Genomic DNA, 46,795 nt, shown 5'->3' with positions numbered 1-46,795 from the left:
GCCGAGATCGGTGATGGGTTGGGCACGTGAATTGGCGGTTCGGGTGAGCTTTTTGATTACCGCGAGTGCTCGCCTGCCGTTACTGTGTGCGTTCGACGGTTGCCCGGCGAAGAAGGAGACACATGGCTGTATCACCGAAGGGTTCTGACGGTTCGGCGAAGAACACGACCAAGCAGATTCGTGAGTGGGCGGTCGGGGAGGGTTTGGAGGTGTCCTCCCGTGGCCGGATTTCGTCCGAGATCGAGCAAGCCTTCCATGCCGCTCACGCAAAGGAGGCTCAGGTCGAACCGGCTTCCGCGAAGAAGACCGCCGCAGAGAAGCCAGCAGCGACGAAGTCGGCCGTAAAGAAGACCGTCGTAAAGAAGCAGATCACGGCGAAGGCTCCGGCGACGGGGGCAGCGGCGAGCACGGTTCCGGCGAAGAAGTCGTCCAGGGAGATTCGTGAGTGGGCGATAGAGGAGGGCTTGGAGGTGTCCCTCCGTGGCCGGATTTCGGCCGACATCGAACAAGCCTTCCACGACGCTCACGCGAAGAAGACTCAGGCTAAACSGGCRCCGGTAAAGAAGACGCCCGCAGAGAAGACAGCTGCGAAGAACACGGCGGCGGCTCCGGTCAAGCAGGCGGCGAGAAACATTCCGGCGGAGAAGAAGGACGCGAAGAAGGCGGCTGCGCAGAAGACGCCGGTAAGGAAGGGTTCCGCGACGAAGGCTGCCGCGAAGAAGACGGCTGTGGAAACGGCTCCGACGAAGAGTGCGCCGGTGAGTAAGGCTCCGGCGAAGAAGTCGTCCAGGGAGATTCGTGAGTGGGCGATCGAGGAGGGCCACGTAGTGTCCTCCCGCGGGCGGATTCCCGCTGAGATCGAGCGGGCCTTCCACCACGCTCAGGCAGCGAAGGTTCGGACAAAAACTGCGCCGGCACGGAAGGGTTCCGCGACGAAGGCGGCTGGCAAGACGTCCGCGTCGGCGGGTCCGGTAAAGAGGTCGGCGGCGAGCAAGGCCCCTGCGACGAAGGCGTCCGCGAAGTCGCCTGCGGAGAAGGCTTCGGTGAAGAGTGCGTCGGTGAGTACGGCGTCGGCGAAGAGGACGTCCAGGGAGATTCGCCAGTGGGCGATCGGGGAGGGCTTGGAGGTGTCCTTACGCGGGCGGATTCCGGCTGAACTCGAGCGGGCCTTCCATGACGCTCAGGTACCGATGCCGGTCGCGTGAGTTGGGACAGTGCCCGGATAGCCATACTGGCGCGAAAGGCTATGAGAATGTGGGAGTCCCGATCGTCCGGGGCCCTGCGCTGGGGTGGGTGTCCGGCGCCAGCCGTGGCGGCTCGGGTCTGAGGTATCCCGGCCGCACCTGAGGTGACCAGTCCGGTGTGGGAGTGGAGTGGGTGCAGCAGTTCCGGTCCAAGGCAAGCCTGAGCGCGGGTGTGCGTCGCGCTTCGGGTGCGGCGGGAGACTTGGATGCCGCGGTGGGTGTGAGCGGGCGCCGGCACATAGGGGCAATCACGCACACTGACGGATCGCCGTATCGTCGCGGACAACTGACGAGGTGATCGCCCGATCCCGCTCTGAGGAACCGCCGGTGGCCGCGGTTGCCGCCATTTGAGTATCTGTCGGTGACACGATGGGCGGGTGGGGAGACAGAGCGGGATCTTCGGGGTTGTGGGTGTGGTCGCCGGGCTGGTGGCGGTGGTGGTGTTCGCCGCGTTTACTTCGCGGCCGTACACGGTGGCCACCTCGTTCCAACCGGCGTGGACCGATCCATCGATTGTGGCGGCGATCGTGCTCGGCGGCGCCGCGGTGGCCGGGGCCGGTTGCGGGATGGTCCTGTGGCTGTCCGGGTGGCGGGTGGTGCGGGACGCGGCGAGCGAGGACGAACGCCGCGGTCGGCGCACCCTCCTGCTCGGCCGGACCGTCGCCGCAGCACTCGGCGGTATCACTATGGGGCTGTCGCCGATGCTGGTGTTGCTGTATCTCGCGTTCACGGCCACGGTGGGCATCGCCGTGGAGTGGGCCTCGGTGTTGGTGCTCTGTGCCGGCAGCGGAGTGCTGGCGTACGGGTGCGCACTGCTGGGTGTGTGGTGGGTGTTGGCCGCGGCGGCCGATGATCGGCGCGCGGGAACCGTGCGGATCCTGGCGGTGTTGCTGCCGGTCGGTGCTCTGGCGGCGACTGCCGCGGGTGTGGGCGCCGCTGGGCTGTTCGGGTATTCCACCGTCCCTGCGACGTTCGTGTGCGTTATCGCGGTGGTGGCCGCGGTCCTGACGGCAACAGTGGCGCTGGCTCGGGTGCTGGCCCGGGCCCCGTGGGTGGGCGTCAGCGCTCGGTGACCTCACCCCGGCTCACCCCGAGTCATCGCGTCTTCGGCGGGCGCTGTGTTGTGGACAGTCCTTCCTGCCGAACAGCTTCATGTCGTCGCGATCGCCCCGTTCGAGGGCGCGCTCACCATCAGCACCCGCACCGGTCGGTGTTGTTGGTGTGGTGTCAGGGTTGTGTGAGCTCTGGTGGGATGTGTGTCCAGAGGGTGCGGTATCGGTGGGGTGTGCGGGCTTTGCGGGTGGCGCGGATCCAGTCGTGTGTGTTTTGCGGTGGTCGGCGGAATCGCATCGATCGTGGTGGGGTGGTCGTGGGTGTTCTGGTGTGCCAGCACAGGGTTGCGAGGAGCAGAGTCGTGGCTCCGGTGGTGATGGGTATGGTGGGGTTCGCTGCCAACAACGCGGCCGCGGTGACTATCCCGCCGAGCAGCAGTGTCGCGATGGCTGCCAGGACGCAGTGGAGTTTGACTCGTGCTGCGCTGCCGGTGCGGAGTTCATCGACGTACGCGTCCCGCCAGTATCGGGTGTTGTGGGTTGTTGCGGTGTGCCATTGGACGAGCTGGTCGTACCGTGCGCGGTAGTCCTCGTGTGCGCCGGTGGCCTGCTTCTTCGCTGCGTGCAGTCGGGTGGGCGTGGGTGTGATCTTTTTCTGTGCGGCAGTGGTTTTGTACAAATGCCCGGCGAGTTGTGTGCCGAAGGCCGACGGTGTGGTGAACGATCCGGTGGCGGCGTAGTCGGCGTTGGTGGGCTCGTCCGCGGCGTGTCCGAGGGCGACCATCACCGGAACGCGGCAGTGGCGGATGGCGTGTGCGAGGTCGGCGTCGTGGAAGGACCACAGGTCCGTCCAGTGGCCACCGCCGCGGGTGATGACGACGAGGTCGGTGCGGCTTGGTTCGATGGCGGCGAGTTTCTTCACGAGGTGTTCGGCGATCTGGTGGCGGTTCATCGACGCCACGACCGGGTCGAGGGTGGGGACACCGACTCGCACCTTGTCGAGCATCGCCTTGATGTCGGTGACGGCTTTGGAGCCGCTGGAGGAGATGACGGTGATGTGGCGGAGCTTGTCCGGCCACTTCAGGCTGGTGGGGTTGCCTTGAGCGAACAGGGACTTGGGGAAGCCGAGGGTCGCGAGCTTGTCTCGATGTGCGTTCTCGGCACAGGTCACGGGCCCCAGGTCTGTGCGTTCGGGGTACACCTGGTTGGTACGCAGTTGCAGAGCGCGGGTGTAGGAGCTGACGGTCAAGTTTCCTGCGATGGTGACTCCGGCACCGTTGGTGATGTGGTCGCCGAAGCCGCGTCCGACACGGTGTTTGAGGAATCCGCCTACTGCTGCGGCGACATCGTTGCTGAAGTACACGGGTATGTGATCGACGGCGCGGCCGTGTGGGGAGGCGAGGTCCATCTGCCAGCCGCCACCGGAGAGTCGTCGGAGCTCGCGACATTCTCCGGGGATGACGATCTGCATGTCCACGCTCTGATCGAGGTGGGTCTGGACGTACTTGCTGGTTTCTGCAATGGTCAGACGACGTCCGCGGCGTTCCGCCCATTGCGCTACTGCTGTATCCACCCCGATGAACCCTTCCTCCCCGTATGTGCCTTAATCGCCGGCCCCGACGGTGTGTGGTCGGGGCAGCGCAGGACAGCCTGGCACATGGTCCCGACACCGCACGAACACGCGGATCTGCGCCGCGGGCGGACGGGTCGAGCGGGCCGGTCCCTCGGCGGCAGGTGGTATCCCCCGTCAGGGGGTCATCAGGTGACCTCGCCGGGCACCAGCCTGTCACGGGCGCGGTAGCGACCCCTCCCGATCCGCGCTATCATATATTTGTGTGTGATAATMGGTGAAAGTGAGGGGTAGGGTGTGATGAACGAGSCCRCCGATGCCAGCACCGAAGCCCGCTACCTGCGCGGCGATCTCGGTTTCGAGGATGCGCTGCGGGAGGTSACCGGYACCGACGTCGGACGCCAGTTCTTCGCCCAGATACTGCACAGCCTSTCCGRCCGGAACCCGGCAGCACCGCCGCTGTCCGACCACGACRCAGCCCTGCTCGAYCRGKCCGGGTTCGTYGACGACCCGGCCGCGGCGACGACCGCACGGGTGGACCGCGACATTCGCATGCAGGAACTGGTCCACAGCTCCCTGTCGATCGCGGAGGCCGCGGACCGTCTCGGGGTGACCGCGGCCCGGATCCGGCAACGCCTCGGTGAGGGCACCCTGTGGGCGTTCGCGTCGGGCCGCAACCGGTTGCTGCCGCCCGCCCAGTTCACCGACACCGGTGCGGTGCCGCACCTCGACCAAGTGGCGCCGTTGCTGGCGAAGGACCTGCACCCGCTGACCGTGCAAGCATTGCTGACCCTCCCGCAACCGTCCCTGACCGTGGACGGCCGGCCGGTGTCGATCGTGGCGTGGCTGACCGGCAGCGCCGGAACCGCCGACGACATCGAACAGGTCCGAGACGTGATCACCGCCGCCGAATGGGAATCGGCATAGATGGGGTCGATGCTGCCCGCACCCCCGACCATCGCCGACCTTCGTGATGCGGGCGTGCACGGCGAGGAAGTGATCGACTGGCAACCGGCAGAGGTGGTGTGGCGGGTGCATCGCACCACCGGCACCCACGTGCTGCCCTGGAATGGGATGCGCACGTTCGGGCCGATCCTGCGGTTCGACCACCACCCACCCCCGCGCGCCGAACATCCCGGCTACGGCATCTGGTACGGCGCCTCCAGTCCCCGCGACGGGTTGGCCGAGGCGTTCCAGAGCGCCCGGGTGATCGACCGCCACCGCGGGGACCCGTATCTGACCGGGCTGCGATTCACCCGCGCTCTGAGACTGCTCGATGTCTCCGGCATCGGCGAGGGGACGTGGGCGACCCGGGTCGGCGGCAACCACGCCCTCGACTCCGCCGCACACGGCCGAACCCAGCACTGGGCCCGCACCATTCACCGCGCCCACGACGACCTGGACGGGATCGTCTACCGCGGCCGATTCGCCGGCAGTGTCTGCATCGCGATCACCGAACGCGCCACCGACGCCTTCCCCGCGCTGCCGGCGTTGTCGCTGCCGTTGTCGCATCCCGGGTTGTCCGGGCAGATCGACAGCGCGGCCTATCAGCTCGGCTACACCATCACCTGACGTTGCGACACGCGTGGCGAACCGGTTGGGCCCGCGGCACGTGTCCCGTGACCGCACGGAATCGACTGCAGCACGCTTCGGTGTCGTAGAAGGGAAGTGGGCTGCTACGTTCGTGGACTGCGCGACGATGGCACGTGTGCTCGGTGTCCGTACCTCGTCATTCGGATGGTGTATTGACAACCGAAAATATTGCATCCGAGTGCATTACGGATGACGTGGGTTCCCGCCCCGCGAACCTGCGGTGCTGGCAGGTTTGGTTTGATCCAGGAATGATGACAGCTGTTCGCCTCTCGGTCGCGACCGCGCTTGCCGGCCTCGTGATCATGCCTCTGGCAGCGGGAATCGCAAGTGCGGAACCTGCCTCGCTGCTGCCGCCGCCGTTCACCGCGGATGTCGACGGCTCGACGATCAACATCTCACTGACCCACCCGAACGATTACGGACGGGGCGGTGCGGTGGTCCTGCCGACCGGTGCGGAGCTGGCGTGGGAGAACTACGTGTGGCCGAAATTGGAGGGTTTCGACTACGCGATCTTCCCTGCGCCGCACGAAACCAAGACCTACTCGATCCCCGATGTCGCTGTCGGTAGCTACAACGTCATCGCCGAGTGCTGGGATTCTGCTTCGTCTCAGTATGCGCGGAATGAACCGAAGGTCGTCGTTGTCGCGCCGGCGCCGGTGACTGCGCCATCGACCGGCAGTCTCGACGGCCTCAACCTTGGCAGCTAGAGGTCGTCTCATTCGATACGGCAGTGCCGCTGTCGTTGCATCGGGAATCCCCGCCCAGCCTCACCCACCGACACAACCGGAGAAAATCATGCGTAGGAACATACTGGCAGCAGTACTTGCTGCCGCCACCCTTGCGATGGGGACGGGTTGTGCATCGGAGGAATCCGCGCCGCCTCCGCAGCCCAGTGCCACCCCCACACTGACGGCAACCACAACCGTCGGGTCCACCAGCACCCCAACCGAATTGCCCCCAAGCTCCGAACCGATCGTGGACCAGGTCGCTCCCGCGCAGCCGATCGAGGTGGAAAAGACCTTTCTGTTCTGCGACGGGCACCCGCTGGTCGGGGTGTACAGCGGCTCCGACGGCCTGCAGTACTCGGTCCCGAACGACCCGCAGTGCGAGTACCTCACCGATCAGGAAACATTCGCTCCGCCGACCGAAGTGGTGAAGACCTTTCTGTTCTGCGACGGGCACCCGCTCGTTGGTGTGTACAGCGGCTCCGATGGCCGGCAGTACTCCGTTCCCAATGACCCGCAGTGCGGGCAACTCGCACCAGCCGAGACCGCGCCCCCGTACCCGACGGAGGACGAGTCGTTCATCGAAACATGCATGGGCAAGTCCGGTCAGACCCGCGAAGCATGCATCGCCGATATCCAGGACGGCATCGACAAGGGATACATACGCGTCCCGTGACCTGAATACTTCTCCGAACTGGGCGCTACCCGGAGCCTCCGGTCAGCGAAGTTCTGCTCATCGCCCGCGATCGGGGCAGGATGAGACGGTGAGCGACCGCACCGAAGCAGACCTCGAGCGTGAACTTTCCATGCTCGCCTACGTACGTGACCGTCTCCGCGCTTCGGAGGGCAACGATGTCGTATCCCCACCACCGCCGTCGACCAGGTGCTCGATGAGCTCAACAGTCTTGAGCAATCACCGTGGGATACGACATGATTCCGCTCGTTCACGGCCTCGGTGGTGGCCATGCAGGCGAACAATAGGGTTGGTCGCGCCGCCGTGACGACGTCACCATCGGGTCTGGTACGTCTGGGTACGGAAGCAGCACACGTTTCCTGCAGGATTTACGTCGTCGCGATCGTCACGCCCGTACCAGGCGGAAATGCCGGACGCGGCCTGCACGGGGCGACTCGCGGCGTCCCCGGTCGGAGCAGGACCGGGCGACTCTGGGACAGGCCCGGTCCCTCGTCATATGAAGAGCGTTTCCGTCGCCGCGCCTGAAAGCGTTGGCGTCGGCGGACGTTCCCGATGAGACCACTGGAGAACGACACGCAGATCCAAACGGCTGTCGCCCTCATCGTGCTTGCTCTGGGCTGACCCTGACTGGCTGCATCGAACCGACGCCGGCGCAGGAATTGCGGCCGATCGCTACGACAGCCTTAACCACAACGATGTTCGGGCCGAGTTCGAGGCCCTAGCGGACGCCCGATGAAGGCCTTCCCTTGGTTCGTATTGAAGGTGGGGTCAGCAGTCGCCGTCGGCGGCGGCGTAGATGGCGCGCTCGATTTCGGTGCGGTCGGCTTTCGGGATTTCGTCCCACGTGGGTCGCTGGGGTCAGCGGCTGGGACGTCGATGTCACCGGACGCTTCGAGGTCTTGAAGAAGCTCGTCGCCGCCGGTGCGTGCGAGTTCGAGCAGGCCGTCGGCGGCCTGTTTCGAGTCGAAGGGTTCGCCGACCATGTCGGCGAGTTCGCGGACCGCGTCGAAGTACTCCAGCGTGTCGTGGCACGTCTGAAGGTAGAGCGCGGTTCCGTGCAGGTCCTTCCCGCTCGTGGTCTCGGCCGCCGCGGTGGTGGTGGTGGGTGGGACGGTGATCCGTTTGATGGTGGAGTCGGCGTCCTGCGTCGAGGTGGTCGCTGACGCCGAAGCGGCGTTGCTTGCGGGGGTGGCTGAGTCGTCGCTGCAGGCGGTCAGGATCAGCGTGACCGCGCTCATGCATGTAGCGATCGAGAGGATGCGGCGGATTCGCATGTTGTGTGTCGACTGTCTGAAGTCTTGGCCAGGGGAATCTTTGAGAAGACTGGGAGCTGTGGATCGGTGGGGAGCGGCTCCCTGGGAGTAGATATCAGACGTGCCGGAGGTGGAAGATAACTGGGGGGTCGCTGGCGGTAGTCGCCGGCACATGGGATGGCTTGTCGTGCCCGCGCAGGGTGCCCAGCGGTGGCGCAGTAGTGTTCTGCCGGTGTCCTTGACATCTCAGATCGAGTGGGCCGGATCGCCGTTCATGCGGTTCGCGCAGAACTCTATTCCCAACGCTGGTGCGGTGACTGCGGTTCACGACGGTGTTCGCAAGCCGGCTCTCCGGACGAAATCCAGTCATACCGGGAAGAGGCCGGACTGGGGGCTGATCGGAACCGCCATCGATTTTCGCCTGAGACTAGCGTTCACCACGGACGATCTCGTCCCGGTGTCGGCGCGGAGGGGTCAGGCAGCGCTGACCAGAAACCATCCGGAAGCCGCCGCCTACTGTCGCCCGGCTGGGCATTGATGACTTCATCGGGGTGTAGGGGCTGTAGAAGGTTCAACAACCGCCCGGTGTGTCCGCAGAGTCGATGACTCCCCAGCCTTCGTCGTCATTCCACGTGGTGACGACGCCCGCTCGCTGGGGTGCCGATCCGGGGCGGGATCGTGTCGTCGAGGTCGGTAATCTCGTGGGCACTGCCGTCGGGATCGATATGCCAAGCCCTGGAGCTGAACGGCCCCGGCCGCGTGTAGGGCTCGGTGCCGACTGGCCATGCGCGCACCGTGTGAAAGTCGTAACCGTCTGTCGGCTCGTGGAGTTGATGCCACTCGAACTCGACTTCCTGACCATTAGCCAAACCGGGGAACCCAGGAACCGCTACGGATATCCATGGAGTCCAGCTACCGCCGGGGGTGTCTGCGGAGTCGATCACGCCCTGCATTGAGGTTCCCCCGAACGGTGGACAAGGGGGTTACCTGCTTCAGGCGACTGCCGCCGGGCGGGAGCCCTCCTGACGGGCCGCTCGACTTGCCGGACTCGCGCAGGCGCCGTTTCAGATCGGCGCCGAAGAATCGCCGCTGAGCAACTCGAAGACGAGACGGCCATCATGCTGCCGGCACGCAGCAACGATCCCGACCAGATACGGACGGCCTGCGACTGGGCCGAGGAATGGGTTCACGCACTCGACGGCACCGGCCGCGAACTCGCACACCTGCATGCCACCCGGTTACAGGTGGCATGCCTGTGGGCGGCAGGACGCACCGACGAGACGCACACGGCCCTACGGTCGGTAGCTGCCCTGTGCGCCCGGCACAACCTGATCCGCTTCCTTCCCGACGACGGCCCCCGTCATAGAAGCCGTCACCGCCCTGACCGCGTCAGCGGACGAAGGACCCGACCTGCCACGGTCGTACGTCGCCGCAGTTCGTGCGGCGCTCGAGTGGACCGACGCCCCGTGGCGGGTTACACGACGCCTGCTAGTCGGTGAGGCGGTCGGGCCAGCAGGTCGCGACGAGTGCATCGCGAGTCTCATTCATCTGCTCGAGGACCTCGTGCAGCCGGGAGAGGCCGAAGCGATAGCGGGGCCCACTCACTGTGACTGTTGCCACGAAGGTGCCGTTGGAGTCGAAGATCGGCTGTGCGACAGCGGCGAGCTCCTCCTCCAGCTCGCTGTCGACAAGTCCGTAGCCCTGCGTTCGCACGCGCTCGAGCTCGTACAGGAGGGAGTTACGGTCGGTGATGGTGCGGGAGGCCAAGGCCGGCAGCTCATCAGGCAGGAGGGCCGCCACTCTCTCGGTGGGCAGCTGAGCCAAGAAGACTTTGCCGGCTGCCGTCGCGTGGAGTGGCCACTGGTGGGAGCGGGATGCCCCGGCGCGCTGGCTGCGGACGTTGACGAGGTGAGACCCCTCGGCGTCGGCAACGAAGTCCAAGCCGGAGCGTCCGTTGACGACCTGGAGCGTCACCAGCTCGTTGACGGTGTCAGCCAGTTTCTGAAGCAGTGGCTGCGCCCGGTCCGTCAGACCCTCGTAAGGATCCGCGAGGCGGCCGATACGAATGAGTTCCCAGCCGAGGACGTAGTTGTTGCCCACTCTGTCGACGAGTCCCGCCTGCTCGAGGCTGGAAAGGAGGCGGAAGGCGGTCGGTCGCGCGAGGCCACTGGCACGAGCCAGCTCGGATGACGTGGCGCCGGTGCGCGGTTGATCAGCGAGAACGCGCAGGAGACTGGCGGCTTTCAGCACCGATTTGTTGTTGCCCTCCGACTCAGGGCTGGCACCGGGCGTGTCGTCGTCCATTAGGGCATCCACCATCGTGTGTCGATCGAGTTCGTCAACCGTCCCTCCTCGTAGCGGTGACCGGTAATCCGGTCAGCCCCTGCCGAGGGGAAAACAGTGAACAAGCGTGTTCGCTCATTGATCAGACTACTGGAATCGCGACCGTCGGGAGGTAGGCGCGTCGCGCGTCGCGGACACCGCGCTCGGTCATCGACTGCCCTGAACTTGCGGTATGCCCGCCATTGTCGTGATTATTGTGGCTGTGGTGCCCCGTTCTGGGCCCGTTCAGATCCGTTCGGTGTGTCTGAACACATCCGTGCAATACCTGAACGCATGGGGCGTGAACGAGGTGGGAAGCGCCGGCGCGCACGCTTCGGACCTTCTGACGAAAGGGAAGCAGCACGCCGCGGGCGTGCTGCTTCCCTCAGGTCGATCGATTCACCCCGTTCGGGTCCTGCGCTGCTCAGCGTGTGTGGTTGTGCATGACGTGCTTGGTGCGGGTGTAGTCGTCGATGGCGTAGATCGACAGGTCCCGACCGTAGCCGGATCCTTTGAAGCCACCCCACGGCATCTCGTTGGCGACCACGAGGTGACTGTTGACCCAGACGGTGCCGAAGTCCAGACGCGCTGCCACGTCGTGGCTGCGACGCGCGTTCTCCGTCCACACCGACGCTGCGAGACCGTACTCGACATCGTTGGCGCGTCGCACTGCCTCGTCCTCGGTGCTGAACGACTCGACCGTGACGACCGGTCCGAAGATCTCGTTGCGGGCGCATTCGGCTCCTTCCGGCACGTCCGCCAACACGGTGGGCGCGACGAAGTAGCCGGGGCCGGGTAGTGCGTGTCCGCCGATCGCGGCACGGATGCCGGATGCGTTGGCGCGATCGAGGAAACCCTTGACCCGCTCGAAGTGGGCCGCGGAGACGAGCGGACCGACCTCGACGTCCTCGCCGGCCTTCGCCTCACCGACGACGAGCGTCCTGACCTCCTCGACGAGGCGTCGGACGAGGTCGTCGGCCACCGACTCGTGGACCAGCACCCGGCAGCCGGCGCCGCAGTCCTGACCGGAGTTCCAGAAGCCGGCGACCCGCAGCGAGGAGGCGACCTGGGCGAGGTCGGCATCGGCGAAGACGATGACGGGGGCCTTCCCACCCAGCTCGAGGTGGACGCGCTTGAGTGTGCTCACCGCAGCGGCAGCGACTGCCTTGCCGCTTGCCACCGAGCCGGTGAGGGTGAGGAGGGCGATGTCCGGGTGCGTGGCCAGTCGCTCACCGACGACCGGCCCGTATCCGGTCACGATGTTCAGAACGCCCGCCGGCAGGTCGTCGGCGACGAGTTCGGCCAGCTTCAACGCCGACAGGGGCGTCTGCTCGGACGGCTTGAGCACGAGCGTGTTGCCCGCGACCAGCACCGGCGCGATTTTCCACATCGCCATCAGCAGCGGGTAGTTCCAGGGAGTGATGGCACCGACGACGCCGAGCGGTTCACGCCGGATCACCGACAGGTGGCCCTCCACGTAGTCTTCGGCGGCTGCGGAGGTGCCGGCCCGGGCGGCACCTGCGACGAACCGGATCAGGTCGATCGACTGGGCTACGTCATCGCTCGACACCGTCAGCGGTTTTCCGCTGTCGACCGACTCCAGACGGGCGATCAGGTCGGCGTTCGCGTGCAGGCGGTCGGCAACGCGGTGCAGGATCTCGGACCGCTCCTTCAGGGTCCGCGCCGCCCACGCGGGTTGGGCGGCTTGGGCGGCGGCGACCGCCACGTCGACGTCGGCGGCCGTGCCTTCGGCGACTTGCGCGAATACCTCACCCGTCGCCGGGTCGACGACATCGATGTGCGCTTCGGACGACGAGGGGCGCACCGTGCCGTCGATGAAGTGCTGCGGCTGCGGCAGGTCACCGTCCGCGAGCAGAGCGGAGTCGCCTGGGACATCGGCGCGTCGGACGGTCCGGTGTGAGGCTGGGGCGGCTGGGCTGTAGGTGGACATGAGGAACCTCCTGAGCTGGGGCGGGCGGCAGAGTGGGGTCGGGTCGCCGGAGCCGTCAGGCGTGCGACTGTGCGAGGGCGTCGGACGTCAGCTGGGCCAGTCGTCGCGCGCTCGCCTCGGTGATGGGCTGCGAAGCGATGCGGCTCGGGCCGACGGCCAGGCCGGACGTGTCGAGGCACCACTTGACGGCCGCGATGAACGGTTCCGCATCGATGGCGCCGATGAACGGATACAGGTTCTTCCACAGCCGCTGTGCCCGAACGAGGTCACCGGCCTGAACCGCGTCGTACACGGCGACCAGCTGGGCCGGGACCACGTTGGCGGTCGCGGCCATGACACCGGCGCCCTCGACGAAGGAGGACAACGCCAGCGAGTCCCAGCCGACGAACGTCGTGACGAGGCCATCGAGCTCGTGGACGAGCTGAACGGCGTGCGCCATGTCCGGACTCGTGTTCTTGACGTAGTCGATGTTCGCGCACTGGCGGGCGAGCTCACCGACGGTGTCTACCTGCAAGTCGACGCCCGTCACGGACGGCATGTTGTAGAGCATGATGGGGATCTCGACGCTGTCGGCCACGGTGCGGTAGTAGTTCTTGACCGCGTCCAGGCTCAGTGGCTCGTAGTACGGTGCGATCACCATCGCGACGTCGGCCCCGACTTCGTGCGCGTGCCGGGTGAGTTCGAGCGCCTCGCGGGTCTGCAACGCTCCGGTCTGTGCGATGACGGGGACACGGCCCGCCGTGTGTTCGACCACTGTCTCGACGACCTGCCGGCGCTCGGCGGAGGTTAACGTCTGAAACTCTCCGCTCGACCCGCACACGCAGACGCCGTGGACGCCACCGTCGATGGATCGGTCGACGAGCGCGCGCAGCTGCTTGTGGTCGATCTCGCCGTCCGCGCCGAAGGGGGTGATCAGCGGGGTCAGGACACCGTGAAGTTTCTGGGCCATGGTGGGGTTCTCCTCGAGATTCGATCGATTTTCCGATGGTGGTCAGCTCCAGAGCCGGACGGCTATATCGATGCCGAGTGCAGCAGCTGGGAGGGCGTTGCGGGCAGCAGATGTCCCATGCGTTCGCGTTTGGTCTGGAGGTAGTGCACGTTGTGTGCGCCCCAGTGCACGGGAGAGTCGAGGCGGGAATGGACTTCGATGCCACTGGCTTCCAGCGCCGACACCTTGTCCGGGTTGTTGGTGATGAGTTCGACCGAGGTCACTCCGAAGTGCCTGAGAATATCTGCGGCGCAGTCATATTCACGCGCATCGACGGGAAGGCCGAGCTCGATGTTGGCATCGACGGTATCGGCACCGCCCTGTTGCAGTGCGTAGGCGGCGAGTTTGTTGCCGATGCCGATGCCGCGGCCCTCGTGCCCACGCAGGTACACGAGAACACCGTTGCGTGATTGCGCGACGAGCCGCAGACCGTCTCGCAACTGCGGTCCACAATCGCACCGCTGCGAGCCCAGTGCGTCACCGGTGAGGCATTCGCTGTGGACTCGCGCGGTGACCGGGACATCCGAACGAATCTCGGGTCCCGTTGTGAGGGCGACATGTTCGACGCCGGAGACACGGTCCTGGAAGAYGTGCGCGACGAATGTGCCGAACTCGGTTTCGACGACTGCGCTCGACAGCGGTGCCGGCGGCGCCTCGTGCCTGCGGCGATAGGCGGCGAGTTCGGCGACGGTCACGAAGGGTAGATTCCACCGCTCGGCGAATGCGGTGAGAACCGATCCGGACATCGGAACACCGTCGTCGTCGACGAGTTCGGTGATGACCGCGACCGGGTCCGGGCTGCCCGCCATCCGCACCAGGTCGACGCCGGCCTCGGTGTGGCCACGCCTGGTGAGTACACCTCCGTCGACGGCGATGAGCGGAAAGACGTGCCCTGGACGTCGAAGATCTGCCGGTGCGGTTCCCGCGTCGGCCAGAGCATGCACGGTCAGGCACCGGTCAGCAGCCGAAATGCCGGTTCCCGCGTCGGTTTCATCCACCGTCACGGTGAATGCGGTCCCCATGGAGTCCGTGTTCGACGCGACCATCAAAGGAAGAGACAACCGATCGGCGCGGGCCGCCGTCATGGGTGTGCACACGATGCCACTGCCGTGCCGGAGGATGAAGGCCATCTGCTTCTCGGTCACGTATTCCGCGCCCATGATCAGATCGCCTTCGTTCTCGCGGTCGTGGTCGTCCGCGACGAGAACCATCTCACCGCGAGCAATTGCCTCCACAGCACGTTCTACAGATCGGTTTCCCGTCATGACATCACTACCTTTTCGAGAGAAGTGTTCGGTGGAGCGACAACTTCGCTCCAACGACTCGTTCGAACTGCCGTCCCGGTCACACCCTGTGACCCGGGCTCGTCGCGCCTGTTCTCACCGTCCCGCGCCCGTCGTCGGGCGAGGTGACCGAGACCGTGCGGTGATCACGGTCCGGGGGGAGTGGCGGCTGCGGCGCGATCTGTGCGGGGCCGGACGAGCAGGACCCCGGCCAGGATGAGCGCCATGCCGGCGACCGTGAGCATGGTCAGGTGCTCGCCGAGGACGAGCACCGCCAGTACGCCTGCAACAACGGGTTCGACGGCCGTCGCCACCCCCGCCGTGGTGGGGTGGACACCTCGGTGCAATCCGGCGAAGTAGGCGATGAACCCGAGAAGGGTCGACACGAACGTCAGCAACGCCAGTGCCGTCCACGCGGTCGGCGTCATCGTGTCGAATCCGAAGCCGCTAGCGGCCGCCCACGGGATGCAGAGGATGCCGGCGAGGGTGAAGGACAACCCGACGAGCACCCGCGAGCTCAGACCCGGAACAGGACGGCTGTTGACCAGGGTCTGGGCCCCGAAAGCCAGGCCCGACAGCGTCGACAGGGCGACGCCGACGGCGAAGTCTCGCCCCTCTACGGGAGACCAACCCCCACCTGCTGGGGTACACACCAGCACCAGGCCGATGAGGGACGCCACCAAGGCGATCGCGACCGATGGACTGGGCCATCGCCGGTCACGGACGGTGGCCACCACGGTGAGAAGCACGGTCAACGCGCCGATGCTGACGACGGTCGCGACGGCGACACCGACGAAGTCCAGGGCTTGGAAGTAGCCGCCGGCGAACACGACCGAGCACGCAGCGGTGAGCAGGATGGTGCGCCAGGTCCGCCGGTTGTGGTGCAGGCGTCTGAACTCACCGGTGACGACGGTGACGGCGACCACCGCTAGCCCGCCGACCGCCATGCGCAAAGCCACGATGGCAGCCCAGGACATCTCGCTGTGGGACGCGGCAAGGGAGCCGGTGACACCGTTGCTTCCCCACAGCATGGCCCCGACGAGGACGAGGGTGAAGCCGCCGCGGCCATGGCCCGGGGGAGAGACCGTCTCTGTCGACGATCGGAGCTTCTCGCGGAGCATGAGGTTCCTAGCTGGTGATGGTGGGTCGGGTGGGTCACCGAAGAGGAGAGGTGATCTTTTTGCTTTTCAAACGTCCTGCAGCGATCGGAGGCCACCTAGCCGGCCTTTGTGGAAGATGAGCGGGTCGCGTCCGTCTGCCGCATCCATGTCGAGCACACGTGCGATGACGATGACGTGGTCACCGCCGTCGAGTTCGGTCTCGACCTCGCAGTCGATCCAGGCGTGCGCGCCGGCGAGCCGAGGAAGGCCGTCGGCGGACTCGAACCACTCGACCTCGTCGAACTTGTCGGGTCGCTTGCTGGACAGGACGCCGCAGACCGCTTCCTGCCCGTCGGCCAGCACGCTCGCGGTCAATCGGTTGCTGGGCCGCAGCTTCGGCCAGCTCGTCGACCCCAAACCGACACTGAACGTCACGAGCGCCGGCTCGAGGGACAGCGAGGCGAAGGTTCCGACGACGAGTCCGCACCGCTGCCCTTCGGCGGTGAATCCGGACAGCGCCACGACGGCGGTGGGCAGGTGGCCCATGACGGAGCGGAAGTGCACCTGGTCGATCGTGGGGGTGGCAGTGGCGATGGTCATGGGAAGTCTCCTCCTCGAGGCTTGTCGGTGCGGATGCCGTGTGCGGGCGGGTGTCAGGGAGCGTCGACCAGGGGCGCGCCGAGGCGGCGGGCCGGGTGGTCGGCCAGCAGACGGGCGTTGCCGGCGCCGTGGAGCTTCTCGCGCAGCGTGGATCCTTCGTCGTACTCGGTCCACATGCGCCCGCGCTTCTGCAGGACCGGGACGACGTGCTCGATGAAGTCGGCGAGGTCCTGGTACTTGACCGCTGAGGCGAGGTTGAAGCCGTCGGCGCCGCTCTCGTCCACCCAGCGGCAGAGTTCGTCGGCGACGGTGGTCGGGGAACCCACGATGCTCGGGCCGGTGCCGGCGATCCCGATGAACTCGGCGATGTCGCGTGGGGTCCAGTCCTTGCCGGAGTCCACCTCGGTGAACAGCGAGATCGTGGACTGCCCACCGTCGGTCTTGACGTTCTTCAGCGGGACGTCGGGGTCGAACTGCGACATGTCGACGCCGGTCCAACCGCTGTAGCGGGCCATGGCGCCGGCGTAGCTGACCAGCGAACGGTACGTGTCGTACTTCGCCTGGGCCTCCTCGTCGGTCGGGGCCACGATCACGTTGAGCATCTGGAGGACCTTGAGGCTCCGGGGATCGCGTCCGGCCTCGGCGGCACCCTTCCGGAGGGCGTCGACCTGCCGCTTGAGGGCGGCAATGGTGACCGCGTTGACGAAGACCGCCTCAGCGGTCTGAGCGGCCAGCGCGATGCCCTTCGGGGAGGTGCCGGCCTCGAAGATGACCGGGGACCGCTGGGGCGACGGCGCGAACTGACCGATGCCCGGGACGTCGAAGTACTTGCCGTGGTGGTTGATCGGGTGCACACGGCTGGGCTCGACGTATACGCAGCGCTCGGCGTCTCGGACGATGGCGTCCTCGTCCCAGGAGGACTCCCACAGCTTGAAGCACACCTCGAGGTGCTCGGCCGCCATGGCGTAGCGCTCACTGTGCGGCAAGGCCCCGGTGCCGAGGTTGCGTCCGGCGCTGCCGGCGTACGAGGTGACCACGTTCCAGCCGATGCGGCCCTTGGTCAGGTGGTCGAGCGTGGCGAATCGGCGTGCCAGCGCGTACGGCTGCTCGTACGAGGTCGACGCCGTGACGCCGAAGCCGATGTGCTTGGTGGCCGCCGCCATCGCCGAGATCACCATGAACGGGTCCTGCGCCGGAATCTGGGCGGCATCTGCCAGACCTGCGTCCACGGACCCCTGATAGACGTCCTGGTAACCGCTGTTGTCGGCGAAGAAGACACCGTCGAAGCGGGCCTCCTCGATCATCTTCGCGTAGTCGACCCAGTACTGGAGGTCGTTGTACCGGTGCCCCTGATCCAACGGGTGGCGCCACAGGCCCGCCGACAGGTGCGCCGGAGCCTGGAAGTCGAAGGCGAAGAGCCGCATGCGTTGATCGGTCATTTGTGTCTCCGTTCAAAAAGTGGACACCAACGTCCATATTTGCTGTGCACGAGACTAATGCGGCGTGCGTCACATCGTCAAGATACTCGGCGTAAAAACGTTCATTTCTTACTATTCAGGGTTCAAATAGCGAACAACCCTGACGCCAGCGGCCCGATCGTCTGGGTGTCGGTGCGTCGGATTGCGTCCGACCGGCACTGGATGCTCGTTCGACGCACCGTGCCGGATCCGTGCCACCAGAGGTCTCGCGTGGCATGACCGGGGCGTTRCCGATTCCGAGTGAGAAGCGATGGCGCGAACGGGCGTCTGGGTCGGGGGGAACCCGTAGTCGTCCACTTTATGGACAGTTAGGTCGGTAATCCGATCAAAATTCGGTGAAAGACTTGACGCAGATCACACCCGGGTGCCAGCATCGCTGCAGGCGCAAACGCACGCCTCAGTTCATAAATCGAACGTCTTCAGAGCGACTCCCCGCCGGAGTGCCCGCTCATCGCCCCGGTACCGCTTCCCCATGCTGGCGACAAATGCGTCGCTGCTGCCTTTACGACCACTCCGAGGAGTGCATATGTCTGTCACCGACCGAAGTTTGCCCGACCAATCCGTGCCCGAGGACCACTCCGTGCCCGAGGACCGATCCGTGGCCGCCCCTGCCGGGGATGCCGCCTTCAAGAGACGGTTCCTTCAGCGTTTGACGGCGCTCTCCGCTGGTGGTCAGTTCATCGATGGCTACATCATGGGCATCATCGGCACCGTGATCGTGGCCGTCGCCGCGGAACTCGAGATGTCGCTCTTCTGGGAGGGGCTCACGGCATCCGCGGCACTGATCGGCATCTTCCTCGGCGCTCCACTTGGTGGGTGGCTTTCCGACAAGTTCGGGCGTAGGCCGATCTTCTTCGCGGATCTCGTGCTGTTCCTCGTGGGCTCGATCGCGCAGTTCTTCGTCCACGAACCGATCCTGCTCTTCGCGACTCGGCTCATCATGGGCATTGCGATCGGCGCGGAGTACTCGGTCGGCTGGCCGCTGCTGGCGGAGTTCTCGCCGGCGCGCCTGCGTGGACGGCTACTCGCCCTGAGCAACTCCTGCTGGTACGTCGGTTTCATGGTCGCGTTCATCGTCGGTTACGCGCTGACCCGATACACGGATGTGGGATGGCGCGTGATCCTCGGGTCGAGCACACTGCTCGCGGTGGTTCTGCTCGTGGCTCGGCTGGGTATACCCGAGTCGCCGCGCTGGCTGTGGAGCGTGGGCCGCAAGGAGGAGGCCCTGGTGATCGCCGAACGATACCTGCAGAGCCCCGAGGACGTCGTCGACGTGCAGCGCGAGACGGCGCGCAAGGGCAGCATCGGGATGCTCTTCGCCCGTGAGAACCGGCGCGGAACGGCATTCATCACCCTCTTTTGGGTCTGCGCGGTCCTGCCGTACTTTGCGATCGCCACGTTCGCCCAGGGGGTGCTGGAAGACTACGGCCTCGCCGACGGGCTCGCCGGCGGCGTGGGTCTGACCTCCCTGGCCACGGCAGGAGTCGTGTTCTGCACCCTCTTCGTCGAGAAGCTCGGGCGTCGCCGTCTCGCCATCTACCCGCAGTGGATCTGCGCCGTAGCGCTTGCCGTGATCGGATTGTGGGTGGGAGCGCCGGCTCTGGTCGTGCTCATCTGTTTCTTCGTCTTCTCGTGCTTCAACGCTATGTGCGCCACCCTCACGGGTGTCTTCCCCGCCGAGGTCTTCCCGACCGAGATCCGCGGTATCGGAACAGGATTCGCGGCGGCGGTGAGCCGGATCGGCGCCGCGCTGGGTACGTTCCTGCTCCCCTGGGCGATCACGAACGTCGGGGCCGCCCCGGCCATGCTGGTGGCGGCCGCCATCTGCGTGGTCGGTGCGATCGTGTGCCAGATGCTCGCTCCCGAGATGACAGGCAGGAACCTGAGCGAAACGCAGCACGAGGATCGGGTGGTCCCGGACTGACCTGCTCGAACCTTCGAAACGTTGCGGGCCGAGCGCATCGCAACCCATCGCCTGGCTGGCCGCCATGACCAGATGCACAGTCCTGGCGGTCAGCCAGGCTTTCGTGGGCGGGCCGGGCGTCCCGGCACCTCGGTGGTGCCGGCGTGACGGCTCCCGCGACCGAGGCGGTGGAAGCGGTCCGTCGTTCTCTCCGACCGGCCCGTACTCGTCCACTGACGATCGACCAAGGAGAACGTAATGACCGCAGAGATATCAACCGCCGCGCGCTACGTGGCGGTCGTGTCCGGCAACCCTCGCCCCGCTTCACGCACCCTCGGTGCCGCCCGAACCGCGGCGGATAAGATCGGAAAAGACCTCGGCATCGCCGACATCGTCACGATCGACCTTGCCACGTTCTCGACCGAGATCCTCGCCTCCGAGCACCCCTCGGCTGACCGAGCGAAGGAGACGCTCGCCGGTGCGACCGTCGCGGTGATTGCGTCGCCCGTCTACAAGGCGTCGTACACCGGTCTTCTGAAAGCCTTCCTGGACCTGTATCCCTCGGACGGATTGCTCGGCGTCGTCACCGTTCCACTGGTGACGTCGGGAAGCGCGGCGCACGCCCTGGCCGGCGAGGTGCACCTGCGCCCTCTTCTGGTGGAACTCGGCGCCACGGTCCCCTCCCGCTCCCTCACCCTGACCGAACGCGAGCTCGCCGAACTCGACAGCGCCGTGGACGCCTGGTGGGAGCGCGCCGGCGAGCCGCTGCGTCGAGCCGTCGGCCACCCCGCCCCGATCTCCTGAACATGGCAGCCGAAGCCCGCACCGGCGGCTGGGGCTTCGTCGCAGTCCGCGATGTGGCGGCTGTAAACCGAGTTAACCGGTGCGGGTAATCAAGCCTGCATGGCCGGCTGCAATGGACCGGAGCATCGCAATGGCCGTCCGCACCCGGGCGAGCCGCTGCAGTTCACGCGGCACGATCAGCCAGTACTTGCGCAATACCGTGACCTCGTCAGCAAGGATGCGCACCAGACGGGGGTCGGGGTCGCCGATGTAGAGGGGGAGGGCCGCGACACCGAGCCCGGCGGCGGTGGCCAACCATTGGCCGGTGATGTTATTGGTCTGGATCTGGGTGCGGTGACCGGGCAGGACCTCGTCGAAGATACGGAGAGCGGGGACGTCGAGAAGCGAGTCGACATAACCGATCAACGCGTGCTCGTGCAGATCGAGGACGTGGGAGATCCGCGGGTGCGTCTCGAGGTAGGCCGCGCTGGCGTAGAGACCCAGCCGATAGTCGGCGAGCTCACTGATGTCCACCGACCGCGGCGAGGGACGCTCGAGGGTGACGGCGACATCGAACTCGCGGGCGGCGAGCACGTCGTGCCGTGTCGCGGTGACGATTTCGACATCGAGATCGGGGTTCTGAGCAAACAGGGTCTCGAGACTCGGAGCCAGGAGGAACGCCCCGAAACCGTCTGGAGTGGCGATCCGCACCGTGCCCGACAATCGTCCGCCGCCCGAGGCGGCCCCCTCCATGGCGGCCAGGAGAGCGGACTCTATGGACTCCGCGTGCACGATCAGCTCGTGTCCGGCGTCGGTGAGAACCCAACCGGTCGGTACCCGGTCGAAGAGCCGATTACCCAGTGCGCGTTCGAGAGCGGTGATCCGCCGACCCACCGTCGTGTGATTGACGCCCAGTCCCTTCCCGGCCGCCACCAGGCGGCCGGTGCGGGCCACTTCCAGGAAATATCGCAGGTCATCGGCATCGATCACGCCTCACCCTAATCGGACCTGTGCATATTTGCACAGGCGTGTGCCTACTTGACTGTTGTGATCTGCATTCCGCGCAGTGAGACTTGCTTCACACAAGGGGCGAACGCCCGGCCCCACAGCTGTCAGCCGACCTTCATGCATTGCCCCGGCGAACCCATAGTCGTGTCGGCCGGAGCGGCACAGTAGAGCGATCCACGAGCCCGACTCGGGTCACGCTCCCCACATCCCGCGACGAGGAGAATCACGTGCAAGACAACGACACCCACGGAGGGTTGCACACTCCGTTGAAGCAAAAGCACCTGACGATGATTGCGTTGGGTGGAACCATGGGCGCGGGTCTGTTCATCGGCTCGGGGGCCATCATCAGCGAGGTCGGTCCCGCCTCCATCGTCACCTACGCACTCACCGGTGTGCTGATCTTGCTGGTGATGCGGATGCTCGGCGAGATGGCCGTCGCCAATCCCCGAACAGGATCGTTCACCGACTACGCCCGGGACGCCATGGGCAACTGGGCGGGCTTCTCCACGGCCTGGCTGTACTGGTACTACCAGATGGTCGTCGTCGGATTCGAAGCCGTCGTCGGCGCACAACTGCTGCAGCGGTGGATACACGGGGTGCCGGCTTGGCTGCTCTCGGTGGGTCTGCTGCTCGCGCTGACCCTGGTGAATCTGGTCTCGGTCGGGAACTTCGGGAAGTTCGAATACTGGTTCGCCGGCATCAAGATCGCTGCTGTCGTCGCCTTCGTCGCCCTGGGCGCTCTGTTCATCTTCGGTCTCTGGCCGAACTCGAGCATCGACTTCTCCAACCTGACCTCACACGGTGGAATTGCCCCCAACGGTGCATTCCCGATGCTCGCCGGTGTCGTCGTCGTCATCTTCTCCATGGTCGGTGCCGAGGTCGTCACAGTGGCCGCCGCCGAATCGAAGGAGCCCGGCCTCGCGATCAAGCGTGCGGTCAACGCCGTGATCTACCGTGTCCTGTTCTTCTTCGTCACGTCCGCGCTCATCATCGTCACCATCGTTCCGTGGGACAGCATTCCCACCGGCGAGTCCCCGTTCCTGCTCGTGCTGCAGGTACTCAACATCCCGGGCGTGGCCGACATCCTCAACGCCGTCATCCTCATCGCGGTCCTCTCGTGCCTGAACATCGGCCTGTACTCGACGTCGCGGATGCTCTTCACCCTCGGTTCCAACGGGGAATGCCCCAAGTGGATGACCGCCGTGAACAAGAGCGGTGTCCCGGTCTGGGGCGTGCTCTCCTGCACCGTGATCGCCTACGGGTGCATCGCCGTCGCCTACTTCTTCCCTGACACCGTGTTCCTGTTCCTGATCAACGCATCCGGGGCGATGATCCTCTTCGTCTATCTGATGATCTGCATCGCCCAGATCGTCCTCCGCAAGAGGAACGAGCGCGCCCACGGCGGAAAGCTCGAATTCAAGATGTGGCTGTTCCCCTACCTGTCGATCCTCGTGACCGTCGTCATCGTCATGATCTTGGTAAGTATGATGTGGGACAACACCTCCCGGATCTCTCTCCTTCAGGGACTGGCGGTGTGGGGTGTCATTCTCGTCGCCTTCGGTGTCAAGACTGTCCGTGAGCGATCACGGTCGGAGCTCACGCTCGATTCGAGGACCGACCTGAATGAAACCTCGATCTCGGAAACACGAAACCCTGAAAAGGTCTGATCGTCTCGACGACACCAGCCTGTACCCCCGCGACCCTCGCCGGGGTACAGGCGTCGTCGAGGATCACCTCGACTGATAACAAGAAAGGCTCCACCATGCTCGCCGCTTACGCCAACGCCATTGATCCAGACGATCCCGTATCGGGTCTCGTCGTCGGAGATCGACCCGACCCACAACCCCGCGAAGGCTGGACCACGGTCACCGTCAAAGCGGCGGCACTGAACCACCACGATCTGTGGACCCTGCGTGGTGTCGGCATCCGCCCGAACCAGCTTCCGATGATCCTCGGCGGCGACGCCACCGGAATCGACGAGGACGGTAACGAAGTCGTCGTGCACTCGGTCATCACCTCACCCGGGTGGACCGGTGACGACACCCTCGACCCGAAGCGCTCGCTGCTCTCGGAGGTCTACGACGGAACCCTGGCAGAGAAGCTTCTGGTGCCGCGCCGCAATCTCGTGGCCAAACCGGCGTCGCTGTCCTTCGAGCAGGCCGCGTGCCTTCCCACCGCATGGCTGACCGCCTACCGAATGCTCTTCGTCAAGGCGCGTCTGGCGCCGGGATCGACCGTCCTCATTCAGGGCGCCGGCGGTGGCGTCTCGACCGCGTCGATCGCCTTGAGCAAGGCCGCGGGCCTGCGGGTGTGGGTCACCGGGCGCAGCGAAGCCAAGCGTGAGGCCGCGCTCGCCCTCGGCGCCGACCAGGTCTTCGAATCGGGGGCACGCCTGCCCGAACGGGTGGACGCGGTCATCGACAACGTCGGGCAGGCCACGTGGGCGCATTCGCTGAAATCTCTCAAGCCAGGCGGAGCGATCGTGATCTGCGGCGCGACATCCGGCCCGAACCCGGCGTCGGACCTGAACCGAGTCTTCTTCCTTCAACTGCAGGTCCTGGGCTCGACGATGGGCACCCGCGACGAGCTCGAACAGCTACTCGCACTGCTCGACACCACCGGCCTGCGACCACAGATCGATTCGGTACTGCCACTGGCCGACGCGGAGGCCGGCCTCAAAAAGCTCGCCACCGGCGACATCCAGGGAAAGATCGTGCTGATTCCCTAGCGTTTCACCGAGTTCGGTGGAGGTGGCCCGAGGTCACCTCTACCGACCCGTCCGAGCGGATGAACGTCCAACGAAGGGATCGGGTATGCCGACGATCAACCGGTTCGAACTGTCCAGGGCACTACAGCAATTCCGGGCCATCAAACTGCCCCTCGACGGTCGTCGAGCCGCCGCGGTCAGTATTGCGGTCCTGGTCGAGGACGGAAAACCCGCCATCTGGCTGACCGAGCGCTCATCGAAGCTGCGTGCTCATCCCGGCCAGTTCGCTTTTCCCGGCGGGCGCATCGACCCGAACGAAACAGCCGCCGAGGCGGCCCTGCGTGAGTTGCACGAAGAACTCGGCATTGCCGCCCATCCCGAGCAGATCATCGGCGAACTCGACGACTACGCCACCAAATCGGGCTACGTCATCACACCGTTCGTGGTGTGGATCGGCGACTTCACCGGCACCCTTCGTCCGAACGAGTCGGAAGTCGCCCGCGTGCACACGGTCACCATGGACGAGGTCGACGCCGATCCCCGATTCGTCACCGATCTGCAGGTCGACTCGCCGATTCTGCAGTGGCCCTTCCGGGACCTCGATATCCATGCCCCCACCGCGGCGATTCTCTACCAGTTCCGAGAAGTGGTGTTGCGTCAGCGGCATACCCGCGTCGCACACTACGGGCAGCCGGTGTTCGCCTGGCAGTGATCGTCACGGAACCCACCACTGCGGTAGCGCGCTTGCCTCGATCGCTCGGCCTAGAGTGTGGTTCCCAGTAGCAACCCGGCAATGTGCCGCAGCATCCGTGTGTTGCGCTCATAGGTGTAGTCAGCCAGATCGACCGCGACCGCGGCCATCAAACCGTCTATGGCGCAGATGATTCCGTCGGCAACCTCGTCGATCGGGGCTGTCGGGTGGAACATGCCGTCCCGCTGACCGGAATCGATGACCTCGGTGAGCTTTGCCCGCCACGCTGAGTAGATCCGGGTGATGTCGGGAAGGTACTGCTGGTTGCGGCTGGCCACTGACACCGTCGCCAGCCACACCGTGCACCGCTCGCGATCGGTGATCGCGTGGTCGAGTAGCGAGACCATCTTCGTGGCCGGGTCGTCGATGTCGGCGGCGAAGGTCGCCCATTCCGACACCCGCCGCATGCTCGCCGCGCTGAGCATCGCCTCGATGACCTCGTCGCGGCTGTCGAAGTAGTGCTGAATCTTCCCGATGGACACCCCCGCCTCCCGGGCGATGTCGCGCAGGCGCACCTTTTCGATGCCGTGCACGGCGATCAGTCGCTCGGCGGCATCGAGAATCCGCCGCCGACTCTCGGCGACGAGGGGATCCTCACCCACTACTTGTGCTGCATCCGCCACAGTCATCAGTCCACACCCTCCACCTGCAAGTCCCTCGCGTTTTCCCGAACGCGCAGGTCATCTCTCGATCGTAGCGATCGGCCTAATGCGCGCGCCCTGCCCGTGAAACGAGCAGTTCACGGACCTATTTCACGCGTTCACGGTGCCGGGACATCCATCTTGACGCCACAATAATTCCATATTATTGTGCGTTGCACCACACATTCTTTTCCGCGGCTTCCCACACCTCCGGGTTCCACCGCCGCCGACCACCGAGCACACCGCTTCCGAAGACGGAGATCTCTCGATGACCTCAATCGCCCTCGCGCCACCCGCTGTCCGCCGGGACCTGACCGCGCTGTTCGCCCCGTCCTCCATCGCGATCGTCGGCGCGAGCAACGATCCCGCCAAGTACGGCAACTGGCTGGCGGGGCGGGCGCTGCGGGACACCGATCGGCGGCCGGCCTACCTGATCAACAAGAGCCGGTCGAAGATTCTCGATCACCCCGCTGCGCCCAGCCTGACCTCCCTCGGCCGACCGGTCGATCTCGCGGTCATCGCGGTTCCCGCCGCCGGATTCGACGAGGCCGTCGACGACGCCATCGCCGCAAACGTCAAGGCGATCGTCGCGATCACCGCAGGTTTGGGTGAATCCGGCGCCGAGGGACTGGCCCGGCAGAACGCCCTGGTCGCTCGGCTGCGCGAAGCCGACATCGCGATGCTCGGGCCGAACTGCCTCGGGGTGCTCGACAACACCAGTGGCCTCGATGCGACGGTCAACGAATTCCGCCCCGGCTCGGTGTCGATCATCTCCCAGAGCGGCAACGTCGCCATCGAACTGGCCGAACACTTCTCCGAACAGGGTCTCGGCGTCGCCCGCTTCGCGAGCCTGGGTAACTGCGCCGACCTCGACGTCGCCGACCTGATCGACAGCTGCGTCGATCACGAGGGCACGTCCGCGATCGCGGTGTACTGCGAGGGCTTCAAGGATGGCCGCAAGTTCGCCTCCGCGGCCGCACGCGCCGCGGAGGCCGGCAAGCCCGTGGTGTTGCTGTCCGTCGGTCGCGGCGCTGCCTCCACCCGGGGGGCGGCCTCCCACACCGGCTCGCTGGTGACCTCGAGTGTCGTCCTCGAAGCCGTGTGCGAGGCCACGGGCACCGAACTGGTGTCGAGCCCGTTCGAGATGGCAAACCTGCTCCAAGCCCTCGTCCGTACCAATCCTCCGGCCGGGTCACGGGTGGCGGTCCTCGCCGACGGCGGCGGCCACGCCTCCCTGGCCAGCGACAGCCTCGAAGAGGTCGGCCTGCAAGTCGAGGAGTTCTCGGCCGAGCTGTCCTCGCAGGTAGCCGGTGAGCTGCCGCCGACCGCGGCAACATCGAACCCGATCGACCTCGCCGGCGGAGGCGAGCAGGACATCACCTGCTTCGCCCGCGTCGCAGAGCGCCTGATCGCCAGCACCGAGACCGACGCCGTCCTGATGACCGGATTCTTCGGCGGCTACGGTGACTACGACCCGGCGATCGTGCCCGGTGAGATCCAGGCCGGTCACGACATCGGCGCCCTCGTCGCCGAATCCGGTGCCAGCTTCATCGCCCAGACCATGTTCGCGGACTCCGCCCCTGCCGCAGCCCTCCGCGAGAGCGGCATCGCCGTCTACCGCAACGTCGAACACGCCACCTGGGCGCTGAGCCGCCTGGCCCGCCGGGCCCACGCAGGATCGCATCCGCTGCCCGTCCTGCCGGAGCCCGCGAACACACTGACCGAGACCGGATACTGGCCCGCCCGCCGCGCCTTGGCCGCCGCCGGCATCCCCTTCGTCCCCGCCGCGGAGGTCTCCACCACCCGGGAGCTGGAAGCGGCGGTCGTCGGCCTGCAGTTCCCGTTGGTACTCAAAGCCCTTGGCGACGAGCACAAGTCCGACAACGGCGGCGTCATCCTGAACATCGCCGACGACACCGCACTGATCGAGGCCTGGGACGACGTACAGGCGCGACTTGCACCACCGGTCTGCTCCATCGAAGAGATGGCAGACCTCTCCGGCGCGGTCGAACTGATCATCGGCGTGCGCCGCGACCCGACGTTCGGACCGATCGTGCTCGTCGGCATCGGCGGCGTGTACACCGAACTGCTCAAGGACACCCGCTGCGCCCTCGGCCCGATCACCGCAGACCAGGCGCGCGAGCTGCTGCTGTCCCTGCGCGGTGCGGCGCTGCTCACCGGCTTCCGCGGCAAAGCGGCCGTCGACATCGACGGCGCAGCCCAGCTGGTGGCCACCCTGTCGAACTACGCCGCCGAACACCCCGAGATCGGCGAAATCGAGTGCAACCCCATCGCGGTCACCCCCACCCAGGCCATCGCACTCGATGCCCGCATCATCCTCGACTCCGCTCACTGAACCCCGGCAGACCGAAAATCCCACAAGGAGAGATAAACCGATGACCGATATCGCCGAGAACATCACCGCTCTGCCCACCACCAGCGAGAGCGAGTACAACTACCTCCTCGTCGAACGCCGGGGCCCGGTCACGCTGATCACCCTCCACCGCCCGAAGGCCCTCAACGCCCTGTGCAACGACCTCACCGAGGAGCTGACCGCCGCACTCGACGCCACCGAAGCCGATGACAGCATCGGCGCCGTCGTCCTCACCGGCAGTGCCAAGGCCTTCGCCGCCGGCGCCGACATCAAAGAGATGCAGCCCAAGTCGTTCACGGACGTCTACCTCGAAGACTTCATCACCGCCAGCTGGGAACGCGCCTCCACCACCCGCAAGCCCATCATCGCCGCCGTCGCCGGATACGCTCTCGGCGGCGGCGCGGAACTCGCGATGAGCTGCGACATGATCATCGCCGCGGACACCGCGAAGTTCGGCCAGCCCGAGATCACCATCGGCATTCTGCCCGGCGCCGGCGGCACCCAACGCCTGACCCGCGCCGTCGGCAAGTCCAAGGCCATGGACATGGTGCTGACCGGCCGCACCATCGACGCAGAGGAAGCGGAGAAGATCGGCCTCGTCGCCCGCATCGTTCCGGCCGACGACCTCATCGACGAGGCAATCGCCATCGCGCAGAAGATCGCCGGATTCTCCCGCCCCTCGGTCCTGATGGCCAAGGAGGCCGTGAACTCCGCCTTCGAGACCCCGCTGGCAGAGGGCCTGCGATTCGAGCGGCGAATGTTCCACGCCGCCTTCGCCACCGACGGCCAGACCGAAGGCATGGCCGCCTTCCTCGACAAGCGCAAGCCGTCCTTCAACAACCGCTGAGAAAGCGAGACATGCACATGACTTCATCGATTGCACTCCCGCGGATCATGCGGATCGGCGGCGGCGCCGTCGCCGAGATCGGCGAGGTGGTCACGGGCCTCGGGCTCACCCGCCCGCTGGTCGTCACCGATTCCTTCCTCGTCGGCACCGGCGCCGCCGAGCAGATGATCAAGACCCTCGAATCCGCCGGTCTGTCGCCGCGCCTGTTCGCCGACACCGTCCCGGACCCCACCACCGACTCCCTCGACGCCGGACTGGCCGCCATCACCGAGCACGAATCCGACTCCGTCATCGGGTTCGGCGGCGGCAGCCCGATGGACACCGCCAAGGCCCTCGGGATCCTCGGCCGCCAGGGCGGGCAGATGCGCGACTACAAGGCCCCCCGCAACAACGTCGGACCCGCCCTGCCGGTCATCGCCGTCCCCACCACCGCCGGCAGCGGCTCGGAAGCAACACAGTTCACCGTCATCACCGACAGCATCAGCGACGAAAAGATGCTGTGCCCTGGCCTGGCATTCCTGCCGATCGCCGCGGTCATCGACTACGAGCTGACCGTGTCGATGCCACCCCGGCTGACCGCCGACACCGGCGTCGACGCGCTGACCCACGCGATCGAGGCGTACGTCAGCAAGAAGGCCAACCCGTTCGCCGACAGCCTCGCCCTGACCGCGATCGGCACCATCGGCCGGGTCCTGCGCCGCGCCTACACCGACGGCACCGACGCCGAGGCCCGCGAGCAGATGATGCTCGCCGCCACCCAGGCCGGCATCGCGTTCTCCAACTCCTCCGTCGCCCTCGTGCACGGAATGAGCCGGCCGATCGGCGCCCACTTCCACGTCGCCCACGGCCTGTCCAACGCCATGCTCTTCCCAGCGGTCACCGCGTTCTCGGTCCGCGCGGCCGAATCCCGGTACGCCGACTGCGCCCGCGCCCTCGGGGTCGCCACCACCGGCGACGACAACACCACCGCCGCGAACAACCTCGTCGACGCGCTGCGCGAGCTGTGCCGGGACGTGGCTGTGCCCACCCCGAGGGCCTACGGCATCGACAAGGCCCGCTGGGACGAACTGATCCCGCTCATGGCCGAACAGGCCCTCGCCTCGGGATCACCGAACAACAACCCCCTCGTCCCGACCGATGCCGAAATCCGCGACCTCTACGCCCAGATCTACGGCTAGCCGAACGCCGTCCCACGAGCCCGCGACACCGGGACGCCGCAGATCCACCTCCGCGCACGCTATTCGCTGAAAATTACTCCAGGAGAATTGTTTTCATGACTACCACCCTTCCGTCCGCGACCTCCGGTGCTACCTCATCCGGTGCGCCCGTCGACATCGACCACTACATCGGCGGCCACATCGACTCCCGCGGCGCCGCAACCCGCGCCGACGTCTACAACCCCGCGACCGGTCAGGTCACCGGCCGGGTGGCGATGGCCACCACCGACGACGTCGATGCCGCGGTCGCAGCCGCCGCCACCGCCTTCCCTGCCTGGGCGGCCACCCCCGCCCACATCCGGGCCCGCATCCTGTTCCGGTTCCGCGACCTCGTCGAACGCGACGCCGACCGGCTCGCAGCCATCATCACCGCCGAGCACGGCAAGGTGCACTCCGACGCCAAGGGTGAGGTCACCCGCGGCCTCGAGGTCGTCGAATTCGCCTGCGGCATCCCGCAGCAACTCAAGGGCGAGTTCTCCGAAAACGTCGGCCGCGCCGTCGACGGGGTCTCCTTCCGCCAGCCGCTCGGCGTGGTCGCGGGCATCTCCCCGTTCAACTTCCCTGCCATGGTCCCGATGTGGATGTTCCCCGTCGCCCTGGCCTGCGGCAACACCTTCGTGATGAAGCCGTCGGAGAAGGACCCCACCCTCAGCGTCGAGCTGGCCCGCCTGCTCACCGAGGCCGGCCTGCCGGACGGGGTGTTCAACGTCGTGCACGGCGACAAGGTCGCGGTCGACGCGCTCCTGACCCACGACGACGTCGAGGCCATCAGCTTCGTCGGCTCCACCCCGATCGCGGAGTACATCCACACCACCGCCTCCGCGCAGGGCAAGCGCGTCCAGGCCCTCGGCGGCGCGAAGAACCACATGGTGATCATGCCCGACGCCGACCTGGACCAGGCCGTGTCCGCCCTCATGGGCGCCGCCTACGGCTCCGCCGGTGAGCGCTGCATGGCGATCTCGGTCGCCGTGCCCGTCGGCGAGGACACCGCCAACGCCCTGCGGGAGCGTCTCGTCACCGCGCTGGCCACCCTCAAGGTCGGACCCGGTACCGATCCGGAGGTGGAGATGGGTCCGCTGGTGACCGGTGTGCACCGCGACAAGGTCGCCTCCTACATCGACCTCGGCGTGCAGGAAGGCGCCGAACTCGTTGTCGACGGCCGACAGAGCATTCCGGCGACCGCGGGGGAGGGGTTCTTCCTCGGCGGCACCTTGTTCGACCATGTCACCCCGTCGATGCGGATCTATCTCGAAGAGATCTTCGGGCCGGTCCTGTCGATCGTGCGCGCCGAATCCTTCGAGAAGGCATTGCAGTTGGTCAATGATCACGAATTCGGCAACGGCACCGCGATCTTCACCGCCGACGGCAACACTGCCCGCACCTACCTTGCGCAGGTCAAGGCCGGCATGGTCGGCATCAACGTCCCGATCCCGGTGCCGATGGCCTTCCACTCGTTCGGCGGCTGGAAGCGCTCGCTGTTCGGTGACCACCACATCCACGGACCCGAGGGCGTGCGGTTCTACACCCGCAACAAGACCGCCACCACCCGCTGGCCCAACGACACCCAGGTCCGCACCGACTTCTCCATGCCGACCCATGAGTGACGCACCCTCTGTGGCCTCTGCGCCCACGTTGACCACCGACACCGTCCGCGCCGGGATCCGCGGCGAGGTCGGGGTCATCACCCTCGACCGGGCCAAGGCGCTCAACGCCCTCACCACACCCATGGTCGAGGCCATCGACACGGTCCTGCACGACTGGGAGACCGCCGGACTGCGCGCCATCGTGCTCGACAGTGCCAGCCCGAAAGCATTCTGTGCGGGCGGTGACATCCGCGCCGTCCAGGAGAACAGCCTGGCCGGCGACCCGGAGGCGAGCGAGCAGTTCTTCGCCACCGAGTACCGACTCAACGCCCGGATCGCCGAGTACCCGGTCCCTTTCGTCTCGCTCATCGACGGCATCTGCATGGGCGGCGGGATGGGCCTGTCGATCCACGGGACCTTCCGCGTGGTCAGCGGCAAGGCGGTCCTGTCGATGCCCGAGACCGGGATCGGCTTCTTCCCCGACGTCGGTGCCAGCTACTTCCTCTCCCGACTTCCGGGAGCACTCGGGGTCTACCTCGGGTTGACCGGGGCCCGGGTGTCGGCCGCCGACGCCCTCTACACCGGGCTGGCCACCCATTACATCGACGGTGTCGCAATCGAACTGGTCTCGGCCGCCCTCATCGATCACCCGAACCGATCGGTCGACGAGACGCTCCGTGCCCTCGGCAGCCCATCACCGGTCGCCGCAAGCACCCTCGCCGGGCACCGCACCGAGATTGATTGGTGCTTCAGCGCCGACACGATCACCGGGATCGACAAGCGGCTCTCGGCCACCGGCGGGGACTGGGCAGAGCAAACTCGGGCCACGCTCGCACGCCTGTCACCACAGAGTCTGCAGCTCACTCTCGAAATGTTGGCCTGGGGACGGCAACGCAGCCTGCGCGAGTGCCTCGAGGTCGAACTGGCAGTCACCCGCGACGTCATCCGGACACCGGACTTCATCGAAGGCATCCGGGCGACGCTGGTCGACAAGGACCGCAACCCCTCCTGGGGAGCATCCCAATTCGCCGGCCTCGATGCGGCCGGTCTACCCCGGTGGAAGCAATAACCCCTCGCCCTATCACTTTTCGACGAAGGACACGATTGACATGTCAGATGTAGTGCTCTACGAAACCAACGGCCCGATCGCCACCATCACCCTGAACCGGCCCGACAAGCTCAACGCCCTGAGCACCGAGGTCGTCCTCGAACTCGACAGGCGCATCGCCCAGGCCGGCGCCGACGACTCGATCAAGGTCGTCCTCCTCGCCGCGAACGGCCGCGCGTTCTCCGCCGGCTTCGACATCAACGACGAAATCGAAGACGGCACCGAGACACCGCTCGACTGGCAGCCAGTGCTGCGCCGCGACGTCGACGTCACCATGCGCGTGTGGTCCTGCCCGAAGCCGACCATCGCCGTCGTCCAGGGCTACTGCCTCGCCGGTGCCTGCGAGATCGCGATGGCCTGCGACATCATCGTCGCCGCCGAGGACGCGAAGTTCGGTGAACCCGAAATCCAGTACGGCTCCGGCCCGGTCACCTTGCTGATGCCCTTCATCCTCGGGCAGAAGAAGACCAACGAACTGCTCTTCACCGGCGACAAAATCAACGCCGAGGAAGCACTCTCGCTCGGGCTGATCAACAAGATCGTCCCGCTCGACGAACTCGAATCCGCGGCCCGTGAACTGGCACTGCGGATCGCGCCCACTCCGCTGCCGATCCTCCGGCTGACCAAGCAGGCCCTCAACCGTGCCTACGAGGCCAAGGGACTGCGCACCGCGGTCAACGCCAACGTCGACATCTCGGCGATCCTCAACGGCGCGAACACCCCGGAGCAGCAGGAGTTCGATAAGGTCGCCGCCGAGAAAGGCCTCAAAGCGGCACTTGCCTGGCGCGACGAACGCTACGGCGCCGTCAAGGCCTGACACCGAGACCGCCATCGGGGCCGCACCCCCATCGCTGCGACCCCGATGGCGGCTTCCTGCATGTCGCCCGGATCCCACGACGGGCACCGGTACACGACCGCGCAGAGGAGGAGAAGCGGCCGATGAGTCACCGCCACATGACCGCAGACCTGGTGATCGCGGGTCTTCCCGTCATATCCGCCGGTGTCATGGTTCTCGATCACGCCATCCCCGCACTCGACGACCACGCGGTGATCTCCCTGATCGCGCTCGTCGCCGTCCTGGTCGCCGCAGCGATGGTGGCCACAGGGACGCTGGCCTGCACCCTCGCCCGCGCCCTCGCCACCTACTGGGAGCACCAAACCGGCGGCGGCCAAGTCCCGACGGCACCGCACGATTGGCAGCCAGAACCATGACCGGCCATTTCAGCCAGACGTCCACGATCCCGCTCCGCTGGCGCGACCTCGATGCGCAGCAACACGTCTTCCACGGAGTCCACGTCACCCTCTTCGACCAAGCCCGCGGCCGAATGCTCGCCGCCGCACTGGCAACTCCGGACCCCGTCTATGCGATCGCCCGCCTGGACCTCGAATACCTCCACGAACTCGGCCTCGACGACTCACCCGTCGCCGTGACCTCGACCGTCGTGACCGTCGGTACAACCAGCATCTTCACCCAGGAACGAATGACCAGTCGGCACGGCACGGAAATCGCTCGCGCAACCACGGTCCTCGTGTGGCTCGACGAAACCATGTCCAAACGTGCTCTCACATTCGACGAACGCGTTGCGCTGCTCACCGCTCCTGCGGCACCCTGATCTGCGCGCCGCGAGCGGCGTACATTTTCGACACCGATACCCGTCGCGTGCGTCCTGTCACGCTGGTACGACGTAGATCCGATAAAATGAGCGCCTGCCAGCCAAATGCTTGAAAGTGATCTACCCCAACAACTTTCGTGCGCAGTCAATTGTGGCACAGGCCACGCCGCACCAGGATGCCGATTGGCTTTGATCGTTGCGGTACGCCAGGTGCACCCGTGTCAGGTCATCCCTGAAAGTGCGGGGTCCTGTCAACCCCTGCTCGACCTGCTGTTTTGCTCGTTTTCGGCCTCCAAGCGGGCAGCGCTGGGTGAGGGCCCCGTCGGTCAGGACGGAGCGCCCGCAGCGCAGTGAGGACGAACGGTCTTGACCGTGGCCCGGCCCGGCGCAGACTGGTCATCGGCCCCGGAAGCGATGAATTCGGTTGTGGGAGTGAACGGTCTCCAATGTAATGCGGGTGGTTGGGGCAGGCCGGGTTTCCTCGGCTGTCGGTCATCCCTTCGCCCGGGGTGCGGGCATGGAGCGGTGCGCTGGCAATACGCGGGGTCAATCAGATCCGCGACCACGCCGATGACACGGGAGTCAGACCTGACAACGGCCGCGCGCGTGTTGCGTCCGGGGTGCTCACGCCGCCGCCTTGTGGCGGGTCAACGCGCGGATCTCTCCGTCGCGCAGCCCGTAGTAGACGAGGGTGAGCAGTTTGCGGGCCGCGGCGACTTTGGCAATGTTCCTGCCGCGGCGGGCCTCGATGCGTTTGCGGTCGACCGAGATCTTCGTGCCGGCCGGTTGCCGCTGGATGGCCTCCACCGCCGCCCAGCGCACCAGCTTGGAACCCTGTTTCGTGATGTGCCCGCGGTGGACGACGGTGTCGGACTCGCGGTGCTTGGGCGTCAGGCCGGCCCACGAACACAGGTGACTGGGGTCGGCGAAGCGGTGCACGTCCCCGATCTCCGCGACGAACACGGCACCGAAGGTGGGACCGACCCCGGGCAGCTGCTGAATCGCCCGGTAACCAGGATGGTCACGCAACTCGGTGGCAATCTGGTCGAAGAATCGTCTCTCGTGCGCGTCGAGGACGGCGATCAGCTCGAGCAGCGAAATCACCCGCTGCGCGTACGCGACGCCGAGCGGGACCTGCGTCAGACGCTCACGTCCCTCGACGCCGAACAGGTCCGATACCGGGATCAACACCCCGGCTTTGGCGAGCACCGAGTGCACCTGGGCCTTGAGGCTCGACCGCATCGCGACGAGCTTGGCTCTGTAGCGAACCAGTTCCCGCAGTTCCCGCGTCGGCGGCGGGGCGATCCATGCCTCGGGCAACCGGTTCATCCGCAACAGATCCGCTAGATCCCTGGCGTCACGAACGTCGTTCTTCACCCGCCTGTACCGGAATCCCTTGACACCCAGAGGATGTGCAAGGTGCACCGTGGCACCGGCTCCCTGCAGGGTGTCGACCGCCCAGTACCAGCCATAGGTTGCTTCCAGTACCACCTCCGGATGCTCTCCGGCCTTCTCGAGCTGCAGGGCCAGTGAGGCGGGGTCGTTGACGATTCGCGTCACCGCGAGTTGCTCACCGGAATCGGTTTGGCGGACGATCACCGAGCGTTGCCGGTGCAGATCGATCCCGACAAACTGTTTTCCGTCATACTCACTCATAGGGGCCTCCTCCGACACGTGTGGATATGACACCCCCAGCATTCGCCGGGAACCACGAGGAGCGGGAGGCCCCGCCCCTTTCATCGCATCAGATCCTCGGTCGGGGCGGTGACCGCAACCTTCTACGGCGAAACACGCGATTCCCCGGGTCTACTCAATCCGCCGCACTCGCTCACCGCAGACCGCGCACCCCACTCCGGATCCGGCATCGTCAGAAGCCGATTGCACGCGGTCGCAAACCAGCTAGCGGTGCAGTCGCCTTCTGAATCTGACAACTGGTTCGCCGTGGAGCGCCGAACTCGGGGGTGCCGGTATAGCGTTGGCTAAAATGGACCCCGATAGCGCAGAACGGCGTGCAGGTCGTTTCGTCTCCTCTCAAGTTTCGGTAACAGCTGACGGCCTCCGCCTCCTGCCGCCCTCTTGACAGATCTGCATCCATATCAGGTGTCGAATAATCGATCCGCTCCGGCGGCGGATGATCGTGGTTTTCAGTGTGCTCGGTGTGGGGTGCCATCCGCCCCGTCTCGGCGTCATCGACGATCATCGAGTGGAGGTTGCTCACCAACCCGAACCACCCCGGTGGGCGAGGAGCTGCACCGGCGGAGAAGCGATCCGGGACTATTTCAGACGGTTGTGACGTCGGGGTCAGCGTCAGAGTGACTCGACTGGGTCTGGGAGGGCCCACGTGACCCCTCAGCTGGCGGATGGAAACAGCGACCAGCAGGATAGCTCCACGCGACGGGCAGGACCAGAAAAATGTTCAGGCAGTGGACGAACCGCCGTTAGTTCGGCGGGAGCCTGCGGAGGTTTCAGTCGCCGGCGCCTCGCGACGCCGGGTGATCTGCGCCAGCACGAGGGTGGGGATCAGGGTGAGCGCGACGGTGACGGTGCCGACGGCTGCGGGGCCGTCGAGGCCGAGTGGCGTGGTCAGCGCGGCGCCCGCGATCGGGGTGGTGACTGCGGTGCCGACATTGAATGCTGAGACGCTCAGCGCGGAGCCGAGTGTGGCCGCGGTTCCGGCGAATCGGACGGCGAGGTGGATCAGCACGCTGTTGGCGCTCAGGCCGAACAACCCCAGCAGGACGACCGCGGCGATCATCGCCCAGGACGAGTCGGACAGCAGGAAGATGGCGAGCATCAGCACTGTTGTGATCGCGGGAGTGACGATCGTGACGGCGTGCGGTCGGGTGTCACCGAGGCGTCCGCCGATGAGGGTTCCGATGAAAGAGCCGACGCCGAACCCGGTGAGCACGAGCGCCACCATGGATGCGGGCACGCCGGCCCGGTCTATCAGCAGCGGCGCGATGAACGAATACACCGCGAGCACTCCGCCGCTCGTGGTGGCGCAGGCGAGGAGGACGAGCCACAGTCGGACGGAGCGAAGACCGGCGAGTTGAGAGCCGAGGGACGACGGAGTGTGGTCGGGAGCGTCAACTGGCACCCGTCGAATGACGAGAACGGTCACCAGGGCGGCGGCGAACGCCAACGCCCAGAAGGTGTCCCGCCAGCCGACAAGCTGAGCGAGGTAGGCGCCGAGCGGAACGCCGAGCACGGTGGCCAGCGAGCCGCCTGCGCCGACGATGCCGACCGCGCGGGAACCCAGTGAGGGCCCGGCAGCGCGGGTCGCAACTACGGCGGCCACCGCCCAGAAAGCGCCTGTCGCCAGGGCGGTGATGAAGCGCGCGAACATGATTTGTGTGAAGTCGGCACCGACCGCCACGAAGATGTGGCCGGCGACGAAAACGACGAGCGCGAGGATCAGCGTCAGCCGCGTGGACAGGCGCAACGTCAGCATCGTCATCACCGGTGCGCCGACGACCATCCCGATCGCGAAGACGGTGATCAGCGAACCCGCCTGGGCGAGTGAGATCTGCAGGTCCGCAGCGACCTCGGGGAGGATGCCGGCGACCACGAACTCCGTGGTGAGCATGAGGAACGTCCCCAGCGCCAGGATGTAGACGACGAGCGGGAGACGGGGGGAACCGGTCGCCTCGGTTTCGTTGCCGGACCGGTGGTGGGCGGTCGTAACGGTGTGGTCCTGCATGAAAAACTCGTGGTTCCTTTTGGTAGTGCGGGTATCGGTGCGCGCGGGGCGGCATCGTTTGTGGCCGGGCGAGACCCGGCCACAAACGAATCGGCTGCCTAGCGCCGGGGCCCGACGAAGCACGCGAGCACGGCGACCACTTGTGCGATCGGAGTCTTGCCCGTCGGTCACTTCGACGATGGTGCGGTCGAGGTCCGGTTTGGGTTGTGCAGGGACTCGCCGAGAAACCCGGCCAGGTCCTCGTCCCGGATATCCCGTCTCGCGCAATGCGAGCCCTGCGGAGATCAGCCCGTCGCCGGCGCCGTCCAGCAGGTGGTGGCGAGGGCGAACGATGATCGGAGTCCCGGTCGGTGCAGTGCGATAGATTTCCGCGCCTTCCTTCACGCGGATGTAGTGCTCGACGCCGTCACCGAAACCCTTGTCGCGCTCGGAATGCGGGCATTCCACGGTTGGGGTCAGTTCAGGGTGGCGGTGTCGATGACGAACCGGTATCGGACGTCGGAGGCGAGGACCCGCTCGTATGCCTGGTTGATCTTGTCGGCGGGGATGACTTCGATGTCGGATCCGATGTTGTGGGTGGCGCAGAAGTCGAGCATTTCCTGGGTCAGGGCGATGCCGCCGATCATCGATCCGGCGAAGTTGCGGCGGCCGCCGATCAGTGACATCACGTTCAGGTTGAGCGGTTCGGCTGGGGCGCCGACGTTGACGAGGGTGCCGTCGACAGCGAGGAGGCCCAGGTAGGCGTTGGGGTCGATGCTGGCGCTGACGGTGTTGATGATGAGGTCGAATCGGCCGGCGAGCTGTTCGAAGGTGGTGGGGTCGGAGGTGGCGTGGTAGGCGTCGGCGCCGAGCCGCAGGCCATCCTCTTGCTTCTTCAGTGTTTGGGAGAGCACGGTGACGTCGGCGCCGAGGGCGTGGGCGATCTTGACGGCCATGTGCCCGAGCCCGCCGAGGCCGACGATGGCGACCTTCTTGCCGGGACCGGCACCCCAGCGGCGCAGCGGGGCGTAGGTGGTGATGCCGGCGCACAACAGGGGAGCTGCGGCGGCCGGGTCCAGACTCTGCGGGACGGAAAGGACGTAGTCGGCGTCGACGACGACGTGGGTGGAGTAGCCGCCCTGGGTGGTGGTGCCGTCGCGGTCGACGCCGGCGTAGGTGGGGACCATGCCGTTGGCGCAGTACTGCTCGTCGCCGGCCTGGCAGTTGGTGCAGTGACCGCAGGAGTTGACCAGGCAGCCGACGCCGACGCGGTCCCCGACTTTGTGGCGGGTGACGTCGGCGCCGACCTCGGCGACGGTGCCGACGATTTCGTGGCCGGGGACGACTGGGAAGGGTTGCGGGCCCCAGTCGCCGTTGACGGTGTGGATGTCGGAGTGGCAGATGCCGGCGTACTGGATTTCGATGAGGACGTCGTTGGGGCCGACGTCGCGGCGCTCGATGGTCGTGGGGGCCAGTGGCTGGCCGGCGGTGGGGGCGGCGTACGCGTTGACACGCATGGCAGTACTTCCTTACTTCTGTGATGGTCACAGTGGTGGTGATCGGGGCAGGGCTGAGTGACCGGTGGCGCAGCGGTCGAGGGGCGCGCACCGGGGGTGTGGTGGGTGAGGGTTATCGCTTCTTGGTGTTGTGGAGTTCGTCGGCCAATGCGCTCGCCTCGGCCGCGAGGAGCGCGGCACGGGGCTCGTCGCCGGCGTCGATCGCATGCCAGTAGTCGATTTTCAGGTCGACGTAGCGTTGACGCAGTGCGACCTGCTGGGCCTCGAGTGCGAGTTGCTGCCGGCGCTCGGTGAGTAACTCGATCTGCGCGGGGGCGGCGGTGGCCCCGAGTTGTCCGTTGGCGACGTACTCCTTCATGTCATTGACCGACATCCCGGTCGCTGCCAGGCACGCGATGGCCACCAGCTGGCCCAGGTCATTCTCGTCGTAGACCCGGTGTTTACTGCTTTCCCCGCGGCTTATCGGCGCGATCACCCCGACCGACTCGTAGTAGCGCAGTGTGCTGGCCGGAAGTCCGGTCAGGGCGGCCGCGTCCTTGATCGTGTAGTCGCGTGGGGTGGTTTGTGCACTCACACCATCGACGCTAAGAACTTCAAGTACTTGAAGTCAAAGGTCGGATGAGTCACACCGGTGGTCCCGGACCTCGGCAGAAGTGCGCCCTCGACGGTAGGAAAACGTTCAGCTGGGCAGTTCCGCGTCCCGCCGGCGTGACCTTCCACCGGGTGGCCCTCGTAGGAGTGATACAATTTTGTATAACTGCAGTTGGAGGTGGTTCACGATGGCGTTGACGGATGTGGAACGTGATCTCCGGGCGATCCCGGCGGAGAAGGAACTGCTGCAGATCAAGTTGCTGCGTGCGGTGGCGCATGCGACGGACAATCAGGTGCCGCAGCGGGTGATCGCGAAGAACCTGGCCGTCACACAACCGGAGGTCAGCCGGATCGTGAAGAAGCTGCGGTTGAACCCTTCGGCCCGCGACCGCGCACCCCGGGAGGTGCTGCTCGAGCACGCGGCGAAGAGGATCGACCACGACCGGATGATGACCGAACTGCTGGCGTGGGAGTACACCTTCGGGCACGTTCCGGGCGACGACCCGCTCGGGGAGAGCTATGTGCGGGGGACGTGGGATCAGATCGAACGCTCCCGCGACCTGCTGAGTGACGACGACTACCGGGTGCTGCTCGCGGCCACGGCCGAACGGCGTGCGCAGGCGAATGCAGTCTGACCCCGCTGCTGTCGCCGCCGACCTCGAGGCCTGGTGCCGGCCCGGCGGGATCCTCGACAAGGACGGCCCCCGCGCCTCGATCCACCTCTTCGACCCGGTTGCCCGCCGCCGCACGCGGGACGCGATCGTCGACGCCTACCTGGCCGAGCAAACCGACGTCGGGATCGGCCGCCAGTTCCTGGCGTTGGCAACCGCCGGCCCACCGGGGGTGGGGAAGTCGTCGAGTATCGACCGCCGACACCTCGCTGGGCAGGGATGGCGGGTGCTCGATGCCGACAAGCTCAAGGACTACCTACTGCGGGACGCTATCGAGCAGGGCATCTACACCGACCTGCTGAACATCGACCTCGCCGACGGGCACCGGCTGATGCCCCGCGAACTCGCCACCCTCGTGCACAACGAATCGACGAAACTCCTCGACATCATCACGGAGATCTGTCTGTCCCGCGGGGAGAACCTGGTCCTCGAGGGCACGTTCAGCTGGCCCGGCCTCGGCCCGCGGCTCATGCGCGACCTCGCCTACGCGGACTATGAGAAGTTCACCATCCTCGATGTGGAAGCACCCCAACACATCACCCGCGCCCGGGCCCTGACTAGGTGGTGGCGCGGCCGGCAGGAAGCACTGCGTGGCGGTGACCGGTTCGGTGGCCGGTTCACCCCGGGGTTCGTCATCGACGCCCTATACGCCGGCAACTCGCCGGAGACGGTGTGCGCCCGCAATGCCCGGGCGGCGTTCGATCACCCACTGTCCGCGGAGATCCCGACCGTCGAGCTGCTCGTCGAGCATGCCGATGGCGGTGATGAGACGTGGGTGAAGGAGAACGGTGTCGTGGTCTACCCGCAGGTTCCGGCCGACCGACCCGAGCCCTGACCTTTCCGTCCGTGCCACGTGCCACCCGCCAGGATGTGAATCCGCAACGCCTCGGCCGCGGGCCCACGGGCGACGTGAGAGGCTTCTCCGCGTGGGCGATGACGACCGAATCCGGGAAGCCGGGATCCCGGAGATACGAGGCACTCCGATTGGTCGACGTTCTCAGGCGCAGTCCCGGCAGAGCAGCTGCTGAGGTTCGGCGAGGCGGCTGCGATGGTGGACCAGAAAGCAGCTGGTGCAGGTGAATTCGTCCGACTGCTTGGGGATGACGCGGACGGTGAATTCTTCACCGGAGAGGTCGGCGCCGGGCAGTTCGAAGGATTCGGCGGTGTCGGCGTCCTCTGCGTCCACTGCGGGGGACTGGGTGTCTTTCCGGCTGGCGGTCAGCTGTTCGAGGGACGTGTCCGTCTCGTCGGATTCGGTGACTCGTGGTGCGTCGTAGTCGGTGGCCATGGCTGATCTTTCCTCATGCTCTGGGTGTTAGGACCCGCCAGACTAGAGGGTGCGGTGGCTCGTCACGCTGTCGGGGGCATCGTGTGCTGCGGCTTCAACCTCTGGGTGCGGAGTATGCGCCGCGGGTGATCGTCACCGACGAACTCGACAGCTACCGGGTCGCCCACCGCGAGCAGATCGCATCGGGTCGAGCATCGCCGCTCGAGGTACTCAAGCAATCGGATCGAGAACTCGCACCACCCACTCACGCGTACCGTGATCGCCGGAGGCTGTGACAGTGAGGTTCGCATCGTCACCGTCGTAATATCCGGCCGTGTTTGGCGGCCGCGCTGGGACATTGGGGACATGTCGGCATGGCTGGTCAAGAGCCGATTCGGCTGCGCCGCAGCGTCGGTGATCATCAGGCCCTCGTGGGAATGCTGATCTGCTCTCTGCCGTCGATGGTCGAGGGCAGATAGTGCGGGCAGGCGAGCACCTGCCGAGGCACGGGAATCGCCTGCCGGTCGGTGTCGAGGTAAGGCGGTATGCGAGCTGCCCGCGTGGTGGCCGCCGGTGGCCGGGTCGACGGCGCCGAGGAAGTATCCATGCGAGGCTCCGGCGGTCGAGAAGATCGCACGCGCCACTCGGCGGGCTCCGCGGACGGCAGATACCGTGGCAAACCCGACTCGGCATCGACGGTGTGCACGATGACCGTGACCGCGAACCTGGCCACGGCCGGGAACCACTGCTCGGCCGCGACGTCGAACGGCGCGATGGAGGTGTGGATCCGCAGCTCGAAGTCCGTTCCGGTGCGCGCCGCCGCCGTGATGGGGTATGGATCTGCTGAGATGTCGACAGTGGCCAGAGACGGCAGCGCCTGGTCGGCGCTGGGGTTTCCGGTGCTGGCGGACATAGGACAAAAGGGTGCGGGGCCACGGCGCCCCGGCCGACAGGGCGACAAGGCTTCGCACCGCCGACGACCGGATCGGCTGAATGGTCCGTTACCAGCGGAGACGACATGTCCCCTTGAAGGAAGTGTTGGCCGCACATTCACACCGCCAGCCTTCGTCTCGACGCCGCCGGGCAGCACCGTTCGGATCACCGTCCACCCCAGGGCAGGATGAGACCGTGAGCGACCGAACCGCAGCAGACCTCGAGCGTGAACTCGCCATCCTCGCCTACGTACGCGACCGCCTCTGGGCTTCGGAGGGCGATGACTTCCGTATCCCGTCCACGGCCGTCGATCAGGTTCTCGATGAGCTCAAGGGTCTCGAACGGTCGCCGTGGGATCCGAACTGATTCCATGCGTGCAGAGTTCGGGCGTCCGTCACGGATGTTCGGGTTGGCCGCAGCGGGGCCCGCCTGCTGCCTCCACGATGGAGTATCGGAGGTCTGGCATGAATTCGGACCGGCGACGGCAGGTTCTGTGCCACACCAGTTGACGCAGGAAAGGACTCGGCCCGCCCCGGGGGCCGGCACACGCTATGACCTCTTTGGCTCGCGGGGCGAACAGCCCGATCGACACGGCGACCACGACGGTGGAGGTGACCGGCGCCCGGCCGGGAGCGGTCGATTGGTTCGTCTTCCAGCTCGGTGCCGATGTGAAGGTGCGGACGGACGCCGATCTGGTGTTCTTCAACAACCCCACCACTGACATAACGCAGTGTCCATAACCCGCAATGGGATCGTAGATCCGTTGGGAAAGTGCGGTATTAGGTATTGCTTCCGCTCGAGCTCCTCGCGGCCGTGATGGCGGACTCGAACACTTTCCCACCGTTATTCTGTGCTGGGCTGCGTTTCGCGTCATGGCAGACCCGGGACCTCGTTGCATGCCCGAAGGTTCCGCCGCGTTGACTGCCATTCTACGAACCTAATTGCAGCGCCACCATATTCGCATTCTTTCTTCCCGCGATGAATCAGGAATGCCAGGCCTAGTTGGCCGCAAGAGTCCTGCAGTCCTCGGCACCGTCGACAGATGATGCTTCGGTGTGGTCGCTGGACGCAAGGGTGACGGCGCAGGTCCTCCGAAATCACTGCGGCCCGCGAGTGCTTGGTCGCCGTTTCGATCAGCTGGCGGTGAGAGGACCGAAATGCCGCTACTGTGTGCGTTCGACGATTGCCCGGCGAGAAGGAGAACAATATGGCGGTATCACCGAGGGGTTCTGCAGGATCGGCGAAGAAAACGACCAAGGAGATTCGTGAGTGGGCGATCGAGGAGGGCTTGGAAGTGTCCTCCCGCGGGAGGATTCCGGCCGAGATCGAGCAAGCCTTCCATGACGCTCATGCGAAGAAGGCTCAGGTCAAACCGTCGCCGGTCAAGAAGACGGCTGTGAAAAAGACAATCGCGGCGACGACGGCTGCGAAGAAGAGGCCCGCGAAGAAGAAGGCCGTGCTCGGGGAAAACGCCCCCACAAAGAGGGCGGCGAGCAAGGCTCCAGCGAAGAAGACGACCAAGGAGATTCGTGAATGGGCGATCGGGGCGGGCTTGGAAGTGTCCTCCCGTGGGAGGATTCCGGCCGAGATCGAGCAAGCCTTCCATGACGCTCATGCGAAGAAGGCTCAGGTCAAACCGGTACCGGTAAAGAAGACGACAGCGAAGAAGGCAGCCGCCACGAAGACTGCCGCGGCGACTCCGGTCAAAAGAACAGCGGCGAGCAAGGCTCCGTCGAATAAGAGGACAGTCGCGACGAAGACGGCTGCGGAGAAGCCGACCGTGAAGATGCCGGCCATAAAGAAGGCTGTTGCGGAGAAGCCGGTCACGGCCAAAATTCCGGTGAAAAGGGCAGTGGTAACTCAGATTCCGGTGAAAACGACGAACAAGGAGATTCGTGCGTGGGCGATCGCGAACGGCCGCGAGGTGTCATCCCGCGGAAGGATTCCGGCCGAGATCGAGCAAGCCTTCCATGACGCGCAGGCGAAGACGGTTCAGACAAAAACGGCGCCGGTAAAGAAGGAGACAGCGAAGAAGACAGCTGCCAATAAGGGGGTCGCGGCGGCGGCTCCGGTCAAGAGGGCAGCCGCGAGCAAGTCTCCGGCGGAGAAGAAGGTAGTTGCGACGAAGACCGCCTCGACAAAGAAGGCCGGGAAGAAAACAGTCGCGGCAAAGGCAACTTCGGAGACAACGGCCGTGAAGAAGACGGTCGCGGCGAAGGCGCCGGCGAAGCGGGCAGTGGTCCGTAAGGCTCCGGCGAAGAAGCCTTCGAGGGAGATTCGTGAGTGGGCAATCGGGGCGGGTCACGAGGTGTCCTCCCGCGGCCGGATTTCGGTCGAGATCGAGCGAGCATTCCATGATGCTCAGGCCGCGATGCCGGTCGCGTGAGTTGCGACTTGCCCTGGTGAAAAAGCGTGGCCGTTCTGCCGTGAAGGCTATGAGCCTGTGGGAATTATGGTCCTCGGCGGTGGGCAGTTGTCCGCCGCCGCAGCGGTGCTGGGGAGGGGTGCGAGGTATTCCGGCGCCCCTAATTTGACGAGTCCGCGCGGAGTGGATCGGGAGGGCCGCATATGCGTTGGGGAACCGCCGGTGGCGGCGGGTGGCGTTATCTGAGCACGTTTCGGTGACACGATGTGTGGGTGGGGAGACATAGCGGGATCTTCGGGGTTGTCGGCTTGATCGTCGGAGTGGTGGCGGTGGTGGTGTTCGCGTCGATTCCCGCGCGGCCGTACACGGTGGTGACGTCGTTCCAGCCGGCGTGGACCGATCCATCGATCGTGTCGGTGATCGTGCTTGGGGGCGCCGCGGTGGCCGGGGCCGGTTGCGGGGTGGTGCTGTGGCTGTGCGGGTGGCGGGTGGTGCGGGACGCGGCGAGTGAGGACGAACGCCGCCGGCGGCGCACTTTCCTGCTCGGCCGGACCGTCGCCGCCGCCTTGGGTGGTGTCACGGTGGGGTTGTTGCCGTTGCTGGTGTTGTTGTATGTCGTGTTCACGGCCACCGCGGGCATCGCGGTGGAGGGGGCTGTGGTGTTGGTGCTCTACGCCGGCAGCGCGGTGCTGGCGTACGGGTGCGCACTGCTGGGTGTGTGGTGGGTGTTGGCCGCAGCGGGTGATGATCGGCGCGCGGGAACTGTGCGGATGCTGGCGGTGTTGCTTCCGGTGGGTGCGTTGGCGGCGACTGCCGCGGGTGTGGGTGCCGCTGGGCTGTTCGGGTATTCCACCGTCCCTGCGACGTTCGTGTGCGTTGTCGCGGTGGTGGCCGCAGTGCTGACGGCCACCGTGGCGTTGGCTCGGGTGCTGACCCGGGTCCCGGCTCCGGCCGCAGGTACCGGCACCGGGTGATAGCGCCTGACTCATCGGCGTCCTCGACCGCTAGCGTGGCCGTCTCAACGCCGGCCGAGGAACGGCGCGCACCCACGTCGCAGCGGACCGAAGCGTGCCTCGTTCGTCTCGAGGGGGTTATTCGGTGATGGTGGGCGGTTCGGTCAGGAACGGGCGCACCTCGAGCCATTCGTGGATGGGTTTCCCGCCGGCTCCGGGGGCGGCCGACAGCTCGCCGGCCAGCTCGAGGGCCCGCTGGTGGGTGTGGACGTCGATGATCATCCAGCCGGCGATGAGGTCCTTGGTTTCGGGGAAGGGGCCGTCGGTGACCGGTGGGCGGCCTTCGCCGTCGTAGCGGACGAAGAGTCCGTCGGGGGAGAGTGCTTGCCCGTCGACGAACTCGCCGGTGCGTTCGAGTCGGTCGGCGAAGT

At 66.1% G+C, this 46,795-nt stretch carries 43 protein-coding genes and 1 pseudogene; 25 read left to right on the top strand and 19 right to left on the bottom strand.

Going from position 1 to position 46,795, the window contains the following annotated elements; genetic code table 11:
- Positions 1–122: 122 nt before the first annotated feature.
- Both AC1D1G_RS15865 and AC1D1G_RS15860 read left to right on the top strand, forming a co-directional pair.
- Positions 123–1,205 (top strand): Lsr2 family DNA-binding protein, encoded by a 1,083-nt coding sequence (locus AC1D1G_RS15865; protein WP_477952819.1) that lies wholly within the window; start codon positions 123–125, stop codon positions 1,203–1,205.
- A gap of 416 nt (positions 1,206–1,621) precedes the next feature.
- Positions 1,622–2,317 (top strand): hypothetical protein, encoded by a 696-nt coding sequence (locus AC1D1G_RS15860; protein ID WP_477952817.1) that lies wholly within the window; start codon positions 1,622–1,624, stop codon positions 2,315–2,317.
- Positions 2,318–2,471: 154 nt separating this feature from the next.
- Here the strand turns inward: AC1D1G_RS15860 and AC1D1G_RS15855 are convergent, their stop codons facing one another.
- Positions 2,472–3,869 carry an exodeoxyribonuclease VII large subunit gene (locus AC1D1G_RS15855; RefSeq protein ID WP_477952816.1) on the bottom strand — a complete coding sequence of 466 codons (1,398 nt, stop codon included), beginning with the start codon at positions 3,867–3,869 and terminating at the stop codon, positions 2,472–2,474.
- Between the two features lie 297 nt (positions 3,870–4,166).
- Here AC1D1G_RS15855 and AC1D1G_RS15850 point away from each other — a divergent pair, with 297 nt between their 5' ends.
- From AC1D1G_RS15850 to AC1D1G_RS15835, 4 genes are all read left to right on the top strand, one after another.
- Positions 4,167–4,793 (top strand): hypothetical protein, encoded by a 627-nt coding sequence (locus AC1D1G_RS15850; RefSeq protein WP_477952818.1) that lies wholly within the window; start codon positions 4,167–4,169, stop codon positions 4,791–4,793.
- Positions 4,794–5,438 (top strand): RES family NAD+ phosphorylase, encoded by a 645-nt coding sequence (locus AC1D1G_RS15845; protein WP_477952815.1) that lies wholly within the window; start codon positions 4,794–4,796, stop codon positions 5,436–5,438. It begins immediately after the preceding gene.
- 173 nt (positions 5,439–5,611) lie between these two features.
- Complete coding sequence (locus tag AC1D1G_RS15840; protein WP_477952814.1) at positions 5,612–6,166, top strand: hypothetical protein; 555 nt, start codon at positions 5,612–5,614, stop codon at positions 6,164–6,166.
- Positions 6,167–6,254: 88 nt separating this feature from the next.
- Positions 6,255–6,860: a hypothetical protein gene (locus AC1D1G_RS15835; RefSeq protein WP_477952813.1), complete on the top strand. Its 606-nt coding sequence runs from the start codon at positions 6,255–6,257 to the stop codon at positions 6,858–6,860.
- Positions 6,861–7,561: 701 nt separating this feature from the next.
- Here the strand turns inward: AC1D1G_RS15835 and AC1D1G_RS15830 are convergent.
- The 8 genes from AC1D1G_RS15830 to AC1D1G_RS15795 all read right to left on the bottom strand — a co-directional run bounded on the left by AC1D1G_RS15830 (position 7,562) and on the right by AC1D1G_RS15795 (position 17,814).
- Complete coding sequence (locus AC1D1G_RS15830; protein WP_477920557.1) at positions 7,562–8,116, bottom strand: hypothetical protein; 555 nt, start codon at positions 8,114–8,116, stop codon at positions 7,562–7,564.
- A gap of 1,503 nt (positions 8,117–9,619) precedes the next feature.
- Positions 9,620–10,435, bottom strand: coding sequence for an IclR family transcriptional regulator (locus tag AC1D1G_RS15825; protein ID WP_477952812.1), 816 nt, complete (start codon positions 10,433–10,435; stop codon positions 9,620–9,622).
- A 442-nt stretch (positions 10,436–10,877) separates the two neighbouring features.
- The gene (locus AC1D1G_RS15820; protein ID WP_477952810.1) at positions 10,878–12,404 is read right to left on the bottom strand and encodes an aminobutyraldehyde dehydrogenase; all 1,527 of its coding nucleotides are present in this window, start codon (positions 12,402–12,404) and stop codon (positions 10,878–10,880) included.
- A 55-nt stretch (positions 12,405–12,459) separates the two neighbouring features.
- Positions 12,460–13,353, bottom strand: a complete 894-nt coding sequence (locus tag AC1D1G_RS15815) for a dihydrodipicolinate synthase family protein (protein ID WP_477952809.1) — start codon at positions 13,351–13,353, stop codon at positions 12,460–12,462.
- Positions 13,354–13,415: 62 nt separating this feature from the next.
- Positions 13,416–14,657, bottom strand: coding sequence for a 3,4-dihydroxy-2-butanone-4-phosphate synthase (gene ribB, locus AC1D1G_RS15810; RefSeq protein WP_477952808.1), 1,242 nt, complete (start codon positions 14,655–14,657; stop codon positions 13,416–13,418).
- Positions 14,658–14,821: 164 nt separating this feature from the next.
- Entirely contained in the window at positions 14,822–15,796 is a 975-nt protein-coding gene (locus AC1D1G_RS15805; protein WP_477952807.1) for a DMT family transporter, read from the bottom strand.
- Positions 15,797–15,862: 66 nt separating this feature from the next.
- On the bottom strand, positions 15,863–16,375 hold the full coding sequence (locus tag AC1D1G_RS15800; protein ID WP_477952806.1) for a flavin reductase family protein: 513 nt from the start codon (positions 16,373–16,375) through the stop codon (positions 15,863–15,865).
- A 53-nt stretch (positions 16,376–16,428) separates the two neighbouring features.
- Positions 16,429–17,814, bottom strand: coding sequence for an LLM class flavin-dependent oxidoreductase (locus tag AC1D1G_RS15795; RefSeq protein ID WP_477952804.1), 1,386 nt, complete (start codon positions 17,812–17,814; stop codon positions 16,429–16,431).
- 565 nt (positions 17,815–18,379) lie between these two features.
- Here AC1D1G_RS15795 and AC1D1G_RS15790 point away from each other — a divergent pair.
- A complete protein-coding gene (locus tag AC1D1G_RS15790) occupies positions 18,380–19,777 on the top strand; it encodes an MFS transporter (protein ID WP_477952803.1) in 1,398 nt (465 codons plus the stop codon).
- A 237-nt stretch (positions 19,778–20,014) separates the two neighbouring features.
- On the top strand, positions 20,015–20,560 hold the full coding sequence (locus tag AC1D1G_RS15785; RefSeq protein ID WP_477952802.1) for an NADPH-dependent FMN reductase: 546 nt from the start codon (positions 20,015–20,017) through the stop codon (positions 20,558–20,560).
- 72 nt (positions 20,561–20,632) lie between these two features.
- Here the strand turns inward: AC1D1G_RS15785 and AC1D1G_RS15780 are convergent, their stop codons facing one another.
- Positions 20,633–21,529 (bottom strand): LysR family transcriptional regulator, encoded by an 897-nt coding sequence (locus AC1D1G_RS15780; RefSeq protein ID WP_477952800.1) that lies wholly within the window; start codon positions 21,527–21,529, stop codon positions 20,633–20,635.
- A 245-nt stretch (positions 21,530–21,774) separates the two neighbouring features.
- Between AC1D1G_RS15780 and AC1D1G_RS15775 the strand changes: the two genes are divergently transcribed.
- The 3 genes from AC1D1G_RS15775 (at position 21,775) to AC1D1G_RS15765 (ending at position 24,966) form a co-directional block, all read left to right on the top strand.
- Positions 21,775–23,214 (top strand): amino acid permease, encoded by a 1,440-nt coding sequence (locus AC1D1G_RS15775; protein ID WP_477952799.1) that lies wholly within the window; start codon positions 21,775–21,777, stop codon positions 23,212–23,214.
- A 95-nt stretch (positions 23,215–23,309) separates the two neighbouring features.
- A complete protein-coding gene (locus AC1D1G_RS15770) occupies positions 23,310–24,275 on the top strand; it encodes a zinc-binding dehydrogenase (protein WP_477952797.1) in 966 nt (321 codons plus the stop codon).
- Between the two features lie 85 nt (positions 24,276–24,360).
- Positions 24,361–24,966: an NUDIX hydrolase gene (locus tag AC1D1G_RS15765; RefSeq protein ID WP_477952795.1), complete on the top strand. Its 606-nt coding sequence runs from the start codon at positions 24,361–24,363 to the stop codon at positions 24,964–24,966.
- 50 nt (positions 24,967–25,016) lie between these two features.
- Here the strand turns inward: AC1D1G_RS15765 and AC1D1G_RS15760 are convergent, their stop codons facing one another.
- Positions 25,017–25,634, bottom strand: coding sequence for a TetR/AcrR family transcriptional regulator (locus AC1D1G_RS15760; RefSeq protein ID WP_477952794.1), 618 nt, complete (start codon positions 25,632–25,634; stop codon positions 25,017–25,019).
- A 280-nt stretch (positions 25,635–25,914) separates the two neighbouring features.
- Here AC1D1G_RS15760 and AC1D1G_RS15755 point away from each other — a divergent pair, with 280 nt between their 5' ends.
- From AC1D1G_RS15755 to AC1D1G_RS15720, 8 genes are all read left to right on the top strand, one after another.
- Positions 25,915–28,002 (top strand): acetate--CoA ligase family protein, encoded by a 2,088-nt coding sequence (locus AC1D1G_RS15755; protein WP_477952793.1) that lies wholly within the window; start codon positions 25,915–25,917, stop codon positions 28,000–28,002.
- A 40-nt stretch (positions 28,003–28,042) separates the two neighbouring features.
- Positions 28,043–28,867, top strand: a complete 825-nt coding sequence (locus tag AC1D1G_RS15750) for an enoyl-CoA hydratase (protein ID WP_477952792.1) — start codon at positions 28,043–28,045, stop codon at positions 28,865–28,867.
- A 17-nt stretch (positions 28,868–28,884) separates the two neighbouring features.
- A complete protein-coding gene (locus AC1D1G_RS15745) occupies positions 28,885–30,045 on the top strand; it encodes an iron-containing alcohol dehydrogenase (RefSeq protein WP_477952791.1) in 1,161 nt (386 codons plus the stop codon).
- Between the two features lie 95 nt (positions 30,046–30,140).
- Positions 30,141–31,688 (top strand): CoA-acylating methylmalonate-semialdehyde dehydrogenase, encoded by a 1,548-nt coding sequence (locus tag AC1D1G_RS15740; protein ID WP_477952789.1) that lies wholly within the window; start codon positions 30,141–30,143, stop codon positions 31,686–31,688.
- Positions 31,681–32,736 carry an enoyl-CoA hydratase/isomerase family protein gene (locus tag AC1D1G_RS15735; RefSeq protein WP_477952788.1) on the top strand — a complete coding sequence of 352 codons (1,056 nt, stop codon included), beginning with the start codon at positions 31,681–31,683 and terminating at the stop codon, positions 32,734–32,736. Before AC1D1G_RS15740 ends, AC1D1G_RS15735 begins: the two co-directional genes overlap by 8 nt.
- A gap of 40 nt (positions 32,737–32,776) precedes the next feature.
- Positions 32,777–33,592: an enoyl-CoA hydratase/isomerase family protein gene (locus tag AC1D1G_RS15730; RefSeq protein ID WP_477952787.1), complete on the top strand. Its 816-nt coding sequence runs from the start codon at positions 32,777–32,779 to the stop codon at positions 33,590–33,592.
- Between the two features lie 122 nt (positions 33,593–33,714).
- On the top strand, positions 33,715–33,987 hold the full coding sequence (locus AC1D1G_RS15725; protein WP_477952785.1) for a hypothetical protein: 273 nt from the start codon (positions 33,715–33,717) through the stop codon (positions 33,985–33,987).
- A complete protein-coding gene (locus tag AC1D1G_RS15720; protein WP_477952784.1) occupies positions 33,984–34,388 on the top strand; it encodes an acyl-CoA thioesterase in 405 nt (134 codons plus the stop codon). The genes AC1D1G_RS15725 and AC1D1G_RS15720 overlap by 4 nt, the downstream gene beginning before the upstream one ends.
- Positions 34,389–35,012: 624 nt before the next feature.
- Here the strand turns inward: AC1D1G_RS15720 and AC1D1G_RS15715 are convergent.
- From AC1D1G_RS15715 to AC1D1G_RS15695, 5 genes are all read right to left on the bottom strand, one after another.
- Positions 35,013–36,044, bottom strand: coding sequence for an IS110 family RNA-guided transposase (locus AC1D1G_RS15715; RefSeq protein ID WP_477952783.1), 1,032 nt, complete (start codon positions 36,042–36,044; stop codon positions 35,013–35,015).
- Positions 36,045–36,255: 211 nt separating this feature from the next.
- Positions 36,256–36,606, bottom strand: coding sequence for a hypothetical protein (locus AC1D1G_RS15710; protein WP_477952781.1), 351 nt, complete (start codon positions 36,604–36,606; stop codon positions 36,256–36,258).
- A 198-nt stretch (positions 36,607–36,804) separates the two neighbouring features.
- Positions 36,805–38,088 carry an MFS transporter gene (locus AC1D1G_RS15705; protein WP_477952780.1) on the bottom strand — a complete coding sequence of 428 codons (1,284 nt, stop codon included), beginning with the start codon at positions 38,086–38,088 and terminating at the stop codon, positions 36,805–36,807.
- A 455-nt stretch (positions 38,089–38,543) separates the two neighbouring features.
- Positions 38,544–39,584 carry an NAD(P)-dependent alcohol dehydrogenase gene (locus AC1D1G_RS15700; protein WP_477952779.1) on the bottom strand — a complete coding sequence of 347 codons (1,041 nt, stop codon included), beginning with the start codon at positions 39,582–39,584 and terminating at the stop codon, positions 38,544–38,546.
- Positions 39,585–39,696: 112 nt separating this feature from the next.
- Positions 39,697–40,158, bottom strand: a complete 462-nt coding sequence (locus AC1D1G_RS15695) for a MerR family transcriptional regulator (RefSeq protein ID WP_477952777.1) — start codon at positions 40,156–40,158, stop codon at positions 39,697–39,699.
- A 205-nt stretch (positions 40,159–40,363) separates the two neighbouring features.
- On the opposite strand from AC1D1G_RS15695, the gene AC1D1G_RS15690 reads away from it, so the two are divergent.
- Entirely contained in the window at positions 40,364–40,810 is a 447-nt protein-coding gene (locus tag AC1D1G_RS15690; protein WP_477952776.1) for a hypothetical protein, read from the top strand.
- Entirely contained in the window at positions 40,800–41,681 is an 882-nt protein-coding gene (locus AC1D1G_RS15685; RefSeq protein WP_477952774.1) for a DEAD/DEAH box helicase family protein, read from the top strand. The genes AC1D1G_RS15690 and AC1D1G_RS15685 overlap by 11 nt, the downstream gene beginning before the upstream one ends.
- 162 nt (positions 41,682–41,843) lie before the next feature.
- Here AC1D1G_RS15685 and AC1D1G_RS15680 read toward each other — a convergent pair whose 3' ends face one another.
- Entirely contained in the window at positions 41,844–42,134 is a 291-nt protein-coding gene (locus tag AC1D1G_RS15680; RefSeq protein ID WP_477952773.1) for a DUF4193 domain-containing protein, read from the bottom strand.
- Between the two features lie 400 nt (positions 42,135–42,534).
- Positions 42,535–43,026: pseudogene (locus AC1D1G_RS15675) on the bottom strand (N-formylglutamate amidohydrolase).
- Positions 43,027–43,241: 215 nt separating this feature from the next.
- Here AC1D1G_RS15675 and AC1D1G_RS15670 point away from each other — a divergent pair.
- From AC1D1G_RS15670 to AC1D1G_RS15655, 4 genes are all read left to right on the top strand, one after another.
- Positions 43,242–43,412 (top strand): hypothetical protein, encoded by a 171-nt coding sequence (locus AC1D1G_RS15670; RefSeq protein WP_477952772.1) that lies wholly within the window; start codon positions 43,242–43,244, stop codon positions 43,410–43,412.
- A gap of 185 nt (positions 43,413–43,597) precedes the next feature.
- On the top strand, positions 43,598–43,786 hold the full coding sequence (locus AC1D1G_RS15665) for a hypothetical protein (protein WP_477952771.1): 189 nt from the start codon (positions 43,598–43,600) through the stop codon (positions 43,784–43,786).
- A gap of 467 nt (positions 43,787–44,253) precedes the next feature.
- Complete coding sequence (locus AC1D1G_RS15660) at positions 44,254–45,432, top strand: Lsr2 family DNA-binding protein (protein ID WP_477952770.1); 1,179 nt, start codon at positions 44,254–44,256, stop codon at positions 45,430–45,432.
- Positions 45,433–45,683: 251 nt separating this feature from the next.
- Positions 45,684–46,385 (top strand): hypothetical protein, encoded by a 702-nt coding sequence (locus AC1D1G_RS15655; RefSeq protein ID WP_477952769.1) that lies wholly within the window; start codon positions 45,684–45,686, stop codon positions 46,383–46,385.
- A 117-nt stretch (positions 46,386–46,502) separates the two neighbouring features.
- Here AC1D1G_RS15655 and AC1D1G_RS15650 read toward each other — a convergent pair.
- Positions 46,503–46,795 (bottom strand): YciI family protein (locus AC1D1G_RS15650; RefSeq protein WP_477952767.1); only part of this gene is annotated, 293 nt, incomplete at its 5' end.

The sequence above is a fragment of the Rhodococcus sp. P3_B8 genome, assembly GCF_056402775.1.
Note: the sequence above shows the minus strand (reverse complement) of the source record. Positions and strands in the feature narration are given on the sequence as shown.

Coding starts and splice junctions, on each gene's coding strand:
- AC1D1G_RS15795 (WP_477952804.1), bottom strand. CDS start 17,814: ATGACCGATCAACGCATGCGGCTCTTCGCCTTCGACTTCCAGGCTCCG.
- AC1D1G_RS15750 (WP_477952792.1), top strand. CDS start 28,043: ATGACCGATATCGCCGAGAACATCACCGCTCTGCCCACCACCAGCGAG.
- AC1D1G_RS15800 (WP_477952806.1), bottom strand. CDS start 16,375: ATGACCATCGCCACTGCCACCCCCACGATCGACCAGGTGCACTTCCGC.
- AC1D1G_RS15755 (WP_477952793.1), top strand. CDS start 25,915: ATGACCTCAATCGCCCTCGCGCCACCCGCTGTCCGCCGGGACCTGACC.
- AC1D1G_RS15690 (WP_477952776.1), top strand. CDS start 40,364: ATGGCGTTGACGGATGTGGAACGTGATCTCCGGGCGATCCCGGCGGAG.
- AC1D1G_RS15680 (WP_477952773.1), bottom strand. CDS start 42,134: ATGGCCACCGACTACGACGCACCACGAGTCACCGAATCCGACGAGACG.
- AC1D1G_RS15735 (WP_477952788.1), top strand. CDS start 31,681: ATGAGTGACGCACCCTCTGTGGCCTCTGCGCCCACGTTGACCACCGAC.
- AC1D1G_RS15660 (WP_477952770.1), top strand. CDS start 44,254: ATGGCGGTATCACCGAGGGGTTCTGCAGGATCGGCGAAGAAAACGACC.
- AC1D1G_RS15770 (WP_477952797.1), top strand. CDS start 23,310: ATGCTCGCCGCTTACGCCAACGCCATTGATCCAGACGATCCCGTATCG.
- AC1D1G_RS15805 (WP_477952807.1), bottom strand. CDS start 15,796: ATGCTCCGCGAGAAGCTCCGATCGTCGACAGAGACGGTCTCTCCCCCG.
- AC1D1G_RS15745 (WP_477952791.1), top strand. CDS start 28,885: ATGACTTCATCGATTGCACTCCCGCGGATCATGCGGATCGGCGGCGGC.
- AC1D1G_RS15785 (WP_477952802.1), top strand. CDS start 20,015: ATGACCGCAGAGATATCAACCGCCGCGCGCTACGTGGCGGTCGTGTCC.
- AC1D1G_RS15815 (WP_477952809.1), bottom strand. CDS start 13,353: ATGGCCCAGAAACTTCACGGTGTCCTGACCCCGCTGATCACCCCCTTC.
- AC1D1G_RS15665 (WP_477952771.1), top strand. CDS start 43,598: ATGACCTCTTTGGCTCGCGGGGCGAACAGCCCGATCGACACGGCGACC.
- AC1D1G_RS15685 (WP_477952774.1), top strand. CDS start 40,800: ATGCAGTCTGACCCCGCTGCTGTCGCCGCCGACCTCGAGGCCTGGTGC.
- AC1D1G_RS15715 (WP_477952783.1), bottom strand. CDS start 36,044: ATGAGTGAGTATGACGGAAAACAGTTTGTCGGGATCGATCTGCACCGG.
- AC1D1G_RS15825 (WP_477952812.1), bottom strand. CDS start 10,435: ATGGACGACGACACGCCCGGTGCCAGCCCTGAGTCGGAGGGCAACAAC.
- AC1D1G_RS15835 (WP_477952813.1), top strand. CDS start 6,255: ATGCGTAGGAACATACTGGCAGCAGTACTTGCTGCCGCCACCCTTGCG.
- AC1D1G_RS15830 (WP_477920557.1), bottom strand. CDS start 8,116: ATGAGCGCGGTCACGCTGATCCTGACCGCCTGCAGCGACGACTCAGCC.
- AC1D1G_RS15790 (WP_477952803.1), top strand. CDS start 18,380: ATGTCTGTCACCGACCGAAGTTTGCCCGACCAATCCGTGCCCGAGGAC.
- AC1D1G_RS15705 (WP_477952780.1), bottom strand. CDS start 38,088: ATGCAGGACCACACCGTTACGACCGCCCACCACCGGTCCGGCAACGAA.
- AC1D1G_RS15765 (WP_477952795.1), top strand. CDS start 24,361: ATGCCGACGATCAACCGGTTCGAACTGTCCAGGGCACTACAGCAATTC.
- AC1D1G_RS15725 (WP_477952785.1), top strand. CDS start 33,715: ATGAGTCACCGCCACATGACCGCAGACCTGGTGATCGCGGGTCTTCCC.
- AC1D1G_RS15820 (WP_477952810.1), bottom strand. CDS start 12,404: ATGTCCACCTACAGCCCAGCCGCCCCAGCCTCACACCGGACCGTCCGA.
- AC1D1G_RS15700 (WP_477952779.1), bottom strand. CDS start 39,584: ATGCGTGTCAACGCGTACGCCGCCCCCACCGCCGGCCAGCCACTGGCC.
- AC1D1G_RS15845 (WP_477952815.1), top strand. CDS start 4,794: ATGGGGTCGATGCTGCCCGCACCCCCGACCATCGCCGACCTTCGTGAT.
- AC1D1G_RS15740 (WP_477952789.1), top strand. CDS start 30,141: ATGACTACCACCCTTCCGTCCGCGACCTCCGGTGCTACCTCATCCGGT.
- AC1D1G_RS15720 (WP_477952784.1), top strand. CDS start 33,984: ATGACCGGCCATTTCAGCCAGACGTCCACGATCCCGCTCCGCTGGCGC.
- AC1D1G_RS15760 (WP_477952794.1), bottom strand. CDS start 25,634: ATGACTGTGGCGGATGCAGCACAAGTAGTGGGTGAGGATCCCCTCGTC.
- AC1D1G_RS15730 (WP_477952787.1), top strand. CDS start 32,777: ATGTCAGATGTAGTGCTCTACGAAACCAACGGCCCGATCGCCACCATC.